This window comes from Lactonifactor sp. BIOML-A5 (genome assembly GCF_009677585.1).
Taxonomy (GTDB): domain Bacteria; phylum Bacillota; class Clostridia; order Lachnospirales; family Lachnospiraceae; genus Lactonifactor.
Window position 1 is genome coordinate 57672 of sequence record NZ_WKYV01000012.1, and the last position, 51046, is coordinate 108717.

A 51046-nucleotide genomic window follows, 5' to 3' on the forward strand; every position below is an offset into this window, starting at 1 on the left:
CTGAGGATCAGGTAGAAGCGGCTAAATTGGACGGAGCCAATGCCTTTCAGAGGTTTCGGTATGTATATTATCCTAATATCAGGCCTACGGTACGGCTGATGCAGATTATGATTGTGATCTTCTCCTTCCTGGCTTTTGATTATGTTCAGCTGATGACCCAGGGAGGGCCGGCCCATTATACGGAAGTGCTGAGTACTCTTGCCTATTCCGCGGCCTTTAGTGAGCGGAAGATAGGCATGGCTTCTTCCATTTCCATTGTCATGAGCTTCTTCGGCCTGATTGCTTCCGTGATATATATGAAGTTAAGCAGAGGGGAGGAAAGGGATTAGTTATGAAGAGAAAAAAATGTACGGCAATTTTTCAGTGGATCATCATTGCCCTATTGATATTTATTGTTCTGTTTCCACTGTACCTGGTAGTGATTAACGCATTCAAGCCTCATGCTGATATTGTCACTAATCCCATTAGTTTTCCAAAGTCAGCTTTTCTGGACAACTTTTCCAAGGCCTGGAGGACTGCTAATTTTTCAAGGGGTTTTTTTAACAGTATCCGTCTGGTGGTCACAACCGCCCTGATTGTACTGGCAGCCTCTGCCTTTGCAGGATATGCCCTGGGTACAAAAAGGTTTACAGGGAAAGGTCTCTTGCTTTCATACTTTCTTCTGGCTATGACCATACCGGTGCAGTTATTTCTGTTCCCCCTCTATGGTGTATTTGCAAAATTGGATCTGATCGGAAATATCTATGCGGTTTCCTTTGTGATTGCCGCCATCAATATGCCTCTGGCAGTAATGCTTATGCGTACCTTCTTCGTGGGGGTGCCTATGCAGCTGGAAGAGTCGGCCATGCTGGATGGGGCCAATACCCGGCAGATTCTGTTTCAGATTATTTTTCCCTGTGTCAAGCCAGGATTCATTACCGTAGCGGTGATTGTCATATTAAATGCATGGAATGAATATCTGATTTCTTCTACATTCCTGCAGGGGGAAAGGAACTTTACAGCAACACTGGGATACCTGTCCCTGAACGGAGGATCTGTTACCTTTGACCAGGGGATGAAGATGGCAGGTTCCCTGATTATTGTAATACCAATCCTTATCTTCTTTCTGTCTCTGCAGAAGTATGTGGTGGATGGACTCACCGCGGGATCGGTAAAAGAATAGGAAAAGGAGGAGAAAGAAACGAATGGTACGAGAAGAATACGATAATCCTATGGCTCAAAATGTGCGGGATGTCCCAGGTCTCTGCATCAGCCAGTGCATATTATTAGAGAAGGCTTCACGTCTTACACTATCTGCCCGGGAGATCTGGGACCTGAGCAGAATCATTGTTACAGGCTGCGGAGACTCTTATGCTGCCGGCCTGGCCATGAAGCCGGCGATAGAGGAGCTGACCGGATTGCCTGTGGAAGTGATACCCGCAGTGGATCTGGCCCGGTATACCCCCTCGGAACTGCTGACAAGACAAAAAGGAACCCCTCTGGTGCTGGCTGTGAGCAATTCCGGAAGGGTTGCACGGCTGGGGGAGGCCATAGAGAGAGCCGGAAACTACGGATGTCTGACTGTTGCCGTTACCGGCAGTAAGGAATCCAGACTGGCCCGTGTATCCAAAAAGGCAGTGGAGTTATCTATTCCGGAGTTTGTATCCGGAAACGGGGTGAGAAGTTATTTGGTATCTATGCTTGCCCTGCTGATTATAGCAATCCGCATAGGGGAGGTAAAAGGCAGGTATACCATGGATGACTCCCAGAGCATAAGAGATGAAATCTGTTTCTATGCGGAGGAATTTCAGAAAATGCTGCCTGATCTGGATGAGCAGATGTTCAGGACTGCAGAGAAATATGCGTCCAAGGAGCTGTTTGACTTTATTGGCTCCGGGGGAAACACAGGCACTGCCTGGTTTTCCCAGGCTAAAATCATTGAGGCCACTGGGGAGTGGGCGGCATACAGTGACACAGAAGGGTGGATGCATCTGAACTGCTTTTTCAAACATCTCTCCAGAAAACTTACCGTTCAGTACGCCTCGGCAAAAGGACCGGAACTTAGCCGGTCAATGGAACTTATGTGGGCGATCACAGAAATGAAAATGGATTTTTGTGTGATAACAGACAGCAGTGACCTGGTGCTGCCAGAAGGCGCAGAGCGGATATGGATACCCGGCTGCCAGAAAGATTGGATGTGGCCTCTGCTGAATTACCTTCCGGTATCGCTTTTGGCGGGTTACCTCTGTGAACTGAAGGGGGAGGCCTATGGAAGAGGATGCCGGGACAGCTGGAAGGTGTGCGGAACAACAAAGCTTCTCACGGAAAGCAGAATAGAGATTCTATAGGAGAAAAGTTATGATTAAGGAGTTTAGATTTTCTACAAAGAAGGACGACGTATTCTGCCTCACCGGGTATGTGGAGGAGGCAATAGAGGAGAGTCAGATTCAGGAGGGGATGTGCATGGTGCATATTCCTCATACAACCGCAGGACTCTGTCTTACCTCAAAATGGGATGAGACAGATTTTGCGGATATCAAAGGAGAGCTGCGGCGGATTGTGCCCACCAGAGTGGACTTCTGCCATCAGTTTGATACTCCCGAAGACGCGGCAGGACATATCAAATCGGTTCTTACCGGCTGTACACTGCCGATTCTGATCAAAGACGGAAAAGCCCTTCTGGGAAGCTCCCAGGGGATTTATTTTCTGGAATTTGACGGACCCAGAAACCGCATGTGCTATGTAAAGGCATTTGTCTGTTAGAGGAAATATTCAAAAAGTAAAGAAATGAGGTTATAGTAGTCTATGGAAAGAAAAAAGTTAATACTGAACTGTGATCCGGGGACGGATGATTCGGTATGCATTATTATGGGACTTACTCATCCGGGAATTGATCTGCTGGGGATTACGGCAGAAAGCGGGAATCTGCCTGCAAGTAAAAGCTGTGCCAATGCCCTTAGGATTCTGGAACTTATGGAACGCCCGGATATCCCTGTAGCCAAAGGAATGGAGCACCCTCTGGTAAGAGAGTATCCAAAAGATCCCTATTCCCACGGAAAAGACGGGCTGGGAAATCATTTTTTTCCGGAACCTGAGTTAAAGCCGGATTCCAGATATGCGGCACAGATGATCATAGACCTGGTAGAGCAGTTTCCCGGGGAGGTGACTATCCTGTCCACTGCTCCATTGACAAATATTGCACTGGCATTTATGCTAAAACCAGACATTATTCCTATGGTAAAAGAGGTATATCACCTGGGCGGTGCATATGGGGTCACGGATTATGCATTTCTCAACGCAACAGGGGACAATCCTATGAGCGAATGGAACGTTTATGTGGATCCTGAGGCTGCAAAGGCAGTATATGAGTCTGGGGTAAAGCTGACAACCATAGGCTTGGATGTAGCGTTCAATCCGGAATGGGTAAACATCCGGGAAGAGGCGCTTAAAAAGCTGGAAAAATTGAATACCAAAGCGTCCAGATATGTGCTTGAGATTATTGATTATGTGGATAAGAACAATTCGCTGCCGGACCTGTTTAATAATGGTCCTATTGACACGGTAGCTATGTGTGCGGTGATTCAGCCTGACATAATAGAAACCAGGGAGATCCATGTGGAGGTGGATACCAGTGACAATCAGCTTACCAGAGGAATGACCCTGTGGGACAGAAGAAACCATTTCAAATGGACACATATTCCCAGAATATGGACAGCCTGTGCCATTGACAGTGAGCGCTATCAGAGAACCTTTGTGGAAGCTGTAGGGGGGAAACCCTATGACGAAATCTGACAGCGCAAAGAGGGAGACACCAACCCTGCATAATCAGGCAGAGAAGGGGCAGATTGCGGACTGCGTACTGATGCCCGGGGATCCGCTGCGGGCACGTTTTATCGCAGAGAGCTATCTTGCGGGTGCCAGACTGGTCAGTGAGGTCAGAGGCATTTATGCCTACACAGGCAGCTGCCGGGGCAGGAAAGTGTCCGTCATGGCCAGCGGTATGGGGGCAGGATCTATGGGAATATACTCTTATGAGCTCTTTCAGTTTTACGGTGTGGAAAAGATTATAAGAGTGGGATCCGCAGGGGGACTATCGCCTTATCTGGCTCTCAGAGATATTGTAATAGGCACTGCATCCAGCACGGATACAGGATATGCCCTCCAGTATGGTCTGCCGGGAACCCTGGCTCCATGCGGGGACTTCGGGCTGGCAAGAAAAGCTTTTGACTATGCCGAAAAACAGGGGCTTGGATGCCGGGCGGGTATGCTCTTTTCCGGAGAGGCCTTCTACTATGAGGAGGAAACTCTCAGAAAATGGGCACAGATGGGGGCACTGGCAGTGGAGATGGAGTCGGCTGCGCTGTACATGAATGCGGCAAAGACTCATAAAAAAGCATTGGCAATTTGCACGATTTCTGATTTGGTATTCTCTGGCGAAAAATGCAGCGTGGAAGAAAGGCAAAACAGCTTTGATGACATGATAAAGATGGCCTTATCTATAATTACATAATCGGGGGAAAGGAAATAAGAAAATGGCAAGTTCAAAGTATACCGTACGGGATCTGGCGAGAGATGCAGGTGTGTCAATCGCCACCGTATCCCGTTATATTAATCAGGATTACGCTTCTATGAGTGAGAGTACCCGCAAAAAGCTGGATGAGTTAGCGGAAAAGAATGGATATGTGAATGCAAAGCTGAAAAGCCCGGCCAATATCGCTGTGGTGATTCCTGATATTACAGATCCCTTTTTTGCACAAATCGTGGAAGCTGTGGAGAAGTGTTCCGAAACTTATAATTATAATGTGCAGCTTTGCCTGAGCCAGGAATCCTTTGAGAGAGAAAAGCAGTACATCAAAAAACTGATTCAGCAGAATGTGCAGGGAATCGTCTACATGAGCACTGTAAATGAGGAAAAAAACTGTTATGATATGCTCAAAGATGCAGGGAAGCCTTTCGTGGTGCTTGACAGCTACCTGTCAGAGTATAACGTGCCCGCTCTGGTATTCTCCAACGGCGTATGGGGCATGTATGAAGCAACAAAACATCTTATAGAAAACGGCCACACACAGATCGCGTATATCTCAGGCCTGCGTTTTCACATGTTTGAGCATTACCGGTACCAGGGATATGTGAATGCCCTGTTGGATTCCGGTCTTGCAGTGAATCCCAATCTGGTGAAATTTGTGGGATTCGGTATGCTGGACGGAGTAAAATGCTTTCGGGAGCTTATGGAGAGTAAAAATAAGTTTACTGCGGTTATCTGTGAAAATGATGTGCTGGCAATGGGGGTCTATAAGGTGTGCGCACAGATGGGGCTTGGAATCCCGGAGGACTTATCAATTATAGGTTACAACAATACGATCCTGTCGGAGTGTGCCCAGCCGGCCATGACGTCGGTGGACCAGCACGTGGATGACATGATTCAGACAGCCGTGGATCTTTTGATGAAGCAGATCCATAATGAACCTATAACAGATAAGATTATCCGGATTGCTCCGTCTCTTGTAAAGAGAGATTCTGTAAAAAAAATCAACTGAATATAGAATAGGAGAAAGAGATATGGCAGATTACGTGATTGCCGGCAATGCTGCTGTAGACAAGATAACGTTTGCCGATGGAACAAGCACCGGTTTCATGCCGGGAGGAGCTACTTTATTTGCCCTCACAGGGATCCTGCTGTGGACAGACAGCGTGCTGATGTGCGGGGGATTTGGTGCGGATTATATGGAGCATATGGGAGACTGGATGGAGCGCAACCATATAGACCGGAGAGGATTTCATGTAAGAGATCCCAAAAATCCTTTAAATTATCTGGTGTACAGGGACAGCGGAGACTGGTATTCCTATACAGAATATGGAAACGCTCATTATGAAAGCCTGGATTGTGATCCCCAAAAGGACCATCTGCGGGAATTTTTGAAAGGGACAAAGGGGGTCTATTGCTTCCGGGCGGATGATTTGGACTTTTTCGGACAGATGGCACAGCTGAGAAAGGAATTCGGCTTTCGGTTTATGTGGGAAATCAAGGCTACCATTACCGTTCCGGAAAAGCTTCCGGTGATCCGAAGGATACTGAAGAATACAGACGCATTTTCTATTAACCGCAGAGAGGCGTATCGGTTATTCGAAGTGGAGGAAGACAGCGAAGCCATACGGGCGCTGCAGGGACTTGATGTGCCTATGGTGGTATACCGGATTGGCTCAAGGGGACTTTACATTATCAAGGGGGAAGAGGTATTTTTTGCCCCCAGCTTTCAGAAATATTCTGTGGTGGATGTGACCGGATGCGGAAACAGCTCTACTGCTGCCGCCTTTTACGCCTGGTGCGAGAATATGGATGTCTGCGGTATTGCTGCCGCGGCTAATATTACCGCAGGAATGAACCTGAGATACCAGGGGGCTATGGAACTGACTCCGGAGAATAAGAGAATCGCCCGGGAGGAAAAGAAAGAGCTGGAAAACCGATACAGAAAAGGCAGTATGGAGGCAGGAATTGTATGAAAGAATCCGTAAAACGGTTACTTGATAGTTATGTGTACAAAGACCGTATGGAGCCGGGAGGAATCATGGCCCCGGGAGGTCTGGCAATTGAAGGAAAACCTGCTATGACAGGGATTGATCCTGACAAGGTGGGAAGATATGTAGTTATGCTGGTACGGGATCCTCTGCTTGTGTATGGCGGGGATCCCGCTGAGATTCTTGCAAAAAGACTGGAAAATCCGGTATTGGCGGGTAAAACAGGTCTTTTTACCACCTGGAGCGGTTGGTATAAGGGAGCCCATATAACCTTCGTCAGCGGAGGCAGCGGTGCGCCGGAGGCGGAGCTGCCCCTTGTGGAGCTGATGCATTACACAAAAGCAGATACCTTTATAAGGCTCGCAGGCTCTGCGGCCATCAGCGAAGAGGTGCATAGCGGGGATGTGGTAATAAGCAGCGGAATCGTAAGAGGGGACGGAGTCTCCAAAGTTTATATAGAGCCTGAATTTCCTGCCCTGTGCAGCCACGAAGTGGTACTGGCTATGAGCAAAAGCGCTTCTGATCTGGGCTGCAGATGGCATGTGGGGGTTACCAGATGCTCTGACTGTGAGCACGTGGGCGGCGGACGTCCGGCTGTGGATGGGTATATACAGCCCTGGCACACGGAGATTATAGAGTATTATAACAGGGCAAATGTTCTGAACCTGGATCGGGAGTCCAGTGTTATTGCCACACTATGTACACTGTTCCAAAAGCGCGGGGGTGCGGTATTCTCCATAGACAATAATATTGTAACCGGAGAACGGTTTATACCGGGACAGGGACATGATGATTCCATCCAGGTAGTCCTTGAGGGGCTTGCCAATTTACATAACATGGATGTACAGAAGGAGAAAAAAAATCTTCCCTGCTGGGTGCCGGAGGAAATAGAATAAAGCTATGGATGAGAGCCAATACAGAAAAAATCTGAAGGTACCTCTGCATCGGGTGGACGTGGTTTTAGATACGGACGCTTTCAATGAGATTGACGACCAGTTTGCCATTGCCTATCTGATGAATTCCGGGGAAAAGCTGAATCCCGCTGCAATTTATGCGGCACCCTTCCATAATCATAAATCCTCTTCCCCCCGGGATGGGATGAATAAGAGCTATGAGGAGATCAAAAGAATTCTGGATCTGGGGGGACACGGTGAGAAAAAGGAACAGGTATTTTACGGGGCCGACAGATTCCTTAAAAATGAGACCGAACCTGTGGATTCCCCTGCAGTGCGGGATCTGGTGCGCAGGGCAAGGGCGTATACCCCTGAAAATCCCCTGTATGTAGTGGGGATAGCAGCGCTCACCAATATTGCCTCTGCTCTTTTGACAGAGCCTGCGCTGAAGGAACGTATCGCAGTGGTGTGGCTGGGAGGGAATGCACGCCATTATGCCCATAACCGGGAATTTAATATGATGCAGGATTTGGCGGCTGCAAGGGTGGTATTTAACAGCAAAGTGCCGCTGATTCAGGTGCCGTGTATGGATGTGGCAGAGCATTTTACCATAACCCGACCTGAGCTGGAGTACTGGCTGCAGGGGAAGAATCCCCTGTGTGATTATCTCACGGGGATTGCCATAGGAGAGATGGAGACATGGGCAGAGGGAATGCCCTGGTCTAAGACCATATGGGATGTGACGGCAGTGGCCTGGCTTCTAAACGACCGGGGGAAGTTTATGGAAGAGAGGCTGGTATCCAGCCCGATTCCTGAATACAATGATACCTATACCTGCTGCGGGGACAGGCACCTGATAAACTATATATACCGCATCCATCGGGATGCGCTGATGAAAGATTTAATAGAAAAGCTGATAAAATAAAATGTATGGATACAAGGGGGCAAAACAATGATCAGTACTTACAGAGAGAAGATATATGCAGGCGTTCTTGGAAAATGTCTGGGAGTCTATATGGGGCGCCCGGTAGAGGGGTGGTTTTATGATAGGATCAATCAGGCATTCGGGGAGGTCTATAACTTTAAGCATAAGGCTGCAGGGGCGCCTTTGATTGTGCCTGACGATGATATCTCAGGAACCTTTGCTTTTTTCCGGGCGCTGGAGGATAACGGCTATCCGAAAGATCTTACGGCTAAACAGATCGGGGATACCTGGCTGAACTATCTGGTGGAGAATAAAACAATTCTCTGGTGGGGCGGTCTGTCCCGTTCCACGGAGCACTCTGCATATATAAGACTTAAGGAAGGAATTCCGGCGCCCCAGAGCGGAAGCATCGCCCAGAATGGACAGAGCATGGCGGAGGCCATCGGCGCCGAAATCTTTATCGATACCTGGGCACTGGTAAATCCTAATCAACCGGAACTGGCAGTCCGTATGGCGAAAGAAGCAGCAAGTGTGAGTCATGACGGGATTGCGGTGTCGGCCGCGTGTTTCCTGGCGGCTATGGAATCCATGGCCTTTGAGGAGACCAATATAGATACTCTCATAGATCGGGGGTTATCCTATGTGGATGACGATCTTCTGCATCGTCTGGTTGCGGATGTCAGAGCACAGTGCAGAAAGGCATCGGACTGGCACGAGGTAAGGGAGTGGATAGCGGCTAACCACGGATATGAAAAATATCCAGGCAACTGCCCTATGATAACCAATCATCTGGTAGTTTTGTCAGCTCTTCTAATGGGCGGGGATGACTTTAATAAATCGATTATGATAGCAGCCTCGGCAGGATGGGATACGGATTGCAATGCCGGCAATGTGGGATGCCTGAACGGGATCCGTCTGGGCCTGGAGGGAATCAACGGGGGAGCAGATCTTAGGGGTCCTGTTGCAGATCGGCTATATGTAGTTACTGCAGACGGGGGAGACTGTGTATCTGATGCCGTGCTGGAGACCAGAAAAATTCTGAGAGCAGCTGCGGAACTGTATCAGGAAAACATAGAGCTCCCGGATAAAAGATACGCCTTTGAATATCCCGGCAGTGTGCAGGGATTTATGATTCATCCGGATTACGCGGAGGAACAGGCCCTGTGCGGGATATCCAATCCTCTGGGGCAGGGACTGGAACTGGAGTATCGGCATCTGGCACCTGGAAGCAGCGCAGCTGCCTGCGTGGAGACTTATGTGGACAAGAGCCCTAAGGGAGTGGGAGGAACCAGCTATTTTGAAGTATATGCATCCCCTAATTTGTATCCTACCCAGACCGTAAATGCTTTGTTCTTCTGCCCGGATGAGGAGACGCCGTCCCTCCGCTTTTTCGTTGATTATTATGACGGCCAGGATCAGCTTCAGAAGTTAACAGGGGAGGAATTCCAGCTAAAGCCGGGAGAGAATCTGATTTCCTGGGAAGTGCCGGAACACTGCGGACAGGCTATTTACAGGCTGGGAATACAGCTTGCCAGCAAAAAGAGGCTGGACGGAAAGGTGATTCTGAAATGGATGGACTGGGCCGGGGCTCCCAGAAGGTATGAGATGGGCAAGTCTTACGAGATGACCCCTTCTCTGGTTACCTGGACCAACGAAACCATCTGGCTGAAGACTTTTGTCAGCTCGGCGGATAATTTTTATCCGGACTACCTCAGAACCTTCTCCGTATCTCACCCCGGAAAGAATGGAATTGTAACTACCGGAGGTCCGGACTGGAAGGATTATACGGTTACCTCTGCTATTACATTTTCCCAGCAGGAATGTGCCGGCCTTGTGGCCAGGGCGAAGGGGCACCGAAGGTATTATGCTGCTGTGTTCCAGGACGGGAAGGCAAAGATTATCCGGAGGAAGGACTGGGAGATTACGGAACTGGCTGCAGTGCCCTATGAGTATAAAATTGATGGAGAATATCAGGTTTCATTTACCGTAAAGGGGGAACATTTGTCTATGGCGGTTAACGGAGAGACTGTGGCAGAGGCGGAGGATTCCAGCTATGTCCGGGGCGGAGCCGGGTATGTCGTAGACCGGGGGGCCATCCTGGGAGATGGTTTCACAGTACAAAGAGTCTGAGTGAAAAGTAAGCAGCGCCTGCATCCGCAGAACACGGAGGCAGGCGCTGCTTTTTGTGAGTGATTTTTATAGGAAATCACAGCAAGAGCAGTTCGATGACAAACACACAGAGACAGGCAATCAGTGATACCTGAATCAGGCTTCGTCCCCGGTAAGCCAGGAGTATGGCAGCGGCAAACGCAGCCAGAGCGGACCAAACATTTGCCGTAGCAGTTAATATGGCCGGAAAGGTCATCACAGAGAGCGTCACAAAGGGTACATAGTGCAGAAAGGATTTTATGTATACATTTGTAATTTCTTTCCGGATCAGGGTGAGGGGGAGCACGCGGATCAGGTAGGTGACCACCGCCATTACAAGGATATATATGTAGATATTACTTTTCATGGGATTCCTCCTTTACTGGAAACAGAAAAGCGGCCCCTCCCGCAATGAGCACCGTCAGCAGGATAATACGGAAGCCAGAGGAGATGGAGCTGACCACGGGCAGCTTGGTGAACAGGAAGCTTAGCCCCATGGAAGCCAGGATGACTCCTGTTAAAACCCGGTTGCCTTTTGCAGGAGGGATAATAACAGCCAGGAACATGCCGTAAAGAGCCACGCTCAGCGCACTGATCACTCTGCCCGGCAGAATATCTCCGCAGACAGCTCCGAACAGTGTTCCTCCGGCCCATCCGGGCACGGCTGCTGTGATCAGCCCATAATTATAAAAGGGGCTTAAGCGTCCAGGCTTGCACACGGAGACTCCGAAGATTTCGTCTGTTACCCCATAAGCCACAGGAAACCGGTGGAGAAAGCTGTGCCGGCTGTCCAGCTTCTGGGAGAGGGAACAGGACATAAGACAGTAGCGGAGATTGATAATAAGCTGAGTGACGGCCATCTCTGTATAGGAAGCAGAGGCACTGATAATTCCCAGTGCGGCAAACTGACCTGCAGAAGTCAGATTAGCGGCAGACATAACAACTGCCTGGAGCGGAGTAAGTCCGGATCCGCTGGCCATGATGCCGAAGGTAAAAGATACGGCAAAATACCCCAGGCAGATGGGGATTCCATCCTTGACGCCGTATTTCCACTGCAAATAGTTACTGTTCATAGTTGGTACTCCTTGGCTTTTTGCACAAATTATAGCATTTATCTTTACATCAGTAAAACAAATGTTTATTATGAATACATAAGATATACTTATATAAAAACAAAAGAAGGGATACATATGAACCGATATCAGGCTGTGGTCAAAATCGTAGATACAGGAGGCTTTACCAAGGCGGCGGAGGCACTGGGCTACACGCAGTCGGCGGTAAGCCAGATGGTACAGTCCCTGGAAAATGAGCTGGGAACCATCTTATTTACCAGATCTAAAAAAGGAGCGGAGCTTACCCCGGATGGGGAGGAACTGCTTCCCTACATTAAAAATATATATCACGCGTACCGGGAGCTTAAGGAAAAGCAGAGAGAAATGGAAGGGCTGGAAAGCGGTATTATCCGCATCGGCACTTTTGCCAGCGTATCCTGTCACTGGCTTCCCGGACTGATGAAGGAGTTCCGGGAGAGTTATCCAGGGGTACATTTTGAGCTGTACCAGGGGGACTACAACACGGTGGAAGAACTGATCCGCGAAGGAAGTGTGGATTTTGGATTCATCAACCCAGAGGCAGTACCAGATATGAAAACCATACCTCTCAGGGAAGACCCCATGCTGGCAGTTCTGTCTCCTTCCCATCCCCTTGCAGCCAGAGATAAGGTTTCCCTGAAGGCCCTGGCCAGAGAACCCTTTATTCTTCTGGAGGAAGGGCGGGTCAGCGAGCCTCTGGACTTTTTTCAGAAGCATGGGATTATTCCTAATATACAGTACAGGGTGCACGACGACTATACCATTATGTCAATGGTGGAAAAGGAACTGGGGGTTGCCATTCTGCCGGAACTGATACTGAACAGACTGAATTACAATATTGCAGTAAAGGAGATAGAGCCGTGCCTGTCCAGAACCATTGCCCTGGCTTTTAAGGAAAAGAAGACTCTGCCTATAGCCAGCCGGCATTTCTTGGAGTTTATATCCGGTAAGCTAAAAGCTGCCGGACCTGCATAGAACAGGGCAAGATTACTCATTTGATCGGAAAGGAAAGCATATGTGGAAGATTACCATCGTTGAGGATGATGAAGGGAGCCGCCGGGAACTGAAAGAACATTTTGCCGGTCAGGGATTTGCCGTTACAGCCTGTGAAGCATGGGAAGACAATGAAGCAAAGCTCAAAGAAGCGGATCTTATACTGCTGGATATTCAGCTGGGAGCCCAGAATGGGGTATCCCTCTGCCGGAAAATCCGGGAGGAATCGGCAGTACCCATTCTATTTGTAACCTGCCGGGATTCAGAACAGGACGAGTTGACTGCCATCCGTGCCGGGGGGGATGATTTTATCCGGAAGCCCTACAGTCTGTCTGTTTTGACTGCACGGGTGCGGAGGCTTCTTCAGCGGAACAGCCAGGCAAAGGAAAGCATTACTGTGGGCGGGGCGGCCCTGAATCTGGTATTCGGACGGATTGAGTTTCAGGGGAAATCTCTGGAATTATCCAAAAAAGAACTGCAGATTATCTATTATCTGTTTCTCAACCGGGGGAGAACTGTGCTAAAAGATGAACTGGTGGAATATCTCTGGGAGAATAAATGGTACGTGGATGAGAACATTCTGAATGTAAATCTTTCCAGACTGCGCAAGCGTCTGGGTGAGATTGGACTGGGGGATCTGATTCATACGGTACCGAAACAAGGGTACCGGGCAGGAGGGGAGCAGGAATGAATTTTTGGTGCTATCTGGAAGAAAAGCTCTTTGTGATGATGGGAAACCTGTTTCTCATGGTTCTTGCCGGGGTTTACCTGAGAGCCTGCGGCAATCCGGGGGCTGTCATATTTTACTTTATCGGTATTTGGCTTTTAATTCTCGCAGGAAACCTGGTGTGGGGGTATGAGAGGCAGAGAAGAAAATACAGGGAAATGTGCAGTCTTTTTGCCGGGCTAGAGGAAAAGTATCTGATCTGTGAACTGATGGGGAAACCCAAGGATCAGACGGAAAAGATGTATTATGAAATGCTCCGGGGAGCCAACAAGGCCATGGCAGAGAAAATTGAAGAGGTGCAGAAGATAAGCCGGGAGTATAAGGAGTATGTTGAAGAGTGGATTCATGAAGTAAAGACTCCGATTGCCGCCGGAACCCTTATCTGCAGCAATCACCCTTCCCCCCAGAACGGCAGGATAAAAAAGGAATTCGCACGGATCGGAGAATTGGTGGAACAGGTGCTGTACTTTGCCAGAAGTGAACAGGTGGAGAAAGATTACTTTATCTCCGAATGTATTCTTTCAGACGTGGTGAATCCGGCGCTTTTGGCCTATCGTCCCTACATTCTGGAGCGGGGAATTGGGCTGCAGGTAGAGGAGCTCTCTGAAACTGTATATACAGATGGAAAATGGATGCGCTATATTCTGGGCCAGATTCTGTCTAACGCAGTAAAGTATCAGGACAAGGAAGAGCCCGGGATTCATATCTACTCCGGCACAGAACAGGGGAAGATCCGGCTGTGTGTGGAAGACAACGGGAGGGGGATTCCCCCGGAGGATCTGCCCCGGATCTTTGACAAAGGATTTACAGGAGGAGACAGGCAGAAGAACGGGGCCACAGGCATCGGGCTATACCTCTGTAAAAAGCTGTGCGAGAGGCTGGGAATTGCCCTGTCTGTCGCCTCCAAAGAGGGGGAGGGGACTACAGTTACTCTTGAGTTTCCTGTGGGAAATCTGCACAGAATGTAAGGGAGTGAAGCGTTATTACAACTTTGTAAGTAAACAAAGGAAAAGAAGGGAGGTATACTGAAGAAAACGTATACGAGGAGTGATTACATGAAAACATTACTGAGAATTGAGGAAATCCAAAAATATTACGGATCCCGTTCCTTTGTCACAAAGGCCCTGCACCAGGTCTCCTTTTCTGTGGAGGAAGGAGAGTTTCTGGGGATTATGGGGGCGTCCGGCTCCGGAAAAACAACCTTGCTGAACTGTATTGCAACCATTGATACGTTGACCGCCGGGCATATTTATCTGGAAGAGGAAGATATTACAGCACTGAGAGAAGAAGAGCTGGCAAAGTTCAGACAGAAGAACCTGGGGTTTGTGTTTCAGGAGTTTAATCTTCTGGATACCCTTACCATTGAAGAAAATATAGGACTTGCACCTGTGATCTGCAAAGAAGATCCGAAAAAGATCAGTATACGGGTGAAGGAGATCGCAAAGAGGCTTGGCATAGGGGACATTCTTACCAAATTTCCCTATGAGGTGTCAGGAGGCCAGAGGCAGCGCTGTGCATGTGCCAGGGCTATGATCAACCATCCCAAGCTCATTCTGGCAGATGAGCCAACGGGAGCTTTGGATTCCCAGTCCGCAAGAATGCTGCTGGAAAGCTTCGGGGCTCTGAACCGGGAACTGAAGGCTACGATTTTAATGGTTACCCATGACGTTTTCTCCGCCAGTTACTGTTCCCGGATCCTGTTTCTCAGAGACGGAAAGATTTTCAATGAGATCCGCCGCGGAACCAGGGAGAGAAAGGAATTTTTCCAGGAGATCCTGGATGTGGTAACCCTGCTGGGAGGTGATGTTTCCAATGCTCAGTAAACTGGCAGTAAGGAATGCAAAGCGATCGGCAAGAGATTATCTGATTTACCTGGTAACCGTAACCTTTTCTTTGTCTATGGTGTATGCCTTTAACCTGATTGTGTTCTCCAGCGAGATACGGAACCTGAGCTACGGCATGAGTGCTATGACCGGAACCATTATCTTTATCTCTCTGATTATTGTATTTGTCATCGGCTGGCTTATCTGTTATATGACCAGATTTATCCTGGAGAAGAGAAGCCGGGAATTCGGCACCTATCTTCTTCTGGGGATTCCCAACCGGGATGTGGCCAGCCTTTTTGTCAGGGAAAATCTTCTGATGGGCGCAGGGGCTTTTATTATAAGTCTCCTGGTGGGGAGCTTTCTGTATCAGATCCTGGATATGATAATTATGAGAATCTTTCAGGCACAGTATCAGATACAGTTTCAGTTTTCTGCCAAAGCACTGGCTCTGACCGCAGGATACGGGGCTGCCATCTATCTGTTTGCCATGGTGAGAGTGAGACGGCAGCTCAGAAAGATTAAGATCTGTGATCTCCTGTATATGGAGAAGAAAAATGAGGCCTCGGCTCTGAAGACCGGAAAGGGCCACTGGACCCTTTTCCTGGCCGCAGCGGCTGCCTGCGCTGCGGGGGTAGGTACCTTATGGTATCTCTGCCACCACAGTGAGGAGGTACACAATGGGGGTGCACTGCTGCTTCTCTCCGTGGTTTTGCTGATCGGGAGTATCTATGGGATCTATATGACAGTGACCTTTTTTCTCGGTAGAACAGTGCTGGCACGGGATAGCTTTAAATATAAGAAGCACCGCCTGTTTCTCCTGAGAAATATGACCGCCAGAATGAGAACTATGGGAGTAACCATAGGTACTTTGGCTCTGCTTTTAACCCTGACCCTTACAGCGACCTCTATGGGGCTGTTGTTTGAGCGGTTTTTTTCTGAGAAAAGAGAGAGCACCATGTCTTTTGACATCACGGTATCTACCACCCAGCCTTCTGAGGATTTGAGTCCGGTATCTGCTTATGCTGAAGAAAGGCTTGGAATTCGAAGCCAGCTTGCCTACCCATTGTATGACGGAGAAAGTAAAATACTGACAGACTGGTTCCGCAAACAGGACAGCCCGGTGGGATGGATGGAATTTGCACCGGTTCTGGCTTATTCAGATTATAAAGAGCTTAGAAGAATGCTGGGCTACGGAGAGACAGAACTAAAAGAGGGGAGGTATCTCATCCAGTGCACACCCAGAATCAGGGAGATAGCAGAGCAGGAGAAAATCCCTGACATACGCCTCGGAGGGGAGACACTTAAATATCAGGAAAGCCGGTCGGAATCATTTGGAGTAGGGGATGGATTTAACGGGACAGGGTATGTGGTGATTGTACCGGACAATATTGCGGGAAAACTTCCTGTGTATCATATGTCTCTGGCTGTCCAGACAGAAAAAGAAACCACCCCGCAGGATGCGGAAAATCTGGTAAATCTCCTGTATGAAACATACAGCTATGAGGGGATTGACACCTGCAATACCAAAGGGAGCATACGGGATTCGTATCTGTCCGTATTTACCATTCTGGCATTTTCCCTGTATTATGTGGGTCTTATCTTTGTCTGTGCAGCAGCTGCGGTGCTGGCAGTTCATCAGTTAAGTGAGGCGGTGAAGTATCAGTTTCGCTATGAGCTTCTCTCTAAGCTGGGGGTGGGAAACCGGGAGGGGAAAAAACTGGTGTTTCAGCAGCAGCTGTTATTTTTCGGGGTGCCCCTGATGATTCCGGTGCCCTTAAGCATCTTTTTGTCCAGACAGCTTTCTTACTGGATGCTGATGAATGAGATTTCCAACAAAACGTTTCTGCATTCCCAGGGAATCAGTCTGGGATTGTTCGGATTAGTTTACCTCATCTACTTTGCCACATCCTGGAGAGCCTGCTCCCGTCTGGCCTTTTCCTGACAAATAAGCAGAGGCCAGGACAACAGCTGTGCCGGCCAGCTGAACGGGGGAGACGGGCTCCCCCAGGAAAGCGGCGGCAAAGAAGATAGCAGATACAGGATCCATATAGCTGAGTACAGCCGCAAGATGTGTAGGTGTCTCCTTCAGACCAGAGAAATAGAGATAACAGGCAATACCAGTATGCACAATTCCCAAGATCAAAAGCAGGGGAAGGTTAGCCTTCACTACAGAAAAATTGTGATGCTTTAAGAGCACCGGGGAGAGCACAAGGGCGGCAGCCAGCAGCTGTATCAGCGTCCGGTCCATATTATCAATGTTGTCCAGCTTTTTATTGCAGAGAATCAGCATGGCATAAAACAGCGCAGAACCGGCACCGCATAAAAGCCCCAGCCCGTGGTGGTATACGGTCAGGGGGGCTTCCCCGGAACTGAATACAATAAGAGCCAGTCCGGCCGGAGCCAGAAGAGCAGTGACAACCTGTTTTTTGGACAGATGTTCTCCCAGGACAAAGGGAGCCGCGAATAAAACCAGCACAGGCGCCAGATAATAGGTCATAGTGCCGATGGCTACAGTGGTACAGCGCAGTGCCTGGAAAAACAGAAGCCAGTTAATCCCCATAATAACTCCTGACACGGCGGCCAGACAGAGGGCCCTTTTCCCGCAGCGGAAGGGGTTCTTTTTTTTCAGCAGCATTAGGAGGGAGAAAAAAATACTGGCAATAAAAACGCGGTAGAAGACAAGTTCCACAGTAGACAACGAAATTCCCCGGACAAATATGCCGATACTTCCAAAGATCAGCATGGGGATAATAAGCTTCAGACAGGATTTCCACATATGTTTCTCTCACTTTCATCAGATTCTCGGCAGGGAGATAAGTTATCTTTTATTCTAAGTGACGGGAGAAAACAAGTCAACCGGATTTGAGTCTGGGCCTTCGTCTGAAATAGAAAAAACTGATGAGAAAAAAGGATAACTGTGATACACTGTTAGGAGACAGAAATAAGGGATAAGACAGGAGTTAAAGGAGCAAGTATGAGGGAACAGCTAACTAAGAGTGACGTAAAAAAGATTCAGGAAGAGATAGAATACAGAAAGCTTGTTGTGCGGAAAGAGGCAATAGAAGCAGTGAAGGAAGCCAGAGCCCAGGGAGATCTCAGTGAAAATTTTGAATATTATGCGGCGAAGAAGGATAAGAATAAAAATGAGAGCCGGATCCGCTATCTGGAGAGAATGCTGAAAACAGCTGTCATCGTATCGGACGAATCCAGGGAGGACGAGGTAGGGATTAATAATACGGTAAAAATATATTTCGAGGATGAGGATGAGACAGAAGAATTCAAACTGGTAACCTCTATCCGGGGAAATTCCCTGAAGGGTATGATCAGCACAGAGTCTCCCATCGGTAAGGCCATTCTGGGGCATAAAACGGGGGAGCGGGTACTGGTTAAAATAAATGAAGAAACCGGATACTACGTAGTTATCAGGGAAATCCAGAACACCCGGGATGACAGCGCAGATAAAATCAGAGGATTCTGACCGCTGGTCTGCCTTGCATGGAAGGGGAAACTATGAGAAATCAGATTATCCATCTAAAAACAATAGAACGGAATACTACCCTGTATCATTACACACAGATTGCGGGGGTCCAGGGGATTTTGGATGAAAAAAGCTTTTGGGCTACAAAAAGTGACTTTCTCAACGACCCGAGAGAATTTTCTTACATCATAGAAGTGATCCAGCAGATGAGCGGATCTGTCTTTAAGAACAAGGGATGGAAGGATCTATTTCTTAAGAATATTTTCAAGGAGGGGGACCATTTTGTCTATGAGAAAAATAAGGAATTTTTCGTACTGGCATTTTCCACCTGCTCCGACAGCATAACTCTTTGGGCAGAGTTCGGCAATGAGACCGGATACAATATGGCCTTTGACAGTGAAAAAATCATCAAAAAGATAGCGAAAAGCAATGCCATCGCCTATCACGGGTATGTGGTATATGCTCTGGAAGAACAAAGAGACTATATTCTGGATCTGATGCAGAAGAAGATACCCGAGTCTTTTGGGCTTTCTTTTGCCGACATTATGAACAGAGGCATGGCCTGGGAGAGTGACCCGGTGTTCCAGAAAGCATGCAGAATGTTTCAGAAGGCCGCCAAAATCTATGCGATGTTTTTTAAGCAGGAGGGTTTTACAGAAGAACGGGAGTACCGGTTTGTGTTTAAAAAGAGTGAGGGCATGAACGTGTTATTCCGGGAAAAGGAAGGTTTTTTAATTCCCTATATAAAGATTACCATGCTGGAATCAGACAATAAGCTCCCGATCCGGGGAATTACCGTGGCTCCCAAGAATGACAGTGACCTGGCGAGAAAAGGAATGGAATATTATCTGCATATGCACGGGTACCAGGTTCCGGTAGAACTGTCCAGGATAAAACTGAGATACTGATAAAGTTGTAAAAAATTTGATAAAATTTGAATATTTGTGATATACAAAAATCTTCTAAAAAGTGATAATAACTTCATTACGTTAAAAATTTCACGGAGGGTTTTTGTTATGAATATGTATCGCTGGATAGAAAAAATGATTTATGCGGATGAGAAAAAACCAATGCCTATATTATCCTTTCCGTCTGTACAGCTTTTGTGTGTCACGGTGAAGGAACTGGTTGCGGACAGTAATTACCAGGCGCTGGGGATGAAGATGCTTGCGGATAAGTATGACACGGCAGCGGCAGTGAGCTTTATGGATCTGTCTGTGGAGGCGGAAGCGTTTGGCGCGCGCTGTGTGTATGCGGCAGATGAAGTTCCCACGATCATCGGGAATATAGTGAAAACAGAAGAAGAGGCTGAGCGTCTAAAGGTACCCGAGGTGGGGGCTGGGCGTACCGGGGTATGCCTGGAGGGTATCCGAAAGGCCCTGAAGCTTATCACAGATCGCCCGGTGTTCGCCGGCTGTATCGGTCCCTTTTCACTTGCAGGGAGACTGATGGATGTGAACGAGGTGATGCTGTACTGCTATGAGGAACCGGATATGGTACACACGATTCTTCGGAAAGTAACGGACTTTCTCATTGCCTATATTCTGGAATATAAAAAAACAGGGGCCCACGGAATAGTTATGGCCGAACCCCTTGCCGGTATGCTGTCCCCACAGCTTATGGAGGAATTCTCCAGTGCCTACGTAAAAGAGATAGTTGAGAAGACACAGGATCAGGGGTTTGTGGTTATCTATCATAACTGCGGCAATTATGTGATCCAGCTAATCGATCAGATACTGGATACCGGGTGTCTCATATACCATTTCGGGGACAGCATTGATATGAAGGAGATGATGCAGCGTATCCCGAAAGACTGTCTGGCTATGGGAAATGTAAGCCCTTCCGCACAGTTTCTCAACGGGACACCCTCTTCTGTGAGGATAGAGACTATGAGGGTGCTGGAAAATTGTAAAGAATTTCCAAACTTTATAGTTTCTTCCGGATGCGATATTCCGCCGCTGACAGAATTTGAGAATATAGATGCATTCTTTGACACTGCAAAATCATTTTATTATAAACAGCATTTGCTGGATATGATTGTATAAATAAGATATTTATGATATTCTGAGAAACAGGAAGGTTCAGGCTGTGGCCGTGGAATCCTCCTGTTTTTCTATGAGAGGACAGGAGGGGAGAACAGGAAACTAGGGAAAGCACAACAGGAGAATTGGAATGTCGGGACATATGTGGGAACAGGTAATAAAATATAGCAGACATCTTGCGGAAATATTTGGCGTGGAGTGTGTACCGGTAAATCAGGGGGACCAGGAGCAAGGTGAGAATAAGTGGGAACCAGGGGCGATATGCAGAGCATGCGAACAGTGCAATCATTTTGGATGCTGGGGGATGAACGCCTATCGGAAAGGCTGCGAGGAGGCCTATCGCTGGGATGGCATCTATATTTCCCTCTGTCCCCTGGGACTTATATTAATTACAGCGCCGTTGTCTGATGAGACTGGTGAGCTGGTGGGGGGGATCGCTGCCGGTCCTCTGTGCATGGGCAACCCGGAGGATAATTTTCAGGAAATTTACGATCCAGTCCTTCAGAGAATAGTATCTGAGAGTCCCTGTTTTGCACCGGAGAAGATACAGAGTATGGGCGAGATAATGAGTGCGGTAACCGGGTATATTTCCGGGGTTACTCACGGGAAAGCCGGCAGGTACTTTTACAAGCAGGAACATCTGCTCAATGCTATATATGCGGAGAAACTCCGGAAAACAGAAGACACAGAGTACTATACCTATCCCATTGCTCTGGAACGAAAACTGAGGATCGCAGTGAGAAGCAAGGCAGTGGAGGAAGCTCAGGTGCTCCTCAATCAGATCCTTGCCTATATTTATGTATCTAACTGTCATAACCTGAAGGCAATAAAACCCAGGCTGTCTGAGCTTGTGGTAGTTATCTCCCGGGCAGCGGTGGATGCAGGGGCAGATATGAATGAGACGGATGCAATGATTCAGATGTTTGTAAACCATATTCACGAATTTGAGAGTATTGAGGAGCTCAGTATATGGACCACTAACTTGATGCAGCAGCTCATTGCCTATACCTTTAACTTTGATAACGTAAAACATGCGGATGTGGTGTACAAAGCGGTTGAATATATAAAGGATAATTACAGAAGAAAGATAACCGTGGATGAATTAGCTGCCCTCACATACGTGAACAAATCTTACCTGGGCACCATATTTAAGAAGGAGACAGGGAGCACCATACCACAGTATATTAATGAAGTACGGGTAGAAAAGAGCAAGCTCCTTCTCTTGGAGGAGAATCTGAGTATTGTAGAGATTGCCAGCCTGTGCGGATTCGAAGGGCAGAGCTATTTCACGAAAGTGTTCCGGGAAATTGTGGGGATGACTCCAAAAAAATATAGGGAGGAGAGGGGGAAAAAGAGGTTTTTAATAGACAAAGGAGATAATTTGTGATATATTGAATGCAATTCAGGTGTGTCTGGGTACTTGAATGATTGTACCAGAAAACTGCCGGATACAGAGAGATACAGGTCAACTGCATCTCTCTGTATCCGGCTTTTTGTATTCCTGAAAGGTTGTCTGGAGCTTTGGATAAACAGGGAAAGGAGCTAACAATGTATTTGATGATTGACAATTATGATTCATTTGTCCACAATCTGGCGGCATATTTTAAAGAACTGGGGGGTGAACTGGAGATTGTCAGAAATGACAGTATAGATCCGGAACAGGTGGAGAAGGGGGTTGCATCCGGCAGACTGGAAGGGATTATTATCTCTCCCGGTCCTAAAAGTCCCAGAGAATGCAAAAGTGTGGGGGAGATGGTGAAGAGGCTGGCAGGTAGGATACCTATTCTTGGGGTCTGTCTTGGACACCAGATCATAGGGCAGGAATTCGGCGGTCAGATTAAAAAAGGAGTGCGGCCCATGCATGGAAAGGTTACAGGGCTCGTGCATAACGGGAAGGGGCTATTTGAGGGGCTGCCGGAAACCTTTCAGGTAACCCGGTATCACTCTCTTGTGGTAGACAGGCATACGCTTCCCGGCTGTATGGAGGCCGATGCCTGGTCCAAAGACGGAGAGATTATGGGAATGCACCACAGAAATATGCCGGTCTATAGCGTGCAGTTTCACCCGGAGGCAGTACTCACAGATTATGGACATGAACTTCTGCATAATTTTTTGAAGTGTGCGGGGCAGTGGAGGGCAGAGCATGAGTACAGCAATTAGAAAATTATCCTTTTACCGGGAACCAGAAGATATCTTCCGCAGATTCAGGAAAGAGCCCATGGCCGTTTTTTTGGATTCATCCCTTGAGAACAGTCTGGGGAGATATTCCATTATAGGGTTATACCCTTATTTATGTTTCAGAGACGAAGACAGCATCTGTTACTGCAATAACAGGCGGACGGAGGAAAAACTGGAATGGCTTCTGCACAAATATCTGAAAGAAAATAAGGAGGCCAACCCCACCAGCCTGCCTATGGTATCCGGGGCAGTGGGGTATCTCAGCTATGATTATGGAAGGAAGTTTGAAGGGATACCTACCCGGCATGAGAAGAAAATTCATATGCCGGAGGCAATGTTCTGCTTTTACGATGTATATATTATAGGGGATCTGGAGGAGAAGACTCTCTTTGTGACAGCAAGAGGGGAGACCGGAAGCCCTGAGGAAGTTCTGGACAGAGTGGAAAAAGAGATAGAGAAGGCTTCTCACAGGAGGGGCTGTCAAAGGCAGACAAAGCTGGCGGAATTTCAGCCAAATTTTACAAAAGACGGGTATAAACAAGCAATAGAAGAGATGATGGAATATATGGAGGAAGGACACATCTATGTGGCCAATATGACACAGCAGCTGACGGTTGAAAGCAAAAAGAATCCTTATGAAGTCTTTTCCTATCTTCGGCGGCATAATCCGTCCCCGTTTGGAAGCTATATGAATTATGGAGACTTCCAAATCGTAAGTGCATCCGTGGAACGCTTCTTTAAAATAAGAGACGGTATTATAGAGACACGTCCCATCAAGGGAACCAGAAAAAGGGGAGAGACTCCCAGAGAGGATGAAGCGCTGCGTCTGGAACTGGAGAACTCTGAAAAGGACAAAAGCGAACTGCTGATGATTGTGGATTTGGAACGGAATGATCTGAACCGGATCTGCGAACCCGGGAGTGTGGAAGTGACGGAACTATTTAAGGTGGAGGAATACGCTACGGTATTTCAGCTGGTTTCTGCCGTACAGGGAAGACTGAAAGAGGGGCTGGACGGAATGGATGTGATACCGGCAGTATTCCCCGGAGGCTCTATTACAGGCGCGCCCAAGATAAGGGCGATGGAGATTATTGATGAACTGGAACATGACCGCAGGGGACTCTACACGGGAAGCATCGGATACCTGTCTTTTTCCGGCGACTGTGATTTGAATATTGTCATCCGTACAGCTGTCTATAAGGATGGGAGATATCATCTGGGAGTGGGGGGCGGAATCACTTACGAATCTGATGTGGAATTTGAATACGAGGAAACCTTACAAAAAGCAAAAGCAATCTTGGAGGCAGTATATGAATAAGATAAAAGCGGACGACGGGTACTTTTTTGGAATCGGGGTCTTTGAGACGATAGCCATTGAGCAGGGCAGGCTGATTTTTTTAGAGGAGCATATGAAACGGCTGAGAAAGGGGATGGAAGCCCTGCACATTCCCCATCCCCGGGGCAGGGAGAAGCTTTCAACAGAGCATCTTCTGGAAACTGTCCGGAGAGGAGGCATGGAGAAAGGCGCCTTAAAGATAGCCGTTTCCCAGGAAAATGTTACGCTGAGCTTCCGGGAGAACCCCTATACCAAAGAACAGTATGAAAAGGGGTTTTTGCTGGATCTGGCATCCACTGTGAGGAATGAGACTTCCCCCTTTACATATTTGAAATCACTGAACTGTGGGGAGAATATTCTGGAAAAAAGAGCAGCCCGCCGCAGGGGAATGGACGAACCAGTCTTTATAAATACGAAAGGACAGCTTGCAGAGGGGGCAACAACCAATTTGTTTTTTGGTAAAAATGGTAGACTGTATACACCGCCCCTGTCCTGCGGCCTGCTGGACGGTATTGTCAGAAAGTTCGTGATGCAAAAGTTTCCGGTGGAGGAAAAAGTCGTTTATCCCTGTGAGGCAGGGGAGTACGATGAAATGATGGTTACAAATTCCCTCCTGGGAATCATGCCGGTGAACAGATTTGAAGACATTGCCTTCTCCTCCCGGACCTTGTGCAGTATGCTGACGGAGGAATATGAAAAGTGTTCTCAAAACAGTCGTTTTCTGCTATAATAAAGTTCATATACAGCATTTTTGTCAATAATAACGGACGTCAGGATACCCATAAAATGCTGTTTTTAGTATCAGACGTTACTACTATGAAAGAAGGTGTTAGCATGAACTGGGCAGAAAATTTACAAAACAATCTTACTACAGCAGAGCAACTCAAAGGCGTATTGCAACTTAACGATAAGGAGACGGAAAAGCTAAAGCAGATACTGGAACAATTCCCCATGTCCATTACCCAGTACTATCTATCACTGATTCATTGGGAAGACGAAAATGATCCGATTAAAAAAATGTGCATTCCCTCTATCAGGGAGACAGATTTGGACGGAAGCTTTGATACCAGCGGAGAGGCAGACAATACCGTTGTGGAAGGAATGCAGCACAAATACAAACAGAGTGCCATGATTTTATCCACAAACAGGTGTGCCATGTACTGCCGTCATTGTTTTAGAAAGAGGCTGGTTGGATTGTCAGACAAAGAGATAGCAAAGTATTTCGATAAGATTATGGAATACATAGAAGGGCACACAGAAATCAGCAATGTTCTTATATCCGGTGGGGATGCCTTTCTCAACAGCAATGAGGTAATTGAAAAGTATCTGGAGCGCTTATGCAGAATGGAGCATATTGATTTTATCCGGTTTGGGACAAGAACCCCTGTGGTGCTGCCCATGCGAATAACGGAAGACAAAGAGTTATTGGATATTTTGCAGAGATACAGCAGCAAAAAGCAAATCTATGTGATCACGCATTTCAATCATCCCAATGAAATTACCAGAGAATCCAAGGCAGCCGTTCAGGCTTTGCTGCATGTGGGAATTCCCGTTCGAAATCAGGCGGTACTCTTAAAAGGAATCAACGACTCTCCTCAGGTGCTGGGTACGCTGCTGAAAAGGCTTACAGCAGCGGGAGTGCTCCCGTACTATGTATTTCAGTGCCGTCCGGTCAGCGGAGTAAAGAACCAGTTCCAGGTTCCTTTAAAGCAGGGCTTTAAGATCGTTGAGGAGGCTAAGAATATGCAGAATGGAATGGGGAAAAACTTTCGTTATGTCCTCTCCCATGAAGCAGGCAAAATAGAGATTCTTGGTATGACCGCAGAGGATGAAATGCTGTTTAAATACCATCAGGCCAAGAAGCCGGAGGACGCAGGCAGATTGTTTATCAGGCACCTGGAGGATACTCAGTGCTGGCTGTAAAGAGACCAATTACCGAAGTATTATAGGTATCTGTTTACGGAGGGATAAAGGCTGGGAATTACTCCCAGCCTTTACATACGTCTATCCAGCCTTTGCTTCCGGCGCACCGCTCCAGATCCTCCATGGTCAGTTCAACCGCACTGCTGTCATTGCCGGCACCGGGAAATACTGAGGGAAATCTCTTCAGGGAGACATCCAGATAGACATCCACCCCCTCATTAATTCCAAAGGGACAGACGCCGCCGATCCCGTGACCGATAAGGGGTTCTACCTCCTGCGCCGCCAGCATCTTTGCTTTTACGTGAAACTGATTCTTATATTTGACATTGTCAATCTTGGCATCTCCGGCGGTGAGAATTAAGATGGGCTTGTCCTCTGCTTTAAAAGACATAGTTTTTCCGATCCGCGCGGGTTCACATCCCACGGCCTGTGCTGCAAGCTCTACGGTTGCAGATGAGGTATCAAACTCCATAATTCTAGAATCTAAACCGTATTGTTTCAGATGATTCCGTACCTTTTCTATAGACATTGCTGATCCTCCTTTTATCTCTTTCTGTCATAATATGGTGACTTTCCTCTGGCTGAAAGGGGGATGCCGATAACGTCTGTTACATCCTCTCCGAGAATTCCAAGCTCCATAGCCGCTCTCCCGGCTGAAAACATTACCCGGTTGTCAATTCTGGCATCAGCAGCCACACTGACTGCGGAGCCTATGGCAATGCCCAGATCCATAGGGCCGAACGCACACATTCCTCCGGCCTCCATACAGGCACTGCAGTTTTCAAACCCGCAGTAGCGGCATCCGTCGTTCATTTTACGGGCCTGGTTTTTAATGCCAAACAATACAACAGCAAAGCTGTCACGTACATTAGCCGCATCTCTCATGAAAAAGCCATAGGACAGTTTCGGGGATAGCGCCTCCATCTGGTTTGCCAACTCCTCTTTTTCTTTTCCTGTCAGAATGCAGGCAGCCAGATAGTCCTCTCCCTTTGTCTTGGGGGCGGTTCTGGCAGCAGCACACATCTTACGGGCAACATGTATTACGGCGGCTTCTTCTGCCTCTCTGGAATGCTGTATCATATTAAACTCCTCCTTTCCGTGTTACAGGTGAATCATGCAGCCGGTAAGCAGCATGACGGTAAACTAAGTTAATGGTAACGAAAGCGGGAATAGTTGTCAAGCAGTAAGAGAAAAGTAATCATATATGCGAGAGTGGAAATTATAGCGTATAAAATAGGAGGGCCGGTACGAATGAGGTACCGGCGTATATGAAAAGAAATCTATATGAAAAAGGCAGCTGGCCTTTATTTGATTATCACTATAAAAGAAAAATGTGTTGATTCTGTGATAGAAGGTTTAAGAAAGTGTAAAGACTATATAAAAAATGCATACATATGATTTTAGCATTCCTGACGCAGCAGCTGATACGGCAACAAGAGTGGAACCAATGATAGGTTAAGGGTAACATACTGAACAGGTATGGATAATTAAGCATAAAGAACCACCGGTTTTAAACCGATGGTTCTTTATGCTTAATTGTCGATTTCAAACCCGTTTTCCGTTGCATGAAGCTGGAATTTGAATCGCATCACATCGCCCAGCCAATAAGTATTTGAATATTCCAGCGGTGTGCCATCCTTCATATAGGAGATACCTTTCAGAAGGATTAATAGAGATTCGGATGTTGTATTTAACAGCAGAGCTTGCTTGCTGGTAGGCCGGAGAACTTCCAGATAGTCTGTTATTCTTTCAGGCACAAGCTGATAATAAGCATTTAATGTTTTGGATAGTTTTCCATCTATAAGTCCCCGCTCCTGAAGCTTTGGTGTCAGACAGGCAGGAAGCCATGAGTCACAGATTGCTATAGGCCGTTCGTCCAGCTGAAAAAGCCTTTTAATATAAACCACCGGGGAGTCCTGGGAAATCTCCAGATTTTCGTATACTTCACTTCGGGGAGCTGTGAACAGCTGCAGCTCCAAAACTTTAGCGTGCATCTCAAACCCTTGGTGATTCAGTTTTTCCCCTGAAATAATACTATAGTCTAAATCGTGTATAAATGCCTGGGGATTGGCGCTGACAAAAGCTCCTTTTCCCCTCTGTTTCTTAATAATTCCATCCTTCTCCAGTTCTGCCAGAGCCTGCCGTATAGTAACCCTGCTTACATCGTACTGGGCCGACAACTCTGCTTCACTGGGCAGCCGGTCATTAATATCCCATTCCTTTTTCGTAATTCGTTCCTTTAAGTCAAGCTCTATCTGATAATATGCGGGAATAGGGGAATTGCGATCTAATGTCTGTCCCATATTGCTCCCTCCTTTATTGTTATGTAGTTATTACAAGCAGACAAGATTATATATTGATTCTACATACTTTCTTCCTAAATGTCAAACTTATTTATAAAAAGTAAAATTGCACAAGAAAAAATAATTTTATAGTTGATAGTTGACACACTTTACAACTTGTGTTAAAGTTAATACAACATAACAAGCAGACAAGATGTAAATAAATGGAAGGAGGAGATATTCTGGAAAAGGAAAGGATTTCAGTAATAGGAGCAGCAGCTGTATGTGATTACATATATGAAGTAAGTAAACTGCCTGGACCAGGAGATATTGTGGAGATTACAAAAGAATATCCAGATCCGGTATGGGGGGGATGTGCCCCGAATATTGCTGTTGGTATTAAAAGTATCACAGGGATTATCCCCGACCTTTTCTATCCGGTGGGCTATGACTATAAAGACAGCGGCTTAGAGGATTATTGGAAAGAAAAAGGACTGAATTGTGAAAACATTACAAAAGTAGAAAACTGCCGGTCGGGATATGCTCACATGTACATGCAGCAAGATGGAAAAACTATCTGTCTTGGTTATGCAGGGGCGGCCCAATATGGGAGGGCAGATGCAAAAGCAAAATTAGGAGATTGGGTGGTGATAGCCCCCATGTTGAATGGATATACGGAAGAATATCTGAAACGTGGGATCGAAGAGAACAAATCCTGTATCGTAACCGGTATATGCTCCCGGGAACTGATTCCCTATCTGCCCGGTGTTAAGGCGGTAATTATTAATCAGCATGAGGCTGAATACCTGATGAAACATCTGGAGTTTCACAGGGAGGAAGAACTGGCAGCTTATTTAAACGGGGGTCTGCTGTTTATTACAAACGGTGAGAAGGGAAGCAGAGTCTATGAGCAGAGTCAGATGACCCGGGTGCCTGTGGTAACGGGGACGCAGATTGTAGATTTCACCGGCGCGGGGGATGCCTACACCAGCGGGGTTGTGTCAGCTTTAGCAGTGTGGGGACTGGAACCGGTGCTGGCAGGCTATGTGGGGGCGGCCAATGCAAGTTTTGTATTGGAGATGACAGGTGGGCAGACGAATCTGCCGGACTTTGAGCAGTTAATTGAAAGACTGGAGCAGACATATCCTGTGACAGCACAAAAAATAAAATGTAAGAGAGGATAAAAAATGAAAATCAGTAAAATGGACAGAACTTTGGGATGCCTTTACGGGACAGCAACCGGAGATGCCCTGGGTGTACCTTCATCTTTTTTGACACCTAACCGCATCAGGGAATTATATGGATGGATTGATACCTTTTATCCGCCGGAGAAAGGACATATCTACCATGACGGACTCCTGGCAGGGGAATATACAGATGATACGGAGCAGGCTCTGGCACTGACCCATTCCTTTCTGCGGTATCATAAAGTGGTTCCAGAGGACATTGCAAAGGAATTGGAAAAATGGGCGGATCGGGTGAAAGATAAATACGCCAGTCCTTTTGGACCCAGCACAGAGCGGGCACTGAAAGCGATACGGGAAGGCTGCCCCATCGGAGAATCCGGAAAATATGGCAATACCAATGGCTCTGCCATGCGGATCAGCCCTCTGGGAATCATCCACGGGCTGCGGGACAGCTCTATTGAGGAGATTGTCAGGGACGTATATCAGACATGTCTTGTGACACATAACACGAAAGTAGCAGTATCCTCGGGAGCTGCAATCGCATGGGGAATCGCAGTCTGCATGAAAGGGGAGACCGATATCGGTAAAGTGGTGGAAGAAACTATAAAAGCGGCAGCAGCAGGAGAAGCCTACGGAAATGATATTCCGGCTCCGTCCATTGGCAAGCGGATTGATTATGCTGCAGATCTGGCATTTAAGGCAAAATCCCCGCAAGAGGGAATGGACGCCATTTACAGCTACTTTGGCGGAGGAGATCTCTGTGCAGATTCCATTCCACAGACCATCGGACTTTTTGTCCTGGGAAAAGGAGATCCTAAGAATACCATTGAGTATGCGGTTAATATCGGGGGTGACTGTGATACGAATGCGGCAATGGCAGGGGCAATGGCTGGAGCAATGAATGGTGTGGATGCCGTACCGCTGGTATGGAGAGAGACGGTTAACAAGGTAAATCATATAGACATGACGCCAGTGGCAGAAGATTTGATCAACTTAGCACCTAAATGGCAGGTGGCTGAATAAGAAGTGGAGGATCGGATATGAAGAGAAGAGTATTATCTTTAGTATTAGCATTGTGTATGGCAGTAGGAATGGCCGGATGCGGCAGCTCAGAGAAAGAGAAGTCCGGTAAATCAGCATCGGCAGAGGGAGACAGAAAGCAGATTTCCATGTGGTTCTGGGGCTGTGCCACCCCCTATCAGGAACACATGCAGAAGGTATTGGTGGACAGTTACAACGAGTCACAGGATGAATACTGGCTGACACTGGAATTCAGAAATACTGTGGACAAAGATATTCCGGTTGCTTTGGCAGCTGACTCCGGCCCGGATATAGTATATGCTTCCGGTCCCTCCTATGTATCCACCTATGTCCAGGAGGGAAAGGTAATCAGCCTGGATAAATATGCTGAGCAGTACGGGTGGAAGGACAGAATGCTGCAAATTCTATATGATGCCTGTACGGTAGACGGAAGTCTGTATTCCATTCCGAATTCTATTTCTGTGGGAGGAATTTTCTATAACAAGGCTTTATTCGAGGAGAAAGGCTGGGAGGTACCCACTACAGTAGAAGAACTCACAACTATTATGGACGAGGCAATGAAAGACGGATTGTATGGATCTCTGGCCGGAAATAAAGGCTGGAAGCCCTGCAACGATAATTTCAGTTCTCTTATGATCAGCCATTTTACATATCCGTCTGTGATGTATGACTGCCTCAGCGGTAAGACTCCTTTTAACAATCCAGAAATGGCAGGAGCCGTTGAGCTGTCGAAAGAGTGGTATGAAAAAGGCTATCTGGGAGGGTCTGACTACACGGATCTGGATTCTCAGGAATGTATGCAGATGCTTTCAGAGAAAAAATCTCCTTTTGTCCTTGCGCCTACCTTGTATTTCCAGTTTGCAGGACAGTTCTTTACCGGGGAACTGGAAGATGATCTTGGTTTTGCTCCATTTCCGTCCCTTCAGTCTGATCAGCCGTCACCAGTGTATGATGTGGCTACCCCCTGTAACTTCAGCATCAGTGCCACCACACCCTACGCGGATGAATGTGCCAAAATTTTAGACACTATGCTGACAGAGGATTTCCTGGTAGAAATGACAAAAGGATGGCCGGGATACTGGGCAACACCACTCAAAGAGATTACGGTAGATGAAAGTTCCATTGAAGGATTGGGCGGTGAATTTATAGGCGCAGTAAAAGAAGCCTGTACGGCAATTGATAACGGACAGTTCAGCTTCCATCCAACCACGTTTATGCCGCCCGAAACCCAGGAAAAGTGGAGAGATATTGATATGGTTTGGCAGGGAGTTATGACGCCCGAAGAGTTTCTGGATTCTGTGGATGCCGTGTTCCCTGGTGAATTGGAAAAGAATCTGGTGAGCCCATTGGCAGAGCCTGCCAGAGCAAAGTAAATGGGAGTAATAAGGGATGAGCGATAGAAAGAGTAAAAGAGAAAGAAAAACAGGTTATTACTTACTTGCCGCACCCGCTATACTTTTAAGCCTGTCTGTGGTTTTGATTCCGGCAGTTACCACTATTTATGCTTCGTTTACGGAATGGAACGGAATGGGAGAGATGAAGTGGATAGGACTGCAGAACTTCAAAGATATTCTGGGTGATCCAATCTTTATAACATCCTTGAAGAATAATTTTAAATGGACGCTTATTTTTCTCATCGTCCCGGTAACCATAGGAATGGTTGCCGCAGTACTGCTGATCAACATGAAGAAGACCAAGAATATGTTTCAGACCTTTTATCTGATCCCATATATTCTGGCGCCTTCCACCAATGCGGTAATCTGGCTGAATATTATGTTCTCTCCCAATGCGGGAGTCATCGGATATCTGAAGGATCTGGGACTGAATATTTCATCGCCGTTAGGTAATATGTCTTCCGCACTCTACGGTGTAGTCGGAGTAGATATATGGCATTACTGGGGCTTTTTGACCGTGATTTATCTGGCGGCTCTGCGGCAGACACCAATGGACCAGATTGAGTCGGCCCGGGTAGAAGGGGGAAATGCATGGCAGATCTATCGTTATATATATCTGCCAAACATTATGCCTACTGTAAAGTTAATGTTTGTAATGATTGTAATCTATTCGTTCCTTTCCTTTGATTACGTATACCTCCTCACAGGAGGAGGACCTGCTCATGCCACTGAATTGCTGAGCACCTTTGCCTACAGTACGGCATTTTCTGCCTTTAAGTTTGGACGCAGCGCCGCAGTATCTGTAGTGATGGGGTTATTTGGAAGTGTTGCAGCATTTTGCTATGTTTGGATAAGCAGAAAGGATGTGGCTGAATAATGAAAAAGAAGCAGGTCATTCATAGAGTTATTATAGTAGTTATTCTGGCGGTTTTATCAGCCATTGCCCTTACACCGGTGCTGCTGGTATTGGTAAACAGTTTTAAGACGCATGCGGAGATTGTGGCGAATCCCCTGGCCTGGCCGAAAGAGTTCTCCATTTATAATTACCGGCAGGCTTGGGAGCTGGGCAAGTTCGGAGAAGGATTTGCTAACAGCCTCAAGCTTTCCGGAACCGCTGTTGTGGTAGGAGTACTGGCGTCCGCGGGATGCGGGTATGTCATTGCGGGAAAGAAAATTAAAATGTGGGGTATGATCCTGATTTACTTCATGCTGGTGACAACTGTACCTATGCAGCTGTTTTTACTGCCTTTGTACTCTACATTTGTCAAATTAGGACTTATGGGGAATCCGTTTGCCGCAGGAGTAGTTATTGCGGCATGGAATCTTCCTCTGCCTATCTTTCTCATGCGGACGTTTTTCCTTAAAATACCAAAAGATCTGGAAGAAGCGGCCCGCATCGACGGGGCTGGGACCTTTCAGGTATTTACCAAGGTGATGCTGCCCATTGTATCACCGGGAATGATAACAGTAGCCGTAATAGTGGCACTGAATTCCTGGAACGAATATTTATTAAGTTCTACACTGCTCCAGGGAGAGACAAATTTTACGGCAACAATAAAGTTTTTAAATCTCAATGGAACATTCTCCAGAGATATGAGTATTATCATGTCCGGAGCTGTGATTATGATAGTTCCGGTGGTTATCGTATTCCTGCTGCTGCAGAAATATTTTATCGAAGGGATGACCGGCGGATCTGTGAAAGGTTAAATAATAATATTGGAGGTTAGTTATGATAAGTCAAACATACGGAGAACAAATCTATGCAGGAGTGCTGGGCAAAATCATAGGAGTATATATGGGAAGGCCTGTGGAAGGGTGGTCCTATGAAAATATTGTAAAAGAATTCGGCAAAATAGAGAATTTTGTGGCAGAGCATAATGGCTTCCCTCTGATAGTCCCAGATGATGACATATCAGGTACGTTTGTATTTTACCGTGCACTTGAGGACAATGGATATCCGAAAGACGTGACCGCGGATCAGATTGGACAGACATGGCTGAATTATATCATAGAAGATAAAACCATTCTCTGGTGGGGAGGCCTGGCAAGATCCACAGAGCATTCCGCATACCTGAGATTAAAACAGGGAGTGAAGCCTCCGTACAGCGGTTCTTTTGAATATAATGGACAATCCATTGCGGAGGCCATCGGATCACAGATCTTTATTGATACCTGGGCCATGAGCAATCCGGGAAATCCTGAACGCGCAGCAAAAATGGCAAGAGAAGCTGCTATTGTAAGTCACGCGGGGATTGCCGTGGAGGCGGCCGTGTATCTGGCAGCCATCGAAGCCCTGGCTTTTGACATCAAAGACGTGGATGAACTGCTCCGCAGTGCCAAAAAATACGTACAGGGGGAATACGGGGAAAAACTCCTGAAGCTTGTGGATGATGTGGTGGAACAGTGCAACCAGGCAGCAGACTGGAGACAGGTGCGTGACTGGATCCAGGAGAATCACGGATACCATCTGTATCCGGGAAACTGCCCCATGGTGCCCAATCATCTGGCGGTTATCATGGCATTGAAAATGGCGGGGGATGATTTCCAGGAGAGTATCTCTATCGCTACCAGCGCCGGCTGGGATACAGACTGTAACGCAGGAAATGTGGGATGCCTCAACGGGATCCGCCTGGGTCTGGATGCCATCAATCACGGCATTGACCTGAGGGGCCCCGTGGCTGACAGAATGCTGGTGGTAAGCTCCGATGGGGGGTCTTGTATCTCCGACGCAGTGCAGGAGAGCAGAAAGATTATCAAAGCAGCCTCTGCCCTGGCAGGGGAAGCTGCTGAACTTCCGGAGAATAAATTTGCATTTGAATATAGGGGATCCACCCAGGGCTTTATGCTTCACCCGGAACCCATTCATGTACAGGCAGCTACAGAAGTAAAAAATGCCTGGGAAGAAAAAGGAGAAGCCGGACTTCAGATTACATATAAGAATCTGAGCAGAGGAGCAAAGGCCTCCGCATCAGTGGCAACCTTTGTGGATCCTGCGCCAAAGGCAAAAGCCGGGACTTCTTATTTTGAAGTATATGCAAGCCCTTCCATTTATTCCGGCCAGACCGTGCACATGACGGTAAAATGCTTTGAAGAAGAAAATCCTGATTTGCAATTATTTATTGATTACTATGACCAGAATGACAGTATCAGCACTATAGAAGGGTCTCCTGTAAGATTAGAACAAGGTATGAATGAAATTACCTGGAAGGTGCCGGATACCACAGGCCGGGCAATCTACCGACTGGGAATCCGGCTGAACAGCGACCGTATGCTCAACGGTGCTGTCGTGGTAAAAAGTCTGGACTGGAAAGGGTCTCCGGAACTCTTCCATATGGGAAAGGCCAATGAACTGACACCGGGGATCAGCCCCTTTGTGACACGTACACAGTGGCTGTCAGCATTTATGACGTCGGTAAAACACTATGGTCCGGACTATCTGGCAACCATTTCCCTGTCCCATCCGGAAGAAAACGGGGTAATGACCATAGGAACGACGGATTGGGATGATTATTCCATAGAGACAAAGCTTCAGTTTGTACACGGCAAATGCGCGGGGGTTGTGGCAAGAGCCAAAGGCCACAGAAGATACTATGCGGCTGTCTTCCGGGACAACAAGGCGGAAATCATAAAACGCTTTGACCGGGATGTGATATCTCTGGCTGCCGCTACGTATCCCACCACAGATGACATGACACATGAGATAAGACTGGAGGCAAAAGGAAACCGGCTGACCATGTTTGTGGATAATGAAGAGAAAGTTACCTGTACAGACGATACCTTCGCAAACGGAGCGGCGGGATTCATGGTGGATGAGGGCGCTATCGTGGCGGAATGCCTCACGGTAAAAGGAATATAGGGGTTTGCTGGTATGGAATACGTAATCGTATCAACCGCAGTTATGGATGATATGACCCTGGCTGACGGAACGTATATGGGAAAGCTGCTGGGGGGAGCTGGCATCTATGCACTGTGCGGAGCCAAACTGTGGACGGACCAGGTGATTTTAGTCACCGGGGCCGGGCAGGATCTGTATGACAGGCATAAAAGCTGGTTTGAGAAGAACCGGCTTTCTATGGAGGGAATTACCATAAAGTCAGAATGCAGTCCGATTTCAATCCTGCAGTATCAGGAGAATGGGGAGCGGACAGAAGCTCCCCTCTACGGAGCAAAACACTATCAATTGATGGAGGCCACGCCCCGGGAGATAGAACCCCACTGCAGGGAGGCAAAAGGGGTATATATTTTTAAGGGCACGGATTCGGAGTATTGGAAGAAAATCCTGGACTTAAAGAATCAGTATGGCTTCCGTATCCTGTGGGAACTGAACGGAGATTATGCCTGCCCGCAGTATATGGATGCTGTCAGAGGCATAGCGGAAGGGATCGATGTTTTTTCCATTAATGCAGGGGAAGCAAAAAGGCTGTTTGGGTGTGAGGAGGCAGAGACTGTGGAACAGCTCCGAGCTCTTGGTGTGCCCCTGGTCTATTACCGGAGAGGTTCCAAAGGGGCTTATGTGATATCTCCCCGGGAGATTCAGAAAGTACCCGGAGTACAGGACCTTGCGGTTATAGATGCCACAGGAGGGGGCAATAGTTCCTCCGCCGGAGTACTATACGGCTATTGTGAGGGACTTGCACCGAAAGAATGCGGTATCCTGGGCAGTATATCCGCAGCCGCCTGCATTACCCAGTATTCTGTCCCGGAAAGCATAGATGACGGCCTTCGCAGAAATGCCCACAGGCTGCGCAGACAGATGATGGAGGAGTAGAGGATTGGGAAAATTAAGCGATAAAATTAGGGAAAAAGAATCCATCAGACAGATTCATGCACAGTATGAATATGATAAAAATATCCCGGAAAAGGGATTTTATATCCAGGGGAAACCGGCTTTGACCCAGATAGATACCTCCCAGGTGGGAGAGTTTGTGCTAATCTGTGTCAGGGATGCTCTTTGCTCTTATGACCAGGACCCGGCCAAAGTCATTGCCGGGAGAATGGAACATGCCCGTATGATAGGCCAGTCGGGAATGTATCTGTCCTACAGCGGATATTACAAAGGCGCACATATTACCGTGGTGAGCGGAGGCAGCGGCGCACCTGAGATGGAAATGATTTTATATGACTATATGGAACATACGGATGCTCATACCTTTCTGAGAGTAGGAGGATCCGGAGGCTTTGGGGATGAGGTGAATCCCGGGGATGTGGTGATTTCCAGCGGGGCGGTACGGGCAGAGGGAATGACAAGATCCTATATCGATGCCGGATATCCGGCAGCCAGCCATTATGAGGTGGTCTGTGCTATGGTGGAAGCAGCGGAGAAGATCGGCCATCCCTATCATGTGGGGGTGACCGTTTCCAGTGACAGTGACTATGTAGGCGGGGGACGCCCCGGAGTAGGCGGATATCTTCAGCCGGATAACATAGAAAAAGCAGGGATTTACAACCGGGCAGGCTGTCTGAACGGAGACAGGGAGTCTTCCGCCATCATTACACTGTCTGCCTTGTTCCAGCGCCGGGGAGGCTCTGTGTGTTCCGTGGCGGATAACATGTGTACCGGAAAAACGTTCAGCGCCGGAGCCGGACATAACGCGGCAGTGGATATTGCCCTGGAAGGCTGCGCCATACTGAAGCGGATGGACGAAGAAAAAAAGGGGAAACCATACTGGTATCCCGGACTGGGGCATAAATAAAAAGCTATGAATATGAAGGATGAAAGCAAATGAAAAAAATAGATGCAACAGAAGCAAGGCCGCTTATCTGGGAAGAACTGAGAAAAGTGGCCAGGCCGGACTCCCGTTTCAGCTGGGAGTTCGGGGAATTTATCACCGATTACGAAGGCAGCGGCGAGGGTGCCCGGCGGTTCTGCGAGACCGAGCTGTATCAGAACGCGGAGGTGATTTTTGTAACACCGGACAACAACCTGGAACGTCTCAGAGAACAGGTGATCCGGGATAGGAAAACTCTGGTGATGACAAATTATGGGATTACCAGAGGTTTTTTTCTGGTAACGCCTGACGCGGTTCCGGAGGGGAAAGAAGAGCTTGCCTCTTTGCTGGACGGGGTGGGAAGATATTGGAAGCATCAGACGCTGAAGCAATTAAAAGCGTCTGTGGGAAGAATCGACGTACTGGTGTCAGGGGCTTCCGCCATTACTCCAGGAGGCGTACGGTTTGGGAAAGGACATGGCTATTTTGATCTGGAGTGGGCTATGCTGTACACCATGGGAATTGTGGATACAGAGACACCGGTGGTGGCCGCAGGGCATGACTGCCAGATCATGGATGCGGATGTGGTTGTGAGAGAGTTTGACACGGCCATTGATTATATCGTGACACCTACCAAGGTGATAAAAACCAGGAATGAGTATCCCAAACCCACAAAGGGAATCATCTGGAGCCTGTTGGAACCGGAGATGAGAGCACAGATTCCGCCATTGTATGAGCTATGGTGTAAGATTCACTGCAAATAAGGAGGTATGGATGGAAGGATATGATAACCCAATAAGAAGGCAGGTGTTCAGCCTGCCGGAATTAATCGAACAGCAGGTCAGTGACCTGATACCTAAAATTGCAGACCTGTGGACCCCGGAGGAAGGGGAGAGTATTCAAAGAATCATCCTCACCGGATGCGGGGATTCCTATGCGGCATGTATGGCCCAAAAGTACACCTTCGAGACACTCACCGGCATCCCCACAGAGGTAGTTCCGGCCCTTGAGCTGGGCAGGTACTACTGCAAAGAGCAGTTCGGGCGGGAGAAGGGGAATCCCCTGGTGATAGCTGTCAGCAATTCCGGAAATGTGGCTCGGGTCTCAGAGGCAGTGCAGAGAGTCAGAATGCATGGTTCTATGACCCTGGGAATCACAGGAAACCGGGACTCGGAGCTGGGGAGGCACGGAGAAAAAATCCTTTGTACGCAGATCCCGCCTTTTGAAAGTGCACCGGGAACCAGAAGCTATCTTGTGAGTATCCTGGCGCTGAACCTTCTGGCTGTACGCTTAGGAGAGCTGAGAAAAGACTATACAACAGAAATGGCGGAGCGTTACCGGGAAGATATCAGAAACCAGTCCCGTTTGTTAACAGAACTGCTTCCCCAAATGGACAGAAACTGCCTGGAGATTGCCAACCAGTGGAAGGACTATCCCTGCTATGAATACGTGGGGGCAGGGTTTGACTATGCAGCGGCCTGGTTCGGACAGGCCAAGATTCTGGAGGCGGTGGGACAGTTTGTCATGCACTGTAATGCGGAGGACTGGCATCATCTGAACTTCTTCGCCAGGGAGGCAGATAAGATAGGAACGGTTGTTGTCTGCAATACGGCCAATCCCGCCTTGAGCAGAACGAAAGAAATGGTAGGGCATGCCAAAAAGCTGGGGCGTCCGCTGGCAATTATAACAGACGGGGGGCCTGGGGATTTTGACAGTGTAAGGGCTGCCTATATTCAGGTACCCAACCCAGTCTATCCCATTCATATGCCTGTCACGCATTTTGCCCCCCTGTGTCTCCTCGCAGGATATCTGTCAGCCATGAAAGGAGAAACTTATGGAAGAGGCAGTGAAGGTCCCTGGGAGTTCAGCAAGGGCGGCCGCTGTGTGAAAGATAGTAAAATTGTAATCAGGCAATAGAGGGAGAGAAATCATGTTGTTTTTAAGAAAGGGCGCTCTTTATCTGGGAGGAATGATTATTCTCACATTGGGGCAGAGACTGTTTGTGGAGGCTGGCTTTGGAGCCGACGCTCTGGATGCTCTCTGTGTGGGACTGTCTGAGAGTGCGGGCCTTACCCCTGGTACATGGGTGGCTGTCACCGCCCTGCTCATGATGTGTACAGCGGCAGTCTTATCCGGAAGAAAACCATTGACAGGAGGGTTGGTATCCTCATTTATCTTTGGCGTATTCTTTGATCTGTGGGCGCGATTTTTCCAACGCTTTTATGAACCGGGCAGCGTGGGTATCCGTATCCTGATGTATGGAGCAGGTATTCTTTTAGGCCCCCTGGGAACAGCCGTTTATTTTAAAAGCGGGTTTGCAAAAAGTGCTTTGGATGATTTTATTTTTGCAATAAAAGACAGGCTCCATCTAAGCATTAGAGTGACAAAGACGGCTGTTGAGATTGGACTGTGTACATTGGCGTTTTTGTTCGGCGGACCTATCGGAATTGCAACCGTTATTACCGCAGTACTTTACGGTCCTCTTCTGCAGGGATTTATGAATAGACTGGACAATATGTGCACGATATGTGTAAGGAGTGGAATACATGGCTTTGTTAAGAAAATTTGAGATAACCACAGCGTATAATGATATTTGCGATATTACAGATAGTATAAAGGAAACTGTGAGTGAGAGCGGGGTGCAGGAGGGAATTTGCATTGTATATAATATGCACTCTACTGCGGGACTGTCAGTATTCTCCCCCTGGGATCCCGAGGGATTTAAGGACTTGAGGGAGGAAATTTGCAGGCTGATACCCACCAGAATTGACTTTCATCATCAGCATGACAGTCCGCAGGATGCTGCGGGCCATGTTAAGTCAGCGCTGCTGGGGATAGAGAGGATGTTTATTGTCCATGAGGGAAAACTGCTGGTTGGCGGTTCCCAGGGAATCTATTTCCTGGAGTTCGATGGACCGAGGAACAGGGAGTATTACGTGAAGGTGATTGGAGACGCATAACTTATTTATCATTCATCAAGAATACCCTTGAAAAATATGGGTAAACGCGCTATAATTTCCTATAGAATAAAAGAAAATTCTTCGGGGCAGGGTGTAACTCCCTACCGGCGGTGACAGTCCGCGACCCATGCAAATGGCTGAACTGGTGTAATTCCAGTACCGACAGTATAGTCTGGATGTGAGAAGAAGGTAATATGATATCCATCGTTTATCTGCCCCGGATGCTGTATCCGGGGCTTTTTTCGTAAGAATTTCCTTTTATGCTGACTAAAATAACATGAAAAAAGGAGAGAACGAAAATGAGTGAACAGGTTGTAAGCAACAAAAATGTAAGGAATGCCCACACGGCGAACAGATCAAAGATCAGAACTATGGTACAGATTGGCATGCTTTCCGCTATAGCAGTGATTCTGATGTCTTTTGAATTCCCCCTTCCTTTTGCTCCGGCATTTTATAAGATTGACCTGAGTGAAGTTCCTGTACTGATTGGATGCTTTGCAATGGGCCCTCTGGCAGGTGTGATCATTGAGCTGATTAAAGTAGTTCTTCATATGGTATTTGTGGGAACGACAACAGCCGGCGTAGGGGACGTGGCAAATTTTGTGATTGGGTGTGCCTTTATTGTACCGGCAGCATTGATCTACAAGTATAAGAGGACCAGAAAAGCCGCTTTGGTTGGAATGGCAACTGGTACTGCGATTATGACGGTGATTGGAGGTTTGTGCAATGCATTCGTGTTACTGCCTCTCTATGCAGCGGCATTCGGAGGAATGGAGGCAATCATCGCGGCCGGTTCGGCAATCAATGGAGGGATTAACGGAGTAGCGACATTTGTGCTCCTGGCAGTAACGCCCTTTAATCTGGTAAAAGGGGTTGTGGTTTCCCTGATAACTCTGCTATTATATAAAAGAGTCAGAGTTTTATTAAAAGGAGAGTAACCACTATGGGACATATTCATAAAGTGACACCGCTGACAGAGAATAAGCATCTTAATATGTATGCTATTGACGCAACCAGCAAGATAGGCACGCCGGTACACTATTTTGTATCATCCAGGGCAGAGAGTACGGAAGCCCTGAAACTGGTGACGGGCAGGAACCATCCGGACGGTGTGGTGATTTACAGCCTGTACGGAGAGAAGAAAGACAGGGTAGTACTGGTGCGTCAGTATCGTTATACGATTGATGATTATATTTATGAATTTCCTGCCGGCCTGGTGGAACCCGGTGAGAATTATCGGGAGGCCGGAATCCGGGAGATGAAAGAGGAGACAGGGCTGGACTTTGAGCCGTTTAAGGTGGATAAGGCCTATGAAAAACCTTTTTTCACAACTATTGGAATGACAGATGAATCCTGTTCAACGGTTTATGGATATGCAAGCGGGACCCCCTCCAAGCGTGGATTGGAAGATTCCGAGGAGTTGGAGATTGTACTCGCGGATCGGGAAGAAGTAAAGAGAATATTACGGGAAGAAAAGCTAGCAATTATCTGCGCGTATATGCTGATGCATTTTCTCCATGAGGAAGAGGAGCCTTTTGGATTTTTGCAGGAAGAACTATAGGCAGTAAGCTGCATATAAAGAGACAATGAAAGGTGTCAGATTTTCATTGTCTCTTTTTGTATGTCCAAATGACATCCCATAACACATAACCTGCAGTCGGGCATTGGGCTGTGCCGTATGAAATACATATACGAAGAAATCTAATGATACATTATAGAGGAGTATCAGCCGGAAAAGTCTGTTAGCAATAAAGTTGTTGTGGTCGAAGATACAGGGGTGTTATAATACTAATATTTCGAGGCAACAAGAGCTAATAAGATTGAAACAAAGATGAGAGGAATGTGCGGTATGTATGAATTGAGTAAAGCAGGAGAAAAGAGCTACTATATTAATTGTCCCGCCAAAATAGGTATCTACACAGCCGGGGATAATGAGGTGTACCTTATAGACAGCGGAAATGATAAGGATGCCGGACGCAGAGTAAAAAAGATCCTGGAAGAAAACCATTGGCATCTGAAGGGGATTTTGAATACACATTCCAACGCAGATCATATTGGAGGGAATCGTTACCTGCAGTCCCAGACAAACTGTAAGATTTATGCCAAGGGGATTGAAGAAGATTTCACACGCCATCCGATTCTGGAGCCTTCTTTTCTATATGGAGGTTATCCGTGCAGGGAACTTCGCCACAAGTTCCTGCTGGCCCAGGAATGCCAGACATCTCCCTTTACGGATGAAGAATTTCCCCAAGAGATAGAAGTGATACCGCTGCCCGGACATTTTTTTGATATGGCTGGCTTCCGGACACCGGATCAGACGGTTTTTTTGGCAGACTGTATCAGCAGCAGGGAGACCCTGGATAAATATGGGATTCCATTTATATACGATGTACAGGCTTATCTGGAGACGCTGGATAAGGTTGAGCAAATGGAGGCGGCTGTTTTTGTACCTTCCCATGCAGAAGTCTCCAAAGACATTAAGGAGCTGGCAGGGTATAATCGGGACAAGGTGATGGAAGCTGCCCTACGTCTGCTGGATATATGCCGGAAACCCAAATGCTTTGAAGTGATCCTGCAGGAAATATTTCACCAATATGACCTTTCCATGAACTTTGAACAGTATGTTTTGGTAGGAAGCACCATTCGTTCTTACCTCGCCTGGCTCAAAGATAATGGTAAATTAAGTATCGATTTCAGCAATCAAATGCTTTTGTGGGAAACAGCATCTTAAGAAAATCTTAAGAAATGATTCGTTTTATCTGAAGATATGAAAGATAGAATAGAAGACGGTTCATTTGGAGATCAAAATATCCACTTGACAAATTGATATGGAGGTATTATTGTATTATATAAGTAGTACAATAATACAGCGAATGGGATATATCGGGAAGAAGAGAGAGGAAAGCTATGGAAGCGTTAATCAGAGTAGAGAATTTATGCAAGATATATAATCCCGGGGAAAATGAAGTTCGTGCTCTGGATCATATTCATCTGGTGATAGAAGAGGGAGAGTTTGTAGCTATTATCGGACAATCCGGATCCGGAAAATCGACTTTAATGAATATGCTGGGATGTCTGGATGTGCCGACCACCGGCAAATATTATCTGAACGGGACAGATGTGTCTACCATGACAGATAATGAACAGTCTGCAGTCCGCAATAAAGAGATCGGATTTATCTTTCAGGGATTTAACCTGATAACGAATCTGACAGCGCTGGAAAATGTGGAACTGCCTCTCATCTATAGAGGGATCGATAAAAAGACCAGAAGGGAGCTTTCCATTCAGGCACTGGAGATGGTAGGACTGGAGCACAGAATGAAGCATAAACCATCAGAGATGTCCGGCGGACAGCAGCAGAGGGTTGCAATTGCCAGAGCCATTGCTGCAAAGCCGCCGGTTATTTTGGCAGACGAGCCTACCGGTAACCTGGATTCTGCATCCAGCAGGGAGATTCTAAAGATTCTAAGGGAGCTTCACGACGGCGGCAGAACGGTAATCTTAATTACCCATGATGACGGAATAGCTGCTCAGGCAAAGCGTGTAGTCCGGATTATGGATGGCAAAATAGAATCAGACTTTATCAACGAGAATTTTAGTGAGTAGCAGGAGGAGTAAGATGAAAGCAGGAGTGAAAGGAAAGAAGAAAAACCTGGTATTGTACATAGTAATTGCTGCAGTAGTTGTGGTTCTAGTAGTACTGGTTTTAGTGAGTAACATGATGAAGGGCAATACACTGCCATCCGTCAATGTTGAGACGGTTACCACCGGCGATGTGCAGGAAAAGGTGGATACCAGCGGAACTGTGGAAAGCCAGAATAAAAAGGTATTTTTCTCACCCGTGAATGCCGAGGTACAGAATCTGAACTTCCAGGTAGGCGACAGTGTCGCTGCCGGAACACAGCTGATTGATTTTGATCTGGAGAATTTGGAGAGAGATAACCAGAAGGCAGAATTGACCGCGAAGGCGGGGCAGTATGGGTATAACGACAGTATCAAGAAGTCTAATAAGGCAGCGAATGATGTGGCGGATGCCAAGGCAAAGGTTGCGACCTTGGAGGGCCAGGTAGATGCTAAGAAGCAGGAAGTGGAAGATCTTACTGCACAGATTAGCAACGCTCAGGCTCAGGCTGCTGCAGATGCTCAGAATGCAGCCGAAGATTCGGCAAACCAGGCTGCTGCACAGTATAAGAAAGACAAAGAAGCTTATGATAAAGCGTTAGCGGATGCCCAGAATGCAGTTACGGATGCCCAGACAAAATATAATCAGGAAAAGACAAACTATGATATGGCATATAGCAAATGGGATTCCTCTAAAACCAGCACTAATGAGCAGGCAGTTAAGGAACAGGAAAAAGTGCTTACAGATGCCCAGAACAAATTGGATGCGGCAAAAGCTTCAAGAGATAATCTGCTTAATAATCCACCTGCATACCAAGGAGCTTCCGGAGGAACCGGGGAAGCAGGCACAGCTGACACCAGCCAGCTTCAGCTTCAGCTCCAAAATGCCCAGTCAGAACTGGCAGAGCTTCAGTCGGATCTGGCTACTAACAAGTCGGTGGCAGAAAGCGGAGACGCAGGTGTTCTTTCAGAGGATGCCAAGAAACAGCTTCAGGTTAATAACAACCTCACAGAATTGGAAGCTAAGACTCTGGATGAATTAATTGCAGAGGGCAAAAAGGGAATTCAGGCAGAATTCACAGGAGTTATCTCAGATTCCAAAATTGTGGACGGCGCTGCGGTAACCCAGGGTATGGAAATGTTTACTTTGGAGAGTACGGAGGATGTAAGTGTTTCTGTAACTGTATCCAAGTACGATATTGATAAAATCAAAGTAGGGCAGAAGGCAAAAGTTACCATTGCAGGTAAGACTTACGACGGTACCCTGACTAAGATCAATAAGGTAGCTATTCCTAACGAGAAGGGTACTCCTGTGTTAGGTGCGCAGGTTCATATTGACAATCCGGATCAGGACATCTATCTGGGAGTAGACGCCAAGGTTACTATTGTGGGCAATGAAGCCAAGAATGCAGTACTCCTTCCGGTAGAATTAGTAAATACGGGTAAGACAGGTTCTTTCTGCTATGTAGTAGAGGATGGTAAGGTTGCAAAGAGAACCATTGAGACAGGAATTGCATCTGATTCCTACATTGAAGTGAAGTCAGGACTGAAGAAGGGGGATGTGGTAATCACAGATTCACCGGATACCCTTACCGAGGGACTGCCTGTAGAGACTAAGGAAGCCAGCGGCCAGACAGATGGTGAAGCACAGCAGGATACTGTTGTGGCAGAATAGTGCGTAGTCAGAACGAAAGGAGTCATCTATGGCACAGCTTTTAGAATATATAAAGATGGCAGTGGAGAATATCAAAGCCAACAAAGGGCGTTCATTTTTGACTATGCTGGGTATTATAATTGGTATTTCATCGGTCATCATGATCATGGCAGTCGGTGCAGGTACTACGGACCAGATGAACAGTGAACTGAATGATCTGGCCGCAGGACAGATATATATCTATACCAGCGATAAAGCTGTCAGTAATATGCAGTCAATTACGGAAGAAGATATGGAAGCGATCCGTACCAAAGTCAAGGGCGTGGAGGGAGTAACTCCGGGCTGGGGGGAGAGCGGACAGGTATACACATCCAAAGGAGAATTTGATATTTCAGTAAGTGTGGGAACAGCCGATATGCAGCTTACATCTAAGCTTCAGCTGATCAGGGGAAGATACCTCTCTGAGGCAGATGTACAGGAAGGGCGAAGAGTAGGGGTTATAAGCAAAGGGGATGCCATCCGACTGTTTGGTACCGACGATATTGTAGGCATGGATATGGATGTCACCATAAACGGTATTACTCAGAGCGTAAATATTATAGGCGTCCGGGATAACCTGACAAATGGTAACTTCGTTTCCTACACGTACGAGGGAGCACCGGTTAATATCGATATGCCCTATACGGCTATGGTAGATTATGACATCGAATATGACGGGTTCTCAAATCTTTATGTCATCGGAGATAAGGTAGTGGATTCCAAAACTATTTCTGATAATGTCATTCGTATTCTGGAGTCCAGGCATCAGAGCTCAGGGGAAGGCTTTTTCCTCATACAGGACTTTAACGATGTTGCCGCACAGATGAATTCCATGATGGGTATGATAACAGCCTTCATATCATTTGTTGCTGCTATTTCCCTCTTAGTTGGAGGTATCGGTGTTATGAATATTATGCTGGTATCAGTGACAGAGAGAACACGTGAAATAGGTATCCGTAAGTCCTTAGGTGCTAAAACCTCCTCAATTATGATGCAGTTTTTAGCGGAATCGGTGATTATTACGGCTTTGGGAGGCGTCATAGGAATTATTCTGGGCATCCTGGGGGCCTTTGGAATCTGTTCTGTTATGAGCGGTTCTATGAATTCTGCTATAACCCCGGGGATCAGAGTTACTACGATCCTGCTGGCCACGCTGTTTTCCTGTGCGGTTGGAATATTCTTTGGAATCTATCCGGCAAGAAAAGCGGCAAAGCTAAGTCCTATCGAGGCATTGCGGAGAAACTAGCATACACAAATAATTAATAAAAAATTAACGGATGAATCATTTTACAGAACCTGTCATAGGTGTATAATACAAGCATACAATTACTAAAAAAGCAGGTATTGAAAATGAATGTAACCGTGAAGAAATATATAAAAAGTATACTGGCCTTTTTGTTCACTGTTGTGGGCATTGTACTAGGCATTTTCATCGGCATAAAATTCCTCAGGTTTTTTATGCCGTTTGTAATTGGATGGATTATCGCATTGATAGCCAATCCTCTGGTAAGATTTGCTGAGAGCAGGATGAAGATTGTACGCAAGTATACCTCCATGCTGATCATTATCGTCGTTCTTGGGCTAATTGTGGGGGCAGTCTATCTGGCAGGCAGCAAGGTTGTGGAGGAGACCGCAAAGCTGGTGGAGCAGGCACCTGACATCTACCAGAGCTTCAGCCAGGATTATAAAGAGGTGGAGAAGAATCTGGATCGATTTATCCTGGAACTTCCACAGGGAGTTCAGGACTCAATTCTGGACATGCAGGAAAATATAGGGGCAAAGATTGGAGAGTTTGCTTCAGGTTTCAGCCAGTGGACAGTTGCCTATGCGGGAGATATTGCCAAGCACCTGCCCAATGTGCTCATCGGCATTATTTTCACGATTCTATCGGCTTACTTTTTCATTGCAGACAGAGATAAGATCCTGGAATTTGGAAGAGATAATACGCCTATGTTTATACAGCGGAAATGGAAAGTGCTGGCTGACAATTTCAGGGGTGTTATCGGCGGCTACTTTAAGGCGCAGTTTAAAATTATGGCTATTATCTGGATTGTGCTGGTAGTGGGATTTATGTTTATGAGGGTTAAGTTTGCCATATTTATTGCATTCTTAGTGGCATTCTTAGATATGCTTCCCTTCTTCGGAACGGGTACGGCTTTGATCCCATGGGCATTGTTCAGGATTCTGTCAGGAGATATGAAAATGGCAGTGGAGCTTACGATCTTGTATCTGTTTACCCAACTGCTGCGGCGTATTCTGGAACCTAAGCTGGTAGGGGACTCCATAGGGATAGATCCTCTGGCTACGCTGGTATTCATGTATGCCGGTTATAAACTGGCGGGTGTTTTGGGAATGATTTTGGCGGTGCCCATTGGTGCTATTATCATTAATTTCTATAAGATGGGTGTATTTGACAATATGATGCGGGGGTGTAAAGAGGCCCTGGAGGATTTTGTGCAATGGCTCTGGCCGGAACAAAAGAAAAAGTGAGAAAAGAAAACACAGCGTCAGGCATTTTTGACGCTGTGTTTTCTTTTTTTGGGAGAAATTTTATTACTGCGGTATATTTCGGGCCGAAAGCCTCCTTTTTCAAGGAAATCACTGATTTTAAGCATGGGGAGAAATCCGATTCCCATACCTAGTAAAGTTATAAGAATTAACAACACATCACGCATGACAATCCCCTCCTTTAGTTATAGCATAGCAGGTATAGGATTAAAGAGGCATTACGGATGATACGGGCATATTAAGAAAGTGTAAAGAGCAAACCATCTTAATGCGTTCTTAATGCGGAGGCAAAAAGCTTTATCCTATTTTAATCGAAAAGTTATTAGAATTAACTACACAAGATATAAAGAAGGTATTAAGAATCACGATAAAATTCGTATTTTTAATAGTAAGGTGGAATCGTTATGATTCAATTGCTGAGTAAGAAATTTACTACTACAAAATTAATAGTTCTGGGATATTTAGTAGTTATATTAACCGGCACCTTTTTGCTGATGGTTCCCATTTCCAGCAAAGAGAGCGGAGGGGCCGGATTTATAGATTCTCTTTTTACGGCAACCTCCGCCACCTGCGTGACCGGACTGGTTTTGCACGATACCTTTACATATTGGTCCGGCTTTGGCCAGGCAGTAATTTTGCTTCTGATACAGATTGGGGGCATTGGCTTTATGACAATTGCCATCACGGCACTGACATTTACAAAAAAGAAAATAGGGCTCTCCCAGCGTCTGATTATGCAGGAAGCAGTTGTGGCACCACAGGTGGGCGGTATTGTCCGGATGACAAAGTTTATCCTATGCGGAGCAATGCTGTTCGAAGGAATTGGTGCTATATTTTTGGCTTTCTGGTTCGTGCCGCGGCTGGGAATTGGAAAAGGAATCTATTTTTCTGTGTTTCATTCCATATCCGCGTTCTGCAATGCGGGGATCGATCTTATGGGACAATTTGAAAAAAGTTCATCTCTGGTTACCGCAGGGAATAGTCCGGTGGTTTGCCTGACCATTACGGCCCTTATAATAGTAGGGGGACTCGGATTTTTTGTGTGGTCAGATATCAGACAGCACGGGAGACATTTCAAAAATTATAAGCTGCACACGAAAATGGTGATTTCTATGACTACATTTTTAATTGTATCCGGGACTTTACTGTTGCTGCTCTTTGAATTTCACGGGCAGGCAATGGCAGGAAAGAGTGTAGGGGAGAAAGTAATGGCGGCATTTTTCCAGTCGGTAACTCCCCGGACGGCTGGGTTCAATACAATTCCTTTAGATAAATTGAACCAAACCAGCCAGCTGACAATAATTGCTCTTATGTTTATCGGGGGCTCTCCGGGTTCTACAGCGGGGGGGATTAAGACGACTACAGCGATGGTATTAATGCTGAGCATTTGGACGGAATTATTCAAAAGGAAAGATATTGAGTGCTTCAAGAGAAGAATAGACGGGGAGATTCTCCGACATGCTACCTGTATTATGATGCTGTATGTTATGCTGATTATGGGGGCCACAGTCGCCATAGCAGCAATCGACCAGTCACCCATCGAGGAAACTTTATTTGAGGTCATATCAGCCATTGGTACAGTCGGGCTGTCCCTTGGCATTACAGCAGATTTATCAACCATTTCCCACCTGATTCTTGTACTATTAATGTTTGTGGGGCGGGTAGGCGGAATCACAATATTAATCTCATTTGGAAACAGAATTGCTTTCAGACCATCGAAGCTGCCCCAGGAAAAGGTTACTGTTGGATAGAGTGGGATTTTAGCTATGACAGGAGGTATTATGAAATCAGTATTAATTATCGGATTAGGAAGGTTCGGCAAATATATGGCCGAAAATATGATGGCTCTGGGGAATGAAGTACTGGCCATTGATAACAGGGAAGAGAGAGTCAATGAAGTTTTGGAGACAGTCACCAACGCACAGATAGGAGATGCCACAAGCGAGGCATTTATCGCGTCCCTGGGCGTCCGGAACTTTGATATCTGTGTGGTTGCAATCGGCGATAACTTTCAGAGCTCGCTGGAGACAACATCATTGCTGAAAGATTATGGGGCAGGGTTTGTCCTGGCAAGGGCGAACCGGGATGTACACGCAAAATTTCTGCTACGAAACGGAGCAGATCGGATTGTCTATCCTGAGAAAGAAATGGCAGAGCGCCTTGCCATGAAATATGGGACAAATAATATCTTTGATTATGTAGAACTCACACACGACTACTCCATTTATGAGATAGCTGTGCCGGAGGGGTGGGTAGGGAAAAGTATACTGGAAAAGAGAGTCAGGACAAAATATCATATCAGTATACTAGCCACAAAACAGGGGGAAGACTTAAGGCCGCTGCCCCCGGCGGACCATATTTTTAACAGGGCAGAGACCCTGATAATAGTAGGGCATCATAAAGATGTGCGGGCGTTAATAAGATAAGCGTTTGGGACAGGCCGATCCTATTTTGGGACGTGTTCTTTGTAGAAAGAACACGTCCCTCAGACTGTAGACAAAGTCCGAGGACAAGTGCCTAGGATTTTCTTCGCCATTGAGCCAGAAAAGTCAGCACTTACAAGACTTTGAGGCTCTTTTTTGGTATAATAGATGTAT

Annotated in this window: 52 protein-coding genes and 1 riboswitch (1 of these 53 running past the window's edge); of the genes, 45 read left to right on the forward strand and 7 right to left on the reverse strand. The window is 46.9% G+C overall.

Features of this window, described 5'->3' with window-relative positions; genetic code table 11:
* The 11 genes in view from GKG41_RS11280 to GKG41_RS11330 are tightly spaced (at most 42 nt apart) and all read left to right on the forward strand, a layout consistent with a single transcriptional unit that may run on beyond the window.
* Positions 1-329: the final stretch of a sugar ABC transporter permease gene (locus tag GKG41_RS11280; protein ID WP_154258670.1), read on the forward strand. It extends 544 nt beyond the left edge of the window; 329 of the gene's 873 nt are visible here — the last part of the coding sequence; the start codon falls outside the window, past its left edge; the stop codon is at positions 327-329.
* A 2-nt stretch (positions 330-331) separates the two neighbouring features.
* Entirely contained in the window at positions 332-1162 is an 831-nt protein-coding gene (locus tag GKG41_RS11285) for a carbohydrate ABC transporter permease (RefSeq protein WP_154258672.1), read from the forward strand.
* A 22-nt stretch (positions 1163-1184) separates the two neighbouring features.
* Positions 1185-2327 (forward strand): SIS domain-containing protein, encoded by a 1143-nt coding sequence (locus GKG41_RS11290; protein WP_154258674.1) that lies wholly within the window; start codon positions 1185-1187, stop codon positions 2325-2327.
* 10 nt (positions 2328-2337) lie between these two features.
* On the forward strand, positions 2338-2742 hold the full coding sequence (locus tag GKG41_RS11295) for a secondary thiamine-phosphate synthase enzyme YjbQ (protein ID WP_154258676.1): 405 nt from the start codon (positions 2338-2340) through the stop codon (positions 2740-2742).
* A 42-nt stretch (positions 2743-2784) separates the two neighbouring features.
* Positions 2785-3771: a nucleoside hydrolase gene (locus GKG41_RS11300; protein ID WP_154258678.1), complete on the forward strand. Its 987-nt coding sequence runs from the start codon at positions 2785-2787 to the stop codon at positions 3769-3771.
* On the forward strand, positions 3758-4489 hold the full coding sequence (gene deoD, locus GKG41_RS11305) for a purine-nucleoside phosphorylase (protein WP_154258680.1): 732 nt from the start codon (positions 3758-3760) through the stop codon (positions 4487-4489). The genes GKG41_RS11300 and deoD overlap by 14 nt, the downstream gene beginning before the upstream one ends.
* Before the next feature lie 22 nt (positions 4490-4511).
* Positions 4512-5516, forward strand: a complete 1005-nt coding sequence (locus GKG41_RS11310) for a substrate-binding domain-containing protein (RefSeq protein WP_154258682.1) — start codon at positions 4512-4514, stop codon at positions 5514-5516.
* A 22-nt stretch (positions 5517-5538) separates the two neighbouring features.
* Entirely contained in the window at positions 5539-6480 is a 942-nt protein-coding gene (locus GKG41_RS11315; RefSeq protein WP_154258684.1) for a carbohydrate kinase family protein, read from the forward strand.
* Positions 6477-7391 carry a nucleoside phosphorylase gene (locus GKG41_RS11320; protein ID WP_226902277.1) on the forward strand — a complete coding sequence of 305 codons (915 nt, stop codon included), beginning with the start codon at positions 6477-6479 and terminating at the stop codon, positions 7389-7391. Before GKG41_RS11315 ends, GKG41_RS11320 begins: the two co-directional genes overlap by 4 nt.
* Positions 7392-7395: 4 nt before the next feature.
* Positions 7396-8313, forward strand: coding sequence for a nucleoside hydrolase (locus tag GKG41_RS11325; protein WP_154258685.1), 918 nt, complete (start codon positions 7396-7398; stop codon positions 8311-8313).
* A 27-nt stretch (positions 8314-8340) separates the two neighbouring features.
* On the forward strand, positions 8341-10443 hold the full coding sequence (locus GKG41_RS11330; RefSeq protein WP_154258687.1) for an ADP-ribosylglycohydrolase family protein: 2103 nt from the start codon (positions 8341-8343) through the stop codon (positions 10441-10443).
* A gap of 76 nt (positions 10444-10519) precedes the next feature.
* On the opposite strand, the gene GKG41_RS11335 is transcribed toward GKG41_RS11330, so the two are convergent.
* Positions 10520-10828 carry an AzlD domain-containing protein gene (locus GKG41_RS11335; RefSeq protein ID WP_154258689.1) on the reverse strand — a complete coding sequence of 103 codons (309 nt, stop codon included), beginning with the start codon at positions 10826-10828 and terminating at the stop codon, positions 10520-10522.
* Entirely contained in the window at positions 10818-11534 is a 717-nt protein-coding gene (locus tag GKG41_RS11340) for an AzlC family ABC transporter permease (RefSeq protein WP_154258691.1), read from the reverse strand. Before GKG41_RS11340 ends, GKG41_RS11335 begins: the two co-directional genes overlap by 11 nt.
* A gap of 117 nt (positions 11535-11651) precedes the next feature.
* Between GKG41_RS11340 and GKG41_RS11345 the strand changes: the two genes are divergently transcribed.
* The 5 genes from GKG41_RS11345 (at position 11652) to GKG41_RS11365 (ending at position 17040) form a co-directional block, all read left to right on the forward strand.
* Positions 11652-12527, forward strand: coding sequence for a LysR family transcriptional regulator (locus tag GKG41_RS11345; RefSeq protein WP_154258693.1), 876 nt, complete (start codon positions 11652-11654; stop codon positions 12525-12527).
* 40 nt (positions 12528-12567) lie between these two features.
* The gene (locus GKG41_RS11350; protein ID WP_154258695.1) at positions 12568-13236 is read left to right on the forward strand and encodes a response regulator transcription factor; all 669 of its coding nucleotides are present in this window, start codon (positions 12568-12570) and stop codon (positions 13234-13236) included.
* Positions 13233-14240: a sensor histidine kinase gene (locus GKG41_RS11355; protein WP_154258697.1), complete on the forward strand. Its 1008-nt coding sequence runs from the start codon at positions 13233-13235 to the stop codon at positions 14238-14240. Before GKG41_RS11350 ends, GKG41_RS11355 begins: the two co-directional genes overlap by 4 nt.
* 87 nt (positions 14241-14327) lie before the next feature.
* Positions 14328-15095, forward strand: a complete 768-nt coding sequence (locus GKG41_RS11360; protein WP_154258699.1) for an ABC transporter ATP-binding protein — start codon at positions 14328-14330, stop codon at positions 15093-15095.
* Positions 15085-17040: an ABC transporter permease gene (locus GKG41_RS11365; RefSeq protein ID WP_173015608.1), complete on the forward strand. Its 1956-nt coding sequence runs from the start codon at positions 15085-15087 to the stop codon at positions 17038-17040. The genes GKG41_RS11360 and GKG41_RS11365 overlap by 11 nt, the downstream gene beginning before the upstream one ends.
* On the opposite strand, the gene GKG41_RS11370 is transcribed toward GKG41_RS11365, so the two are convergent.
* Positions 16978-17874: a DMT family transporter gene (locus tag GKG41_RS11370; RefSeq protein ID WP_154258703.1), complete on the reverse strand. Its 897-nt coding sequence runs from the start codon at positions 17872-17874 to the stop codon at positions 16978-16980. The two genes, GKG41_RS11365 and GKG41_RS11370, sit on opposite strands and share 63 nt — an antisense overlap.
* 198 nt (positions 17875-18072) lie before the next feature.
* Here GKG41_RS11370 and GKG41_RS11375 point away from each other — a divergent pair, with 198 nt between their 5' ends.
* The 8 genes from GKG41_RS11375 to GKG41_RS11410 all read left to right on the forward strand — a co-directional run bounded on the left by GKG41_RS11375 (position 18073) and on the right by GKG41_RS11410 (position 26055).
* Positions 18073-18576, forward strand: coding sequence for a GreA/GreB family elongation factor (locus GKG41_RS11375; protein ID WP_154258705.1), 504 nt, complete (start codon positions 18073-18075; stop codon positions 18574-18576).
* Positions 18577-18608: 32 nt separating this feature from the next.
* A complete protein-coding gene (locus GKG41_RS11380; protein ID WP_173015609.1) occupies positions 18609-19484 on the forward strand; it encodes a DUF2971 domain-containing protein in 876 nt (291 codons plus the stop codon).
* 108 nt (positions 19485-19592) lie between these two features.
* Complete coding sequence (locus GKG41_RS11385) at positions 19593-20621, forward strand: uroporphyrinogen decarboxylase family protein (protein WP_154258709.1); 1029 nt, start codon at positions 19593-19595, stop codon at positions 20619-20621.
* Positions 20622-20748: 127 nt separating this feature from the next.
* Complete coding sequence (locus GKG41_RS11390; RefSeq protein ID WP_154258711.1) at positions 20749-22005, forward strand: helix-turn-helix domain-containing protein; 1257 nt, start codon at positions 20749-20751, stop codon at positions 22003-22005.
* 161 nt (positions 22006-22166) lie between these two features.
* The gene (locus tag GKG41_RS11395; RefSeq protein ID WP_154258713.1) at positions 22167-22778 is read left to right on the forward strand and encodes an aminodeoxychorismate/anthranilate synthase component II; all 612 of its coding nucleotides are present in this window, start codon (positions 22167-22169) and stop codon (positions 22776-22778) included.
* Positions 22762-24114, forward strand: coding sequence for an aminodeoxychorismate synthase component I (gene pabB / locus GKG41_RS11400; RefSeq protein ID WP_154258715.1), 1353 nt, complete (start codon positions 22762-22764; stop codon positions 24112-24114). Before GKG41_RS11395 ends, pabB begins: the two co-directional genes overlap by 17 nt.
* A complete protein-coding gene (locus tag GKG41_RS11405; protein ID WP_154258717.1) occupies positions 24107-24862 on the forward strand; it encodes an aminotransferase class IV in 756 nt (251 codons plus the stop codon). The genes pabB and GKG41_RS11405 overlap by 8 nt, the downstream gene beginning before the upstream one ends.
* Before the next feature lie 56 nt (positions 24863-24918).
* Complete coding sequence (locus GKG41_RS11410) at positions 24919-26055, forward strand: KamA family radical SAM protein (RefSeq protein ID WP_347563311.1); 1137 nt, start codon at positions 24919-24921, stop codon at positions 26053-26055.
* A 58-nt stretch (positions 26056-26113) separates the two neighbouring features.
* Here GKG41_RS11410 and GKG41_RS11415 read toward each other — a convergent pair whose 3' ends face one another.
* From GKG41_RS11415 to GKG41_RS11425, 3 genes are all read right to left on the reverse strand, one after another.
* Positions 26114-26584 (reverse strand): YbaK/EbsC family protein, encoded by a 471-nt coding sequence (locus tag GKG41_RS11415; RefSeq protein WP_154258719.1) that lies wholly within the window; start codon positions 26582-26584, stop codon positions 26114-26116.
* Between the two features lie 14 nt (positions 26585-26598).
* A complete protein-coding gene (locus tag GKG41_RS11420) occupies positions 26599-27135 on the reverse strand; it encodes a DUF2148 domain-containing protein (protein ID WP_154258721.1) in 537 nt (178 codons plus the stop codon).
* A 452-nt stretch (positions 27136-27587) separates the two neighbouring features.
* Entirely contained in the window at positions 27588-28358 is a 771-nt protein-coding gene (locus GKG41_RS11425; RefSeq protein WP_154258723.1) for a GntR family transcriptional regulator, read from the reverse strand.
* A gap of 203 nt (positions 28359-28561) precedes the next feature.
* On the opposite strand from GKG41_RS11425, the gene GKG41_RS11430 reads away from it, so the two are divergent.
* From GKG41_RS11430 to ytvI, 19 genes are all read left to right on the forward strand, one after another.
* Complete coding sequence (locus GKG41_RS11430; protein WP_154258725.1) at positions 28562-29521, forward strand: PfkB family carbohydrate kinase; 960 nt, start codon at positions 28562-28564, stop codon at positions 29519-29521.
* A gap of 3 nt (positions 29522-29524) precedes the next feature.
* A complete protein-coding gene (locus GKG41_RS11435; RefSeq protein WP_154258727.1) occupies positions 29525-30547 on the forward strand; it encodes an ADP-ribosylglycohydrolase family protein in 1023 nt (340 codons plus the stop codon).
* Positions 30548-30564: 17 nt separating this feature from the next.
* Positions 30565-31938 carry an ABC transporter substrate-binding protein gene (locus GKG41_RS11440; protein WP_154258729.1) on the forward strand — a complete coding sequence of 458 codons (1374 nt, stop codon included), beginning with the start codon at positions 30565-30567 and terminating at the stop codon, positions 31936-31938.
* Positions 31939-31954: 16 nt separating this feature from the next.
* Positions 31955-32836, forward strand: a complete 882-nt coding sequence (locus GKG41_RS11445; protein ID WP_154258731.1) for a sugar ABC transporter permease — start codon at positions 31955-31957, stop codon at positions 32834-32836.
* The gene (locus GKG41_RS11450) at positions 32836-33666 is read left to right on the forward strand and encodes a carbohydrate ABC transporter permease (protein ID WP_154258733.1); all 831 of its coding nucleotides are present in this window, start codon (positions 32836-32838) and stop codon (positions 33664-33666) included. The genes GKG41_RS11445 and GKG41_RS11450 overlap by 1 nt, the downstream gene beginning before the upstream one ends.
* Positions 33667-33688: 22 nt before the next feature.
* Positions 33689-35815 carry an ADP-ribosylglycohydrolase family protein gene (locus GKG41_RS11455; protein WP_154258735.1) on the forward strand — a complete coding sequence of 709 codons (2127 nt, stop codon included), beginning with the start codon at positions 33689-33691 and terminating at the stop codon, positions 35813-35815.
* Between the two features lie 12 nt (positions 35816-35827).
* Positions 35828-36727 carry a carbohydrate kinase family protein gene (locus GKG41_RS11460; RefSeq protein WP_154258737.1) on the forward strand — a complete coding sequence of 300 codons (900 nt, stop codon included), beginning with the start codon at positions 35828-35830 and terminating at the stop codon, positions 36725-36727.
* 4 nt (positions 36728-36731) lie between these two features.
* On the forward strand, positions 36732-37652 hold the full coding sequence (locus GKG41_RS11465; RefSeq protein WP_154258739.1) for a nucleoside phosphorylase: 921 nt from the start codon (positions 36732-36734) through the stop codon (positions 37650-37652).
* 29 nt (positions 37653-37681) lie between these two features.
* The gene (locus tag GKG41_RS11470) at positions 37682-38431 is read left to right on the forward strand and encodes a 5-formyltetrahydrofolate cyclo-ligase (protein ID WP_154258741.1); all 750 of its coding nucleotides are present in this window, start codon (positions 37682-37684) and stop codon (positions 38429-38431) included.
* A gap of 10 nt (positions 38432-38441) precedes the next feature.
* Positions 38442-39584 carry an SIS domain-containing protein gene (locus GKG41_RS11475; RefSeq protein ID WP_154258743.1) on the forward strand — a complete coding sequence of 381 codons (1143 nt, stop codon included), beginning with the start codon at positions 38442-38444 and terminating at the stop codon, positions 39582-39584.
* Positions 39585-39597: 13 nt separating this feature from the next.
* Positions 39598-40236, forward strand: coding sequence for a YitT family protein (locus tag GKG41_RS11480; RefSeq protein ID WP_154258744.1), 639 nt, complete (start codon positions 39598-39600; stop codon positions 40234-40236).
* Entirely contained in the window at positions 40214-40627 is a 414-nt protein-coding gene (locus GKG41_RS11485; RefSeq protein ID WP_243141030.1) for a secondary thiamine-phosphate synthase enzyme YjbQ, read from the forward strand. The genes GKG41_RS11480 and GKG41_RS11485 overlap by 23 nt, the downstream gene beginning before the upstream one ends.
* A gap of 73 nt (positions 40628-40700) precedes the next feature.
* A riboswitch (FMN riboswitch) is annotated at positions 40701-40819 on the forward strand.
* Between the two features lie 107 nt (positions 40820-40926).
* On the forward strand, positions 40927-41565 hold the full coding sequence (locus tag GKG41_RS11490) for an ECF transporter S component (protein ID WP_154258746.1): 639 nt from the start codon (positions 40927-40929) through the stop codon (positions 41563-41565).
* 5 nt (positions 41566-41570) lie between these two features.
* Entirely contained in the window at positions 41571-42188 is a 618-nt protein-coding gene (locus GKG41_RS11495) for an NUDIX hydrolase (RefSeq protein ID WP_154258748.1), read from the forward strand.
* Positions 42189-42476: 288 nt separating this feature from the next.
* On the forward strand, positions 42477-43358 hold the full coding sequence (locus GKG41_RS11500) for an MBL fold metallo-hydrolase (protein ID WP_154258750.1): 882 nt from the start codon (positions 42477-42479) through the stop codon (positions 43356-43358).
* A gap of 176 nt (positions 43359-43534) precedes the next feature.
* Positions 43535-44233 (forward strand): ABC transporter ATP-binding protein, encoded by a 699-nt coding sequence (locus GKG41_RS11505; protein WP_072849735.1) that lies wholly within the window; start codon positions 43535-43537, stop codon positions 44231-44233.
* A 13-nt stretch (positions 44234-44246) separates the two neighbouring features.
* Positions 44247-45923, forward strand: coding sequence for an efflux RND transporter periplasmic adaptor subunit (locus GKG41_RS11510; RefSeq protein WP_154258752.1), 1677 nt, complete (start codon positions 44247-44249; stop codon positions 45921-45923).
* A gap of 28 nt (positions 45924-45951) precedes the next feature.
* Complete coding sequence (locus GKG41_RS11515; protein ID WP_154258754.1) at positions 45952-47187, forward strand: ABC transporter permease; 1236 nt, start codon at positions 45952-45954, stop codon at positions 47185-47187.
* Positions 47188-47291: 104 nt separating this feature from the next.
* Positions 47292-48431: a sporulation integral membrane protein YtvI gene (gene ytvI / locus GKG41_RS11520; protein ID WP_154258756.1), complete on the forward strand. Its 1140-nt coding sequence runs from the start codon at positions 47292-47294 to the stop codon at positions 48429-48431.
* A 17-nt stretch (positions 48432-48448) separates the two neighbouring features.
* Here the strand turns inward: ytvI and GKG41_RS11525 are convergent, their stop codons facing one another.
* On the reverse strand, positions 48449-48616 hold the full coding sequence (locus GKG41_RS11525) for a hypothetical protein (protein WP_154258758.1): 168 nt from the start codon (positions 48614-48616) through the stop codon (positions 48449-48451).
* 237 nt (positions 48617-48853) lie between these two features.
* Here GKG41_RS11525 and GKG41_RS11530 point away from each other — a divergent pair, with 237 nt between their 5' ends.
* Together GKG41_RS11530 and GKG41_RS11535 are read left to right on the forward strand one after the other, a co-directional pair.
* On the forward strand, positions 48854-50200 hold the full coding sequence (locus GKG41_RS11530; RefSeq protein WP_154258760.1) for a TrkH family potassium uptake protein: 1347 nt from the start codon (positions 48854-48856) through the stop codon (positions 50198-50200).
* A 30-nt stretch (positions 50201-50230) separates the two neighbouring features.
* Positions 50231-50875, forward strand: a complete 645-nt coding sequence (locus GKG41_RS11535) for a TrkA family potassium uptake protein (RefSeq protein WP_154258762.1) — start codon at positions 50231-50233, stop codon at positions 50873-50875.
* The last annotated feature ends 171 nt before the right edge of the window (positions 50876-51046 follow it).

What these genes read in the sequence shown, in the direction of transcription:
- GKG41_RS11285 (WP_154258672.1), top strand. Translation starts at nt 332, where the DNA reads ATGAAGAGAAAAAAATGTACGGCAATTTTTCAGTGGATCATCATTGCC.
- GKG41_RS11290 (WP_154258674.1), top strand. Translation starts at nt 1,185, where the DNA reads ATGGTACGAGAAGAATACGATAATCCTATGGCTCAAAATGTGCGGGAT.
- GKG41_RS11295 (WP_154258676.1), top strand. Translation starts at nt 2,338, where the DNA reads ATGATTAAGGAGTTTAGATTTTCTACAAAGAAGGACGACGTATTCTGC.
- GKG41_RS11300 (WP_154258678.1), top strand. Translation starts at nt 2,785, where the DNA reads ATGGAAAGAAAAAAGTTAATACTGAACTGTGATCCGGGGACGGATGAT.
- deoD (WP_154258680.1), top strand. Translation starts at nt 3,758, where the DNA reads ATGACGAAATCTGACAGCGCAAAGAGGGAGACACCAACCCTGCATAAT.
- GKG41_RS11310 (WP_154258682.1), top strand. Translation starts at nt 4,512, where the DNA reads ATGGCAAGTTCAAAGTATACCGTACGGGATCTGGCGAGAGATGCAGGT.
- GKG41_RS11315 (WP_154258684.1), top strand. Translation starts at nt 5,539, where the DNA reads ATGGCAGATTACGTGATTGCCGGCAATGCTGCTGTAGACAAGATAACG.
- GKG41_RS11320 (WP_226902277.1), top strand. Translation starts at nt 6,477, where the DNA reads ATGAAAGAATCCGTAAAACGGTTACTTGATAGTTATGTGTACAAAGAC.
- GKG41_RS11325 (WP_154258685.1), top strand. Translation starts at nt 7,396, where the DNA reads ATGGATGAGAGCCAATACAGAAAAAATCTGAAGGTACCTCTGCATCGG.
- GKG41_RS11330 (WP_154258687.1), top strand. Translation starts at nt 8,341, where the DNA reads ATGATCAGTACTTACAGAGAGAAGATATATGCAGGCGTTCTTGGAAAA.
- GKG41_RS11335 (WP_154258689.1), bottom strand. Translation starts at nt 10,828, where the DNA reads ATGAAAAGTAATATCTACATATATATCCTTGTAATGGCGGTGGTCACC.
- GKG41_RS11340 (WP_154258691.1), bottom strand. Translation starts at nt 11,534, where the DNA reads ATGAACAGTAACTATTTGCAGTGGAAATACGGCGTCAAGGATGGAATC.
- GKG41_RS11345 (WP_154258693.1), top strand. Translation starts at nt 11,652, where the DNA reads ATGAACCGATATCAGGCTGTGGTCAAAATCGTAGATACAGGAGGCTTT.
- GKG41_RS11350 (WP_154258695.1), top strand. Translation starts at nt 12,568, where the DNA reads ATGTGGAAGATTACCATCGTTGAGGATGATGAAGGGAGCCGCCGGGAA.
- GKG41_RS11355 (WP_154258697.1), top strand. Translation starts at nt 13,233, where the DNA reads ATGAATTTTTGGTGCTATCTGGAAGAAAAGCTCTTTGTGATGATGGGA.
- GKG41_RS11360 (WP_154258699.1), top strand. Translation starts at nt 14,328, where the DNA reads ATGAAAACATTACTGAGAATTGAGGAAATCCAAAAATATTACGGATCC.
- GKG41_RS11365 (WP_173015608.1), top strand. Translation starts at nt 15,085, where the DNA reads ATGCTCAGTAAACTGGCAGTAAGGAATGCAAAGCGATCGGCAAGAGAT.
- GKG41_RS11370 (WP_154258703.1), bottom strand. Translation starts at nt 17,874, where the DNA reads ATGTGGAAATCCTGTCTGAAGCTTATTATCCCCATGCTGATCTTTGGA.
- GKG41_RS11375 (WP_154258705.1), top strand. Translation starts at nt 18,073, where the DNA reads ATGAGGGAACAGCTAACTAAGAGTGACGTAAAAAAGATTCAGGAAGAG.
- GKG41_RS11380 (WP_173015609.1), top strand. Translation starts at nt 18,609, where the DNA reads ATGAGAAATCAGATTATCCATCTAAAAACAATAGAACGGAATACTACC.
- GKG41_RS11385 (WP_154258709.1), top strand. Translation starts at nt 19,593, where the DNA reads ATGAATATGTATCGCTGGATAGAAAAAATGATTTATGCGGATGAGAAA.
- GKG41_RS11390 (WP_154258711.1), top strand. Translation starts at nt 20,749, where the DNA reads ATGTCGGGACATATGTGGGAACAGGTAATAAAATATAGCAGACATCTT.
- GKG41_RS11395 (WP_154258713.1), top strand. Translation starts at nt 22,167, where the DNA reads ATGTATTTGATGATTGACAATTATGATTCATTTGTCCACAATCTGGCG.
- pabB (WP_154258715.1), top strand. Translation starts at nt 22,762, where the DNA reads ATGAGTACAGCAATTAGAAAATTATCCTTTTACCGGGAACCAGAAGAT.
- GKG41_RS11405 (WP_154258717.1), top strand. Translation starts at nt 24,107, where the DNA reads ATGAATAAGATAAAAGCGGACGACGGGTACTTTTTTGGAATCGGGGTC.
- GKG41_RS11410 (WP_347563311.1), top strand. Translation starts at nt 24,919, where the DNA reads ATGCTGTTTTTAGTATCAGACGTTACTACTATGAAAGAAGGTGTTAGC.
- GKG41_RS11415 (WP_154258719.1), bottom strand. Translation starts at nt 26,584, where the DNA reads ATGTCTATAGAAAAGGTACGGAATCATCTGAAACAATACGGTTTAGAT.
- GKG41_RS11420 (WP_154258721.1), bottom strand. Translation starts at nt 27,135, where the DNA reads ATGATACAGCATTCCAGAGAGGCAGAAGAAGCCGCCGTAATACATGTT.
- GKG41_RS11425 (WP_154258723.1), bottom strand. Translation starts at nt 28,358, where the DNA reads ATGGGACAGACATTAGATCGCAATTCCCCTATTCCCGCATATTATCAG.
- GKG41_RS11430 (WP_154258725.1), top strand. Translation starts at nt 28,562, where the DNA reads ATGGAAGGAGGAGATATTCTGGAAAAGGAAAGGATTTCAGTAATAGGA.
- GKG41_RS11435 (WP_154258727.1), top strand. Translation starts at nt 29,525, where the DNA reads ATGAAAATCAGTAAAATGGACAGAACTTTGGGATGCCTTTACGGGACA.
- GKG41_RS11440 (WP_154258729.1), top strand. Translation starts at nt 30,565, where the DNA reads ATGAAGAGAAGAGTATTATCTTTAGTATTAGCATTGTGTATGGCAGTA.
- GKG41_RS11445 (WP_154258731.1), top strand. Translation starts at nt 31,955, where the DNA reads ATGAGCGATAGAAAGAGTAAAAGAGAAAGAAAAACAGGTTATTACTTA.
- GKG41_RS11450 (WP_154258733.1), top strand. Translation starts at nt 32,836, where the DNA reads ATGAAAAAGAAGCAGGTCATTCATAGAGTTATTATAGTAGTTATTCTG.
- GKG41_RS11455 (WP_154258735.1), top strand. Translation starts at nt 33,689, where the DNA reads ATGATAAGTCAAACATACGGAGAACAAATCTATGCAGGAGTGCTGGGC.
- GKG41_RS11460 (WP_154258737.1), top strand. Translation starts at nt 35,828, where the DNA reads ATGGAATACGTAATCGTATCAACCGCAGTTATGGATGATATGACCCTG.
- GKG41_RS11470 (WP_154258741.1), top strand. Translation starts at nt 37,682, where the DNA reads ATGAAAAAAATAGATGCAACAGAAGCAAGGCCGCTTATCTGGGAAGAA.
- GKG41_RS11475 (WP_154258743.1), top strand. Translation starts at nt 38,442, where the DNA reads ATGGAAGGATATGATAACCCAATAAGAAGGCAGGTGTTCAGCCTGCCG.
- GKG41_RS11480 (WP_154258744.1), top strand. Translation starts at nt 39,598, where the DNA reads ATGTTGTTTTTAAGAAAGGGCGCTCTTTATCTGGGAGGAATGATTATT.
- GKG41_RS11485 (WP_243141030.1), top strand. Translation starts at nt 40,214, where the DNA reads ATGGCTTTGTTAAGAAAATTTGAGATAACCACAGCGTATAATGATATT.
- GKG41_RS11490 (WP_154258746.1), top strand. Translation starts at nt 40,927, where the DNA reads ATGAGTGAACAGGTTGTAAGCAACAAAAATGTAAGGAATGCCCACACG.
- GKG41_RS11495 (WP_154258748.1), top strand. Translation starts at nt 41,571, where the DNA reads ATGGGACATATTCATAAAGTGACACCGCTGACAGAGAATAAGCATCTT.
- GKG41_RS11500 (WP_154258750.1), top strand. Translation starts at nt 42,477, where the DNA reads ATGTATGAATTGAGTAAAGCAGGAGAAAAGAGCTACTATATTAATTGT.
- GKG41_RS11505 (WP_072849735.1), top strand. Translation starts at nt 43,535, where the DNA reads ATGGAAGCGTTAATCAGAGTAGAGAATTTATGCAAGATATATAATCCC.
- GKG41_RS11510 (WP_154258752.1), top strand. Translation starts at nt 44,247, where the DNA reads ATGAAAGCAGGAGTGAAAGGAAAGAAGAAAAACCTGGTATTGTACATA.
- GKG41_RS11515 (WP_154258754.1), top strand. Translation starts at nt 45,952, where the DNA reads ATGGCACAGCTTTTAGAATATATAAAGATGGCAGTGGAGAATATCAAA.
- ytvI (WP_154258756.1), top strand. Translation starts at nt 47,292, where the DNA reads ATGAATGTAACCGTGAAGAAATATATAAAAAGTATACTGGCCTTTTTG.
- GKG41_RS11525 (WP_154258758.1), bottom strand. Translation starts at nt 48,616, where the DNA reads ATGCGTGATGTGTTGTTAATTCTTATAACTTTACTAGGTATGGGAATC.
- GKG41_RS11530 (WP_154258760.1), top strand. Translation starts at nt 48,854, where the DNA reads ATGATTCAATTGCTGAGTAAGAAATTTACTACTACAAAATTAATAGTT.
- GKG41_RS11535 (WP_154258762.1), top strand. Translation starts at nt 50,231, where the DNA reads ATGAAATCAGTATTAATTATCGGATTAGGAAGGTTCGGCAAATATATG.